Raw genomic sequence first — 55,288 nt, forward strand, 5'->3', positions numbered from 1 at the left:
AATGCCCCCCCTGCGTCGCTGCGCTCCGACTGCCCGGCCGGATGGCCGTGGAACAGGTGGCCAGATGGCCGTGGAATGCCTGGCCAGATGAGAGCGGACTGGGTGGCCGGATGGCGTGGAATCCGCAGCCACTCATCGAGGCATTTCACCTCAGATACCCCAAGATCACCGTCAACCTGAAAGAGATCTCCCAGGAACGGATCGAGGAGCTGCTGTTGGCGGGAGAGTTGGACGTAGGGATCGCATTCGATGAAATACATTCATCGGACATCGAAGCCATCCCCTTGCTGAACGAAACGCTCGCTTTGGTTATGAACCGCAGACACCGCCTGGCCGAGGAACGCTCCATTACCTCGCACGGCCTGAGTGCTGAGTCTTTAGTCTTGCTCAGCACAGAGTTTGCCACTCGCGAGCAAATCGACCGCTACTGCCGCAAATATGAGATTAACCCTAAGGTGCAGATGGAGGCCAATGCCCTAGGCGCAGTGATCGAGATCGTTCGCCGAACGAATCTTTCGACCTTATTGCCTGCCAGAATTGCGTTGGCCCATGACGACCTGGTGGCCATCACGTTGGAGCCGGAGCGCTTGGAGCGACGAGCCGTTCTAATGCGGCGCAAAGACGCCTTTCTGAGCGCGGCGGTGCGCGTCTTCCTCGAGCTGGCTAAAGAAGTATCCAGCGATCTTGATCAGTGAGGTTTTGCGTGACCGCAGGATGCGCGTGTGCAACAGGGCCCAAGGTAGAGGAAAAGTGCAACGATGACGCTTTGCCTGACCGACGAAGCGGAGACTGGAAGGAGAGGAAAGCCCTCTATTGGCTTTCTAGCCGCCGACGGCGCACTGATGTGTATCACAAACCGCAATAGGGATGACGAATCGCTTCTGAACGAAAAAAACCTGATCCTTTAAGACAAAAGGATCAGGTTGACGGTGACTTACAGGCCGAGCTCGGTCAGACCTGGGTGGTCATCCGGACGGCGACCCAGTGGCCAGTGAAACTTACGCTCGCTTTCCTTGATAGGCATGTCGTTTACGCAGGCGAAGCGACGATGCATCAGGCCATCAGCTTCAAATTCCCAATTCTCGTTGCCGTAGGAGCGGAACCAGTTACCGGAATCATCATGCCATTCGTATGCGTAACGGACGGCGATACGGTTATCGGTAAAGGCCCAGAGCTCTTTGATCAGGCGATAATCCAGCTCTTTTTTCCACTTGCGGGTAAGGAACCCTTTAGCTTCTTCGCGGTTGGTAGCAAACTCAGCGCGGTTACGCCATTTGGTATCCAGCGTATAGGCGAGCGAAACTTTCTCCGCGTCGCGGCTGTTCCAACCATCTTCTGCCAGTCGGACTTTTTCAATCGCCGTTTCGCGAGTGAAAGGAGGAAGTGGTGGGCGAGTGTAGATATTGGACATGGTGGTGCCTCCAGATTAATTGGATAATTGAGTAAACCAGTGCCAGTGAATCGCAGGCCTATAGCAAGGCCGTTTGAATCATCAATTTGTGAACGTTGAATCGCACTGCTAACGACAGCATTAAATTAAACTCTATTGCCGCGCCTTGATGGAGGTGGCCGCAATTAATAAAGATGCTATAGGTGCAGGCGCACGTATCCTCGGAACTATGTTTCCGGGGAATATCATAAGAACTATACTTATGCTAAAAGCGTTCGTACTCTACCTGCAGTGTAGGCAATCGAATTTAAATTTCGTTCTGCCTAGCCGAGCACCCTGAGTTTGAAAGAATTTACAGTGGTGCCGGAGTTACAGCCCCAACTCAGTCAGCCCGGGATGATCATCTGGGCGGCGGCCCAGCGGCCAGTGGAATTTGCGCTCGCTTTCCTTGATAGGCATGTCGTTTACGCAGGCGAAGCGACGGTGCATCAGACCATCAGCTTCAAATTCCCAGTTCTCGTTACCGTAGGAGCGGAACCAGTTACCGGAATCATCATGCCACTCGTACGCGTAACGGACGGCGATGCGGTTATCGGTAAAGGCCCAAAGCTCTTTGACCAGACGGTAATCCAGCTCTTTTTTCCACTTGCGGGTGAGGAAACCTTTGGCCTCTTCACGGTTGATAGCAAACTCAGCGCGGTTACGCCATTTGGTATCCAGCGTGTAGGCGAGTGAGACTTTTTCCGCGTCGCGGCTGTTCCAACCGTCTTCAGCAAGTCGAACTTTTTCAATCGCTGTTTCGCGAGTGAACGGAGGAAGTGGCGGGCGAGTTTGGGCATTGGACATGGTAGTGACTCCAGCCTAGTTGGATAGATAAGTATGAGTAGCGTCTCTGACGCTCAAGCTTTAGGGCACAAGCTCTTTCAGCAACATCTGCGCAACTTCCTTTGCATTATCAGCAGCGTAATAATCACCCATAACACGAGCCGTGGTGATTGCGCCTTCCATCAAAATAAATAACTGCCTGGCTAAGACCAACGGTTGCTCGGTGTTCAATTGTTCAGTCAGTTCAAGCGTATAGTCCAAGAGCTTTTGCTTGTGCAGTTTTGCGATCTGGCGGATGGGGTCATCGGGATCCCCTACCTCGCCTGCCGTGTTAATGAACGCACAGCCGCGGAAACCATCCGTCTCGAACCAGCCCTTCAAAACAGTAAACATGCTCAGTATTCGATCGTACGGTGTAGCCGCTTTGTCGCATTCGGTCCTGAACCATTGCATCCAGCGTACGTCGCGAGCGCTCAAGGCCGCAGCTGCGACATCATCTTTGGTAGCGAAATGGTTGTAGATACCCTTCCTTGACACGCCAGAGGTCTTCACCAGTAGGTCCATGCCCGTGGCATGAATCCCGTTTTCGTAGATGAGTTTCTCGGCGGTGGCCAGGATTTGGGCTCTGTGATCTATCGTTGGTCTGCTCATGGATTCAATGTAGAACGATCGTTCTCTCCGGTCAAGCACCATCAGGTGATTTCTTCGATTAAAGGCGCGCGCCCCAGTGGTACCTGGAATGAATTCCTGGGCGGCCTCAGCGTTTGACTTCCTGTTGTAGGACCCTATCCCAGCCCATGGCTGATGACGCCAGGTGGTGAGGAGAGCCTTTGGTACTGCTCAGGTGCACATTCGACGGCCGCGTCGGGGTGCGAGCGCGACCAGGCGGACAGCGAGAGCTCTCTGATGGCGCTACCAGGACAAAGCACGGCGCCCATCATTGGCTGTCGGAGCCTGCGGTTATCCGACGCTGATGCACTGACTCAATCGTGACCATAGCGGAAATATACTTTGCGCACTAATTATTATCGCGCAAAGTTAACCCCAAGTACGAAGCAACCGCTCACACCTACGAGACACCGGAGAACGATCATGACCATTACCAAAGCATTCGCCATCGTCACCCTTACGCTCGGCGCCAATGTTGGTGCTTTTGCGCAGACCGCAACTCCGTATCACTACGGAATGGATCTGGATATCGACAAAATCGTCTCTGTGGAGGCCACACCCAGCAACGGCGGCCCAAACAGCATTGCAACTCTGACCTACCGTGACAGCCACGGCGAGGAGCAGAAGGTGAGCTACATCCGTCCGGACTTTGCAGCCAACCAGAACTGAACACCCGCCCACACCCTAGGAGCACAATCATGAAACTGCCCCGTACCCTCACCGCCGGCCTGCTGGCTCTGGCTGTCAACAGTGCCTTCGCCGCTGGTAGCCCGGGCGTGGAACACACCACCCAAGGCTTCCTTCAGGCTCTGGCTGCAGGCGGCGGCAAGCCGCTTGAGACCTTGTCGCCGAAAGACGCCCGGTCAGTGCTGACAGGCGCCCAGGCAAGCGTGAAGGTCGACTTGTCCGGTATTCAGGTCGAGCGCCGTACCATCCAGGCCGATGGCCAGCCGCTGGAAATCCGGGTAGTGCGGCCGGAGGGCGCTAAGGGTGACCTGCCGGTGTTCATGTTCTTCCATGGTGGTGGATGGGTGTTGGGCGATTATCCGACCCACGAGCGACTGATCCACGACCTGGTAGTGGGCTCTCGTGCGGCAGCGGTCTACGTCGATTACACGCCATCGCCCGAGGCCAAGTTCCCCACAGCGATCAACCAGGCTTACGCCGCCACCCGCTGGGTCGCCGAGCATGGCAAGGAGATTGGGGTCGACGGCAGCCGCCTCGCTGTGGCTGGCAACAGCGTCGGCGGCAACATGGCTGCAGTGGTAGCCATCAAGGCGAAGGAAGCCGGAACTCCGAAGCTGCGCTTCCAGGCACTGCTGTGGCCCGTGACTGATGCCAACTTCAACAACAGTTCCTACAACCAATTCGCTGAAGGGCACTTCCTGACACGCAACATGATGCAGTGGTTCTGGGACAACTACACCACTGATTCGAAGCAGCGCGACGACATTCACGCATCGCCGCTACGTGCCAACCTGGATCAGCTGAAAGGTTTACCGCCGGCACTGGTACAAACTGCTGAAATGGACGTGCTGCGTGATGAAGGTGAAGCCTATGCTCGCAAGTTGAATGCCGCCGGTGTTCCGGTAACCGCCGTGCGCTACAACGGGATGATTCACGACTTCGGCCTACTAAATGTCCTCGGCGAAATCCCTGGCACCCGAAGTGCGATGGACCAGGCTGCACAGGCGATCAGTCAACACCTCCAGTGACAGCGACGATCAGGACCGGGGTAAACGTGGTCACCTTGGTCCTGCTCGGACAGGACCCTCATGAAGGATGGAAATCCTCGCGGTAAGGATGCCTCGGCCGAGGTGATGCCGCTCGAACTGTACCCTCTCGACTCAGCATGCACAGGAAACGCCGTTACCCTGTGCAGCGACGTCCACCCCCACCAACGAAAAACCCTCGTCAAGCCAGCCGGTAACCCCGCCAATCATTTCTTTCACCGGGAAACCCAGCTCAGCCAAGCGAACCGCCGCCCGATGTACGCCATTGCAATGCGGCCCCGCGCAATAAACAACGAAAAGCGTCTGGCGCGCATAGTCAGCCATGCGTTCTGCGCTGATGGTGCGGCCAGGAATATTGATCGCGCCCGGCACATGGCCCTGCGCAAACGCCTCGCTGCTCCTTACATCTACCAGCACATAGTCGACATCACCCGACCGCTGGCTACGTTCAACATCCGAACAATCCGTCTCGAACGCCAGATGGCGGCTGAAATGAAGCAGGGCATCGGATGGGCTTGCGGCAGGATATTCGCTGACCAGGCTTGGCATGGATTTCACTCCTCGGTTGAAAGTGCGCCCATTGTAGGAAGCCCGCCTGTATCGCTACAGTGGCGCACTCGACAGTCACCGGTAGTTTTCCGCCAATGCTCACGACCCCTGGTTTGGTCGCCGTGCTGGCCTATGACGGGCTGTGCACCTTCGAGTTCGGCATTGCCGTGGAGATCTTCGGGCTGCCACGCCCGGAGTTCGAATTCGCCTGGTACACGCATCGCATCGTCGCCGTCGATCCCGCACCAATGCACGCGGCAGGTGGCATGCAGGTCATTGCCGAGTTCGGCTTGGAGTCGCTCGTTGATGCCCATACCATTATCATTCCGGGATGGCGTAGCCGCGATGAGCGCCCGCCGCAGGTGCTGCTGGACGCCTTGCGCGTAGCGTATCAACGCGGGGCGCGGCTGCTTTCCATCTGTTCGGGGGTGTTCGTGCTCGCGGCTGCGGGCCTTCTGGACGGCAAGCGTGCCACCACCCATTGGCGCTATACGGACGAACTCGCGGCACGCTATCCACTCATTGAAGTTGACCCTGGCGTGCTTTACGTAGACTGCGGCCAGCTGATTACCTCGGCAGGCAGCGCTGCCGGTATAGATGCCTGCCTGCACCTGGTGAGTCGAGACTTTGGTACCCAGGTTGCCAACACCGTTGCCCGCCGCCTGGTTATGGCACCCCAGCGTTCCGGAGGGCAAACACAGTTCTTCCCCGCACCCGTTGCCCAGAAGCCTCGCGATGATCTTGCCGCGGTGCTGGAGTGGGCGACCTTGCATGTGGGCAGGCCGCTTACGGTCAAGCAGCTGGCAGCGAAGGCACTGATGAGCGAACGTACCTTCCTGCGACGCTTCATCGAAGCGACAGGCATCACGCCGAAAACCTGGCTGCATCAGGTGCGCATGAACGTGGCGCGTGAGTTGCTGGAAAGCAGCCCATTGAGCAATGAGCAAATCGCCGAACGCTGCGGGTTCGCCTCGGCGGAAAGTTTCCGGGCAGCATTTCGCAAGACCGTGGGGTTGGCGCCCATGAGGTATCGTGCGCAGTTTGGCAACCACTGACCCTATTCAGCCTCGCCTCGCTGCATCACTTCGATTGCCATTGCCAGCGAAAAACCCCAACGCTGTACCGGCACCCAGCATCGCTCAGCTCGTGCTGCAGCCTGAGCCAATGGCGTGGACGGCGTCATCGGTATTCAGGCAACCCAGTTCGTTTGTGCAAGCAGCGAGAGCGCCATCACGCCACTCGCAAAGAGCTTATTGGCTTGCCTCCACCACCTCCTCCTGCTTGAAAATACGGAACCCTCGCGCCTGATAATTTAGAAGCGCGGCAGGATGGTCGAAGGTGCAGGTATGTACCCACACCCGCTCTGTACCGCTCCACTCCCACGCTGCTCGAACAGCGTGACTCAGGAGCGCTCCGCCGAAGCCACACCCCAGGAATTGAGGTGCCAGCCCGAAGTAGCGTATCTCTGCGTTACTGCCATCGGGGCGATAGAGCTCGTAATAGCCGGCTATCGCACCACGGTAATAGGCAACCCAGGTACGGTGGCAATCCTGTTCGACGAGTGCCTGCCAGTCAGAAATCCCCCAGGTGTCAAGATCGCCCCACTCCCAAGGTGTGCCTACCAGCTTGTACAGAAACCGATTGAATTCCGCCTGAGGCACTTCACATTCAATGATCCGGAGTTCGTGAGGCTGTGTTTTTTCCTTCAGCTCGGATGCCGAGACCATTTCCAGATAATAAGTGGTGCAAGACCGTTCCATCGTAGACTCCCTACCCTACAGGCCAGCTATTGGTGTGAAACATGACAATGACCACCGGGGCCGACATCGAGCCCGGTGGTTTTTCACTACCTTACCAATTGTGCGTGTAACTGGCAGTCAATACCGTGCCGGGTGCCGGCAAGTGGCTGGTGTTGTTGTTATTGCGCAGCAACTGGCTGTAGAGCGGGTAGTAGTCGCGGTTGAACAGGTTCTGGATGCCGACGCTCACCTTGTCGTCTGCGGAGATCTGGTACTGGCTGACCAGGTCGACTGTCGTATAACTGCTCACCTGATGTCGACCAAAGCTGTCCACCCCATCGAGCCTGTAGTCCTTGGCATCGAAGAACGTGGCTTGCAAGCGGTTGCTCCAATCCAGGGTCGGCTTGTATTGCACGTAGGCGGTCAGCTTCAGCGGCGGAACGCGATAGCCGGTCATGTCTTGCCAGTCTTTACCGTCCGGTTTTTCTCGTCTGCGCATCCAGGTCGCACTCCCCCCTGCGCCCCACACAGCATCGTCCGACAGCCAATCGGCACTGGCTTCAGCACCGTAGATACGCTCCTTGGTGCGGGTCAGAATCAGGCCATTGTTGAAACTTTGCACATCCCCCAATTTGGAGGTGGTGTAGAACAGTGCCAGGGTGCCGAGGGTGTTGCTGCCCAGGTCTCCTCGCCAGCCAAGCTCATAGTTGTTGGTCTTGACCGGCTCCAGGTTCGATGCGCCGATGTCGAAGCCACGGCGCGCATTGCGCAGCTGGATGCCCACGTCGGGCAACTGGAAGCCCTGGCTGAAGGAGGCGTAGATTTCCTGGCCGAGTACCGGCGAGTAGACGATGCCCAGGTTCGACAGCACCGCATCGTAATCAATGTCGCCACCCTTCACCGCCACCGGGGAGGCAGACGTGGATTCGGACAACGGAACGAAGTCATCGAATTCGGCGGTGGAGTATTCGTAGCGCAGGCCGCCGTCGACCGACCAATGCTCATCGAAGCGATGCTGCAGCTGGGCGAAGGCACCGGCGCTTCGCGTCCTCAGCGGGGGCATGTACGTGAGCTTGCCGGTCTTGTCGAAAACCAGGCCGCCACTGGCGTCATAAGCCGCCGGGTCGAAGACATCGAGCGGCATGTCGCTGCGCTCCTGGTTATAGTCACCACCCCACACCAGTTCGGTACTGCCGCTGTCACCAATCGGCGTGCGCAGGGTCAGGCGGCTTCCGAAGACTTCGCTGTTTTGCATGATCTGGTCAACACTGCCGCCGCGGGTAGCAACGGCACGGGCATCGAACGGGGTGAAGCGTGTGAAGTAGTCCCGGTAGTACATCTGGGCAGAAAGCCGGCTGCCGAGGATGTCGAGATTTTCATACTCCAGGTTCACCAGCGTGTTGCGAATGCGGTTCTGCTCGTCAAGATCCAGGCCCTTGATCGTATTGGCCGGCACAGAGCCAGCAGGGAGTTTCGCGACGCTTGGGTCGGTAGCGTAATCGGTGTCCTGGCGGGCATCGTAGTGGCTGACTGCAAGCTGCACTCGCTGGTTCTCGTCAATGTGCAGCCCCAGCTTGCCGCCAACGTTGTAGATGTTCGAATCGAACAGGTCGCCTTGGCTTGGCTCCGGGGCGATCCGGTCACCGTGCGCATCATACGAGGCACCGATATGGCGGGTACCGAAGTCGAACGAGTAGTCCACCGCACCCTGAGAGCCGGCGAAATATTGCTGGAACTGCCCCCCCAGGCCATCGCTGCCAAGGCGGGTCAGCGGCGAGGTCGCGCTCAGGCTGGTTTCGGCGCGGTTTTCACCACCCGCGGGCCGTGTGGTAATGGAGATGATGCCCCCCGTGGCGCCGCTGCCGTAGATGGCGCTGCTGCCACGAATGACTTCGACCCGTTCGATCAGTGCCGGGTCGATGTTGGCCAGGTTGCGCGAGGAGTCGCGGTTGGTATTGAGCGGCACCCCGTCGACCATGACCAGCATGCTGCGCCCGCGCAGGGTCTGGCCATACTCGGTGACGGTGCGGCTGGAGTCGGACATGCCGGGAACCGCCTTGGCCAGTACCGTAGCCAGGCTCTCTGACCCCTGGCGCAGCTCCTGCAGTTGTTCATGCTCGAGAATGGTGGATTGCCGCGTTGCGGAAACCAGGCTGCTGCTGGTGCGCGAGGCGGTGATTTCCGTCTGGGCCATTTCCACGGGTCCGCTCTGGATTCCAGCACTTGATGCAGGGGCACCCTGCGCGACGATGACGAACGTGCGCTCATCCTTGGCCTGTACTTGCAAGCCACTGTCCTTTAGCAGTGTTCGAAGTGCTTCCTCGGGTGTGAACCGCCCCTTCACCGCAGGCGCGTTTCGGCCTGCACCAAGATCGCTGGCGAAGATGATCTGTACCGAAGATTGCTGTGCGAGCGCGTTGATGGCATCGCCCAGCGGTGCGGCGGGGAGATCCACGTTCACCTTTTCCCGGCCCTGGGCCGACATTGCGATGAGCAGGCTACTGGCAAGCAATGACAGGCGTAGCTGGCGACTGCGGAGGGGAAAATGCACTTCTCGAGTTCCTTTTTGTGGTTGGGCTTTTTCAGTAGCCGCCATGGGGATCGAGAAACCCTACCTGCGCCTGAGAATTATTTTCTTGTCGGTTTGCGTTGAATCCGGACGCTGCCGTCCCCTACCTGCAGCACGGCGACAGGCAGGATGCTGGGCAGCAGATCCAGTAGCAGGTCGACATTGCGCGCTTCGAACACCCCCGTCACCTTGAGTGCGGCCAGGCTTGGGTCGCTCAGCTCGATGGGGGCCTTGCGATAGTGGCGCAACAACGACACCGCTTCATCCAGCGGCGTCTGCTCGAACACGATGCGATCATCTTTCCATGCCATCGCCTTGGAGGCGTCAGCCTTTGCAACCGGCATCAGTTGCCCGCCAATCGAGTCGACCTGTTGCCCTGGCCTCAGGGTGACAGGCGCCTGTGCTGCAGCAGCAGCGGTGACGTCCACGCGCCCACGGGCCAGGGTCACACGCACCGCGTCGTTATCCAGCCGGCGGACATTGAACAGCGTACCGAGCACCTCGACTTTCACCATGCCAGCGGACACTACGAAGGGGCGGTACACGGCCGAGGACACATCGAAAAGCGCCTGCCCTGCGCGCAGGTCGACTTCGCGGCTGAGCAGACGCCAACTGATATCGACATGCGTGCCACTGTCGAGCAGCAGCTTGCTTCCATCGCTCAGCAGCACAGTGCGCCGCTCACCAATGGCGGTAGCGAAACGCTCGCTCTTGTAGGCTGGGTTCAGCCACGCCAGGGCCGCAAAGGCGATCGCAACCGCTAGTGTGATACCGGCCGACTTCACCGCTTTGGAGGGCGCTGGCCTGGACGGCGGCATGGGGAACAGCTGCTTGAGCTCTTCACGATGTCGCCCCAGTGCCTCGTCCAATGGCACCTGTTCGGGCTGCTTGGTCATGGATGCACCTCATCGCGCCCAAGCCGTTGCCTGCACGCAGCCAACCCCAGGCGCAGGTGCTTTTCCACTGTCTTGATGGAGATACCGAGGCGAGCGGCTACTTCTGCCTGGGGGATTTCGTGAATCTTGTGCATGACGAAAACAGCCTGACAGCGAGGTGGGAGGTCTGTGATAGCGTCGACGAGCAGTTGAAACTCGCGCTCGCTGTCATACCTGGTCATCGGGGTGGCTGCCGGGCAGGCCACCTCAGGCAGCTCGGAGATAGCCTCTACCCAGGCGCCTCGGCGGCGATCGCTACGATAGCGACTCACGGCGGTGTCGTGGGAGATTTTTCGTAGCAGGGCCAGTGGGGTTCTGACGTCTTCTTTCTCACCGCGCTCAAGCAACTGCACACACACGTCATGCACTACATCGCGCGCCACGCTTCTGTCGCCGAAGCGTCGGCGAATGTGGTCCACCAGCTCGTCATAGTGACGGACCAATGTAGACAGCAGCGACGGTTTGGCGGGATCGAACGACACGATGCATCCTGGATAAGAGGTAGGCCTCGAAAACAAGACACAAGTGTAAATGAGAAATAATTGCGAATAAACAAGCTACAGCATCGAGCCATGCTAAATCGAGAGAGGGCGAGGAATGGTCAGACCGTTGGCAATGGCACTGGCTTCCAGCTTTGCACGCTCCGCATCCAGAAAGACATAGGCGGCTTGCAGCGTGGTGATCTTCGCTTGAATTTCGGCCATCTTGCCGGCTACCAACATCGCGCCTTGGGCGCAATCGATCGTGTTACCGCGCTTGGCCGCAAGGATGTCGCCAATCTCGGCGAGCGAAAAACCGCCGCTCTGGGCACTTTGAATAAAGGCCAGGTCAACAACGGTCTGGTCGCTGTAGCTGCGGTAATTGTTGGCTTGGCGATGGGCCACGATAAGCCCGAGTTGCTCGTAATAACGCAATGTATGGCGGCCCACCCCACTCCGGCGCTCCAACTCTCCGACATTCACGATAAAAATTCCTTGACTGTAGAGTAGGCTCTACACCTTAGCCTGCGCCGATCATCCAGACAAGGATTCAGATATGAGCGTGGAATGCTTCGTCACTGGCGGCAGTGGGTTTGTGGGTCAACATCTGCTGGCCCATCTTACCGCGACAGGGCACAAGACCTGGGTGCTCATGCGCAACCCTGCAAACATCGAACGCCTCAAAGAGCAGGTAGGCCAACTGGGAGGTAATCCCGCGTATTTAAACGCAGTTGAAGGAGACATCAGCAGGGATGGGCTTGGACTCAGCGAAGCATACAGGCAATGCGTAACTTCGGCCGCCGTGGTCTTTCACCTCGCGGCGCAGTTTACCTGGGGCCTTACAATCGAACAGGCCCGCGCAGTCAACGTACAAGGGGCGCTGAGGGTCGCCAGGCTTGCGGCGAGCCAGCGTATCCGCTTGCTGATGGCTGGCGGTTATATGCTGCAGAACCTTACTCATCTTGCAAGTATCGGGGTTGATACCGCGCACCCTGAAAACACCAATTGGCCTGCAGTATACGGCCGTGTCGGGGGCTACGAAGGCAGCAAGCTGGAGTCCCATTTCGCAGTCATCCGTTACATGCAGGAGGTAGGCGCAGATTACTCGATCGTTCATCCTGCTACGGTATGTGGTCACAGCGAGAGTGGGCATATCCCTGAAGGTCAACCTCTGGTGGACCTCATCAGAAACCTGGCACTGGGCCGGTTCAAGGCTGTCCCCGGTTCCGCCAGGCACTGGTTGCCGCTGGTCAGCGTGGATTATCTGGTAAAGATGATGACGTGCGTGGCGTTCGACCCATCAATGGTCAACCGGCAGGTCCTGGCGCTGTATGAGCACACGCCGAACCTGCAGGGTATGCTTGAGCAAATTGCACAAACGCTGGATATAGAGCCCCCCCGCCGCCATGTACCCATAGGGTTGCTGAAGTGGCTGTTGGCGATTCCAGGACTGGCCAACCGATTATCGATCAGCGCGGAGTCACTGAACTTCATCCAGACGCAGCGGTTCGACATGAACGACAGCCAGCAACTGGAACGAAAGTATCAGTTGGCCCATCCCGACATGACGCGAACTTTGGAAAAGACGGTGCGCTACGTTGAGGGTTACTTGCCCAATCGTCATGTTCATACTTCTGCATACCCTGCCGGAAGATAACAAACGGGTTCTGATAGAACGCGTGATTCTGTCGAACATTCCAGCAACTTCGGTGTTATATTGTTGCACATGAACCGGATGGTTACTTCCTGACCGTCTGGTTAGTTAAAGCGTGTCGACGCTCAACTTGGTCTTTAGGGAAAAAGGCGTGTGAATTGACGTGAAGCGTGACATCCACCTCGTTGTGCTACTGCTATCGGTCATCGGTTGCTCTCTCGCCTCGCTAACGCTGTGGAAGGTCATGGCTTCTCGCGAGCGTGCCCTGGAAGACGTCAATGTCCATGGTCTTAACCTGACCCAGGCATTGTCCACCTATTCGGAAGGTATTGTCCGTCAGAGCTCAATGCTGCTGCTCGGGCTGGTCGAGCGCCTGGAAACCGAAGGCTCCGGACCTGCGCAGATCGAGCGGCTGGATCAACTGGTCAAGCGCCAGCAACCATTGATGCCGCCAATGAGCGGCATCATGATCTACGCCAGGGACGGACGCTGGCTGATGTCGTCCAACCAGCCGACCCCCGTCGGTGCCAACAGCAGCGACCGCGCCTTTTTCATACACCATCGTGACGACCCGTCCCGCGACCCTTTCATCGGCCTGCCAATCCGTAGCCGCGTCAACCAGGAATGGGTGATCACCATCAGCCGACGGTTCAACGATGACCATGGCGAATTCGCCGGCGTTGTCGCCATGACGCTTGGCGTGGAGAACTTCCTGCAGCTATTCGGCAAACTCGATGTCGGCCATGAGGGTGCCATCGGGCTGGCCTATACCGACGGTTCCATGCTGGTGCGCTACCCGTTTCGGGAACAGGACATGGGTCGCAACTTTTCGAAGTCGCCCATCTTTACCAAGTATCTCGTCGACCAGTCAGCAGGCACTGCATCGTTCACCTCCAGCCTGGACGGCGTGGAGCGCCTCTATGCGTTTCGCAAGAGCGACAAGCTACCCTTGGTGACAACGGTCGCGCTGGGCAAGCAGGAGGCACTCTCGGCCTGGCGGCTCGAGGCGCTGCTGTCAACGCTGGTGGTCGCTGTGCTGCTGGCATTGACCGGGGCCATTGGCTGGCTGTTGATTCGCGCCATGAGCCGGCGAAATGCGGTCGAAAGCGAGCTTCGACTGACCCAGCAACGGCTACTCGACAGCAACCAGCAGCTCGAGAGCCTGGCGATGCACGATGCGCTCACGGGGCTTGCCAACCGGCGCTGCTTTGACGAAGCGCTGACTCAGGAAATCCGCACGGCCCATCGCAATGGCACCACGCTGGCTTTGCTGATGATCGACATCGATCATTTCAAACCCTACAACGACACCTACGGGCATCCGGCGGGCGATGCCTGCCTGCAGCAGATAGCCTCCCTGCTCTCCTCCTGCATTCGCCGCCCTCGCGACCTGCTGGCACGCTACGGGGGTGAGGAAATGGCGGTAATCCTGCCCGATACCGACAACGATGGAGCGGCCGTCGTCGCCAGGCTGATGCTCGAGCGCCTGGCCTTGCAAGCCATCCCTCACAAAGGCAGCCCATTCGGACACATAACCGCCAGTATCGGCATCGCCTGCTCCGATGGTACGGCCCTGGACAGCGCGCCATCACTGATTGAGCGCGCCGACCGGGCGCTCTATATCGCCAAGCAGGCCGGCCGCAATCGCCTCCATGTCGACCGGGCGAAGACATAAAGCCAAATAACAAGGAATGTATAAATGCAATCTCATTTCAGCAAAGGCTTGCTCTTTGCACTCTGCGCCGCTGCACTGAATGCAACGATCGGTGTACTCAGCAAGGTATTGATGAACAGTGGATTCAGCTCCAGCAGCATCGCCCTGATAAAAACAGTCCTCGGCTGCCTGTTGCTGTCAGCACTGCTACTGTTCCTCAAGCGGCCACTGCATACGGCCAAATGGTTCCATGCCGCCGTTTGCGCCTTTCTTGGCATTTTTGTGCTGTTCCACTTTGAGACTTCGGCCTATAGCCATTACGCCGCGGCAGGCGTCGTGGTGATCCTGATGGCAAGCGCCTCCATTTCTTCGATATTACTGGGACGGATAGTCCTCAAGGATCCAATCACCGCCAATGCGACAGTAGGCGCCGGTTTGACCATAGCTGGTATTGCCGTGATTTTTGGAGCCGACCTGGAACAAGGCTTCACGCTGCAAGGTGCAGTGCTCGCTTCGATCGGAGGCTGCGGTTATGGCGCATTTTCGGTTGCCATGAAGCGCATGGGCGTTTCCGGGGGGCTGCATTTCACCCGGCAACTATTGTTTTTCGGCAGCCTCTACCTGCTGATGCCGGCTGCAACCGATGGGTTCAACATTGGCGAGCTGTCGCTGGTGGCGGTCATGGCACTGCTGGCGCTGGCCGCGTTGCCGACCATCCTCGGCTTCTTCTGTACCACCAAGGCCATCGAGTACCTGAAACCCTCGCAAGTCCAGGCGCTGGAGCTGACCGAGCCGCTGTTTGCCGCACTGCTGGCGTTCGTGGTGCTCAATGAAGTACCGCGGGACACGTTGTACCTGGGGGCCGGGCTGATTCTCTTCGGCCTGTGCTTCTCCAATGAGCTGATCCGACTGGGCAGGAAAGCGCCACAGCCGTCCAAAGCATGAAACGCGTGCGAGCAAGCACCTCGAGGCATGCATGCTCGCACGGCCGCATTACCAGATCGCAATATCGTAGGTGAGATAAATCCGGTTGCTGTCACGACCTCGGGCAAAGTCAGAGCGGTATACATAGTTGCGAAGTTTCACGCCCAGCCCTTTGACTGGCCCGGACTGCACCACGTAGGCAAGCTCCACATCACGCTCCCACTCGCTGAGCCCGGCATCACCGGAACGACCGTTGTCCCCGCTCAGGTAACGCGCCATGAAGGTCAGCCCGGGCACACCGGCCGCTGCAAAGTTGTAGGCGTAGCTCGCCATCCAGGTTTTCTCTTCCTCCTCGATGAACTTGCCTATGCCAACGTTACTGAACGAGTAAACCGTCGCGCCGCTGATGTACGGCAGCCCTGCCTCGCCGTCGAGCACCTGGTAACCGGCACCGACAGTGTGCCCCGAGTGGGTATAGGACAGCTGCCCACTGAACATGTCATTGTCTATCTGACCACCATGAGCGGCCCCGCTGTCGCGGCTCTTGAAATAGCGCAAGTCGGTGGTCAATACACCGCCGGCCAACGGCAGGTCGTGGACCAGACCTAGGTAGTCCTGGCGATAGAAGTGTTCGAGCTGGCCGTGGAAATAGCTCAAGCGCAGCTGCTTGCTGGCGGCATAGTCGGCCCCGGCAAAGCTGAAATCGCCAGACTCGCTGCCACTGTAACCATCCAGGAACAGGCCGGTGCTGTCGGAGGAGTCCCGCTGCTTGAAACGGTCCAGGTGGCCGGCGGTCAGGGTCAGGCCATCGACATCAGTACTGGTCAGCTGCGTACCCTGGTAAGTCTGAGGCAACAATCGTGCATCGTTGTACACCAGCACCGGAGTCTTGGGCAGCAAGGTGCCATGCTTGACGATGGTCTGCCCCAGTCGCGCCTTGGCGGTTACCCCGGCACTGGCGAACTCGTCCGCGGCACGGCCATCGTCATGCACCGGCAGCAAGCCGGTACCGCTGCGGCCGCGGCCCGAATCGAGCCGTACGCCTACAAGCCCCAGGGCATCGAGCCCCAGGCCCAGCGGGCCTTGGGTGAACCCTGATTGGTAGTCGAGCAGAAAACCCTGTGCCCATTCCACACGCTCGCTCTTTGCAGTTGCAGCAGCGCGGGCGCTCATGCCTTGTTCGTCGCGGAAGTTCTCGTTGAAGTAAACGTTGCGCAGCTGCAGCTTGAGCTTGCCGTCGTCGATGAATCCGGCAGCGCCGGCCACAGGCAGCCAGCCGCAGAGCAGGCCACAGGTGGCCCGGCGGAAAACAGTTCGGGACATTTTCGATACTCTGTTGTTGTTCTTGGATGAGGTGGGCGCCAGCGGCGCCCGAAGCCGATCAGACGAAGAAGGACAAGGCACCCGTGACCAAGGCCAGTGCGGTGATGACCAGTGATGTCAGCACCGCCCATTTCACGGTGGCCTTCTGGAAGTCGCCGATGTCGCGATCGACCATGCCCACCAGCAGCAAGGTCGAGGCCACCAGCGGGCTCATCAGGTGCACTGGCTGCCCCAGCACCGAGGCGCGGGCGATTTCAACCGGGTCGATGCCGTAGGCGGCCGCAGCGTTGGCAAGGATCGGCACCACGCCAAAGTAGTAAGCGTCGTTGGACAGTACGAAGGTCAGCGGCATGCTGGTCAGCGCCACCACCAGCGGGAACCAGTGGCTCCACGCCTCGGGAATCCAGTCGACCAGGGTCTGCGCCAGCGCATCGACCATCTTGGTGCCCGAGAAGATCCCCGCGAAGATGCCTGCGGCGAATACCAGCAGTACCACTGTCATGGCATTGCCAGAATGGGCGAGGATGCGCTCTTTCTGCAGATCCAGCTGCGGGTAGTTGATCATCAGCGCCGCGACGAAACCGATCATGAACAACAGTGCGGAATGCATCACACCCATCACCAGCGCTGCCATGACGGCAATCACCAGCACCAGGTTCACATACGCCAGGCGTGGGCGCTTATGTGGGCTCTCGCCGAGGATTTCCTTGATGTAGCAGTTGCCGCCACCCGACTCCAGGGCGATGTTGCCGATGCGTCGGCGCTCGGCGCGGCCCAGCAGGAACGCGGTGAACACCACCCAGGCCGCACCGCCGATCACGGTCGGCAGCATCGGGATGAAATACTCGGTCGCATCCAGCCCGAGCGCGGCAATGGCCCGGGTAGCCGGACCACCCCAAGGGCTCATGCCACTCATGATGCTCAGCGACAGCATGGATACCGTGGCCAGGATCATCGGGTTCATGCCGATGCGCTTGTACAGCGGCAGCATGGCCGCACAGGTAATCATGTAGGTGGTGGTGCCATCACCGTCGAGCGCCACCAGCAGCGAGAGCAGCGCGGTACCGATGGCGATCTTGACCGGGTCGCCATTGACGCGCTTGAGGATCTTGCGGATCAGCGGGTCGAACAGGCCGGCATCGATCATCAGGCCGAAGAACAGGATAGCGAACAACAACAGGGCCGCCGAGGGCGCCACCATTTTCAAGCCATCGAGCATCATCTTGCCCAGCTCGGGGGCGAAGCCGCCGATCACTGCAAAGACAATGGGTACCACGGTGAGCGCAACGATTGGCGACAGGCGTTTGCTCATGATCAGGTAGGTGAAGGTCACCACCATGATCAGGCCCAGGAGTGCGAGCATGGTTTTTTCTCTTGTTTTTATTCTATTGCGGCCATCGGCAAGGCAGACGGCCCCCTACCCCACTCGGCATCGCTGGGATGCTGAGTGGGATTCTAAGTCAACTATGGAAGGTGAGGAGGCTTTTCAGCCGCGATGCCGAGGCTCGGCAGACCAGTCGGCCTGCGCAATATCCGCCTCTTCCGGTGCAGCCGGAATGCCGTTCAGGCGGCGCAGCAAGGTTTCCCGCTCACAGGCATTCTCCGACAGCGAGATGACCACCGTGGCCACGGCATTGCTGGCCAGGCTGGTCAGGGCACGCGCCTCGGACATGAAGCGATCGATGCCGATCAGCAAGGCAAGCCCTGCCAACGGGATGTCGTGAATGACGGTCAAGGTCGAAGCCAGCGCAACGAAACCACTGCCGGTCACACCCGCTGCGCCTTTTGACGACAACAGCATGATCGCCAGCATCGTTACCGTCTGGCCGAGGCTCAGGTCGATGTTGCAGGCTTGAGCGATGAAGACCGCCGCCAACGACAGGTAGATGGCAGTACCGTCGAGGTTGAAGGAGTAACCGGTTGGCAGTACCAGCCCGACCACACCTTTCTTGCAGCCCAGTTTCTCCAGCTTTTCCAGCATGCGCGGCAGTACAGGCTCGGTGGACGAGGTGCCGAGCACCACCAGAAACTCCTCGCGGAAATAGCGCAGCAGCTTCCACAAGCTGAAGCCATGGGCACGGCAGATGCCGCCAAGCACCACCAGCACGAAAAACGCACAGGCGATGTAGAGCGTACCTACCAGCTTGGCCAGTGCACCCAGGGACGTCACGCCATACTGCCCGACGGTGAAGGCCAGGGCACCGAAGGCGCCGACCGGTGCGAAACGCATCAGGTAGCCAAAGATGCGAAACACCATGGTCGAAGCAGACTCCAGCACATCGAGTACCGGCTTGCCCTTCTTGCCCATCGAAGACAAGGCGAAGCCGCTGAGCACCGCGATGAACAGCACTGGCAACACTTCACCCTTGTTGAACGCCCCGATGAACGTGTCGGGAATGATATGCATGAAGAAGTCGACCACGCTGAGCTTCGCCGCAGATGCGGCGTACTGGCCGAGCCCCGCAGTGCTGAGAGTGGCAGGGTCGATGTTCATGCCGACACCAGGGCGGAACAGGTATACCGCTGCCAGGCCGATCATCAGGCTGATGACAGTCAATACCAGGAACAGCAGCAAGGTCTTGCTCATCAAACGCCCGAGGGAGCGCTTGTCGGTCATCCCGGCGATACCGGTGACGATGGTGCAGAAAACCACCGGCGCGATCATCATCTTGATCAGCTTGATGAACGCATCACCCAGAGGCTTGAGCGCAACGGCCTGTTGCGCCCAGAAGTGACCGACCACCACGCCCAGCAGGACGGCGCAGAGGATCTGGAAGTACAGCGATTTGGCGAGTCTCATGAGGCATCACCCATTGTTGAAATTGTGCGGATGCGCTTGTTGCGAATGTACAGGTCCGGACTACCGCCTGGGCCTACCCCGCCAACCTGCGGAATGTAGGCGCGTAAACGAAGCCTGAGAACAACCGCCGGGCAGTTCGCACCACAGAGGCCTGAATCGTCTTGCCATCTGCGCCACTGCGCGACAGCGCGACATCGATACCGCCGCTTGGATGTTCCAGACGCACTTCGGTCAACTGCACGGCGCCCTCGCCCAGCAGATCGCCGATCACCGTACCTGGGCTGACGCAGGCAGTCGCCAGCCCTATCGCTCCGGTGATGGCCAAGGCGCGGTGGCAGTTGTGCGGCATGAAGTAGCGAACCTGCAACGTGCCGTCATAACGGGGCTTGGATACCAGCACCGGTTTGGGAATGACCATGCCGCTGACATCACCCAGGCCCATGGCCTTGCCGGCCTTCAGGCGCAACGCCTCGAGGCGCTCGAGCAGTTCGCCGTTGGCGTCGAGTTCGGCCGGGGATTCCGAGCCGGTGACGCCCAGCTGGCTGGCCTCCACCACCATCATCGGCATGGCCATGTCGATGCAGGTGACCGCAACGCCGTCGATCACATCCTTGGCCTTGCCAGTCGGGAACAGTTTGCCGGTCTTGCTGCCGACCGCATCGAGGAAGGTCAGGTGTACCGGGGCGGCAGTGCCCGGTACGCCATCGATCGCCGTGCGGCCTTCATAGCGCACGATGCCGCCGGGGGTTTCCACCAGCGAATTGACGAAAGTGCCGGTGTTCAGGTTGCGAATACGCACCAGCGTCTTGCCGTCCTGGCCTTTGACAAGACCTTGCTCGATGGCGAACGGGCCAACGGCGCACAGCATGTTGCCGCAGTTGGGCGCGGTATCGACCCGGCGCTGGGCGACCATGACCTGCACGAACAGGTAATCGACGTCGGCGTCGGCATGCAGCGAGGGGCTGACAATCGCTACCTTGCTGGTCTGCGGGCTACCGCCACCGATGCCGTCGATTTCCAGTTCATGCCCGGAACCCATCAGGTTGATCAGCAATTCGTCGCGTTCGACCACATTGGCAGGAAGGTCCCATGCATGGAAAAAGGGGCCCTTGGAGGTGCCACCGCGCATGAGTACGCAAGGAATTCGTTGCATGATTTCGCACTCTTGTTGATCAATGGACATCATTGATGCTGTGGACAAAAGATTGACAGGGATGGATAAATCAATCCAATGCAAATATCGTAGTTATTGTTCCGATTTGAGCATCAATACCGAACCCAATGCCAAGAGCGATCCGAGATGGAATATGAGCTGCAAGACATACGATCTTTCGTGAAAATCGCCGAACTCGGCAGCTTCCACGAAGCCGCAGAAGCGCTGCACCTGTCCCAGCCCGCCTTGAGCCGACGGATCAAGAAGCTCGAGGAAGGCTTGGGCACTTCGTTGCTGGAACGCACTACTCGTCGGGTCAGCCTGACCAGCGTCGGGCGTGACTTCCTGCCCAAGGCCAGGCGCCTGCTGGATGACTTCGAAGACTCGATCCTGAGCATTCGCGAACTCGCAGAACGACAGACCGGCCAGGTAACCCTCGCCTGTATTCCGACCGCAGCGTTCTATTTCCTGCCATCGGTGATCCGCGACTACAACGAGCAATACCCCAAGATCCGCATTCGTCTGCTGGACCTCAGTGCCAACGACGGGCTCGAAGCCGTGCTGCGGGGTGAAGCCGATTTCGGCATCAACATGATGAGTGGCCAGCACCCGGACATCGAGTTCGTCTCCCTGGTACAGGAGCACTTCGTGCTGGCCTGCCGCAGGGACCACAAGCTGGCGAACCGTGAGGCCGTCACCTGGACAGAACTGGCCGACTACCGCCTGATCGGCGTAGGCCGGCTTAGCGGTAACCGGATGCTGCTGGACCATGCCCTGTCCGGGCTCAACCTGCGGCCCAAGTGGTTCTATGAGGTTCAGCACCTGTCGACCTCGCTGGGCATGGTCGAGGCCGGGCTGGGCGTGTCGGCCATGCCCAGCCTGGCCATGCCCAGCGCCGACCACCCGACCCTGGTCAGCGTGCCGCTGATCGAGCCCCAGGTAACCCGCACCCTGGGGTTGGTCTACCGCAGAGGGGCGTCGCTGTCGCCGGCAGCGGAGAAGTTCGTGTCGATCCTGCTGGACAAGTGGCCCAACCGTTGAACGAAATGCCTTGCTTCCGGCTCGGCACGGCGCAGGGGAAATACGGGCTGAGTTCATGGTTCACTCCCCGCCCAGGCCCAGCTTGTTGGGCCGGCGCTTCTCGATTGCAAACTTGAGCAGTGCCGCGCTGCGGAACAGGCCATGGGCAAACTTGCCATAGGGCAGCGTGATGAACAGCGCCATCACCGTCCCCAGGTGAAGCGCCAGCACGATCGCCATCGCTGCGGTATCACGCAGGCCCAGCAAGGCGAGGCCTGTGGCGCTGACCAACAGCAGAAGCAGAATGAAGGCCCGGTCCATGGGGCGCTGGGCCACATCGCCCTGCTCCGGCGCCCTGCGCAGGTTCAGCGCCAGCAACCCGGCCGGCCCGACAATCAAGCCAATTCCGCCCAGGGTTCCGAGCAACACCGGTGCACTCAGCAGCGGGTACGGCGCCTGCTGGCCCAGCAGGTAGTGATAACCGGTGGCGACCACCGTGGCGGCAAAGCACAGCATGAAGCCGTAGAAGGTGAAGTGATGGAAGCGACGGCGCCAGAGCGTGTAGCGATCATCGGCATTGTTGCAACCTTGGCCGTGCCCACCGTCGAGGTATTTCAGGGTCAACACCGCGCTTGATGCCTCGAACACCGCCCCTTTGGCCGGTTGCGCCAGCGCCTCGGCAGGCGAGACCGAGCGCCAGAAGCGACGTACCGCCACCGCCAGGGCCAGCGCTGCAGCGGCAAAGACGCTACCGAACATCAGTGCCAGGGTGTTGTGCGGGAAGACCGCATAGAAATTCCCAGCCAACCGCCCGGGCAGCAGCGTGCCGTTGACGAACAAGGTCAGCAGCAGGAACAGCGACAAGGCTACGGCCAATGCACTGGCGACATAGGTGCCGTTGTGCCTGTACAGCCGCCCGAAGAGGGCCGGCCAGGCGTACTCGGCGTATGTCTGCCCGCGCACCTTGGCCATCGCCTGGGGCACGTTCACCGCGAATTCGTGGGGCTGCGCGTACTGGCAGGCATGCAGGCAGGCGCCGCAGTTGTGGCACAGGTTGGCCAGGTAATGGATATCGGCCTTGCCGAACTCCAGCCTGCGGGTCATCGCCGGGAAAACGGCGCAAAAGCCCTCGCAGTAACGGCAGGCATTGCAGATCCGCATTTGCCGGTCCACTTCCTGCTCCTCGACGTTCAACACCGGGATCAGTTCGAGGGCCGGCCCGGCGGTGTCAGGCTGGCGTGGCTCAGGCAGTTGCGCAGTCATGGCTCTTCTCTTTTTCTGGATGTTCGTAACCCGCCGCCGCAGCAGCGCTGGTCCCGGCGATACGGCCGAAGGCGGTGCCGATGGACATGCCGACGCCTGCGGTGTAGCCCTTGCCCAGTACATTGCCCGCCATCATTTCGCCGGCAACGAACAGGTTCGGGCTGGGACGCCCGTCGAAATGGACGGCGGCGGTTTCATCGGTGCGCAGCCCCAGGTAGGTGAAAGTCACGCCAGGGCGCAGCGGGTAGCCGTAGTAAGGCGGCGTATCGATCGGGCGCGCCCAGTGGCTTTTCGCCGGTTCCAGGCCTGCGGTGTGACAGTCGTCCAGCCGGGTGTGGTCGAAAGTGCCCACCTGGCAGGCTCGGTTGTAGGCATGCACGGTTTCCAGGAAGGCCTGCACAGGCAAACCGAGCAGGCCGGCCAACGCCTCCAGGCTATCGGCAGTGGCGCCTGGAAAAACCGGTGGCATGAAGCGCCCGAGGGCTTTCTGGTCGATGATAGAGAACCCCACCTGCCCAGGCTGATGCGCCACCAGGCGCCCCCAGATGGCATAGCGCTTGGGCCAGAAATCCTCGCCTTCATCGTAGAAGCGCTGGCCATCGCGGTTGACCACCACGCCCAGCGACACACAATCGATGCGCGTGCAGATGCCGCCGTCGTACAACGGCGCACGAGCATCGATCGCCACCATGTGCGCCTGGGTCGGGTCGCCAATCGTGTCGGCGCCCTGTTCGATCATGCGGCGCAACAGCACCCCGTCATTGAAGCGCGTGCCACGGATCAGGAAATTGTCCGAAGGCCACTCCCCTCGCTCGTTCTGCCCCCACGCCTCGCGCAACCACTCACGGTTGGACTCGAAGCCGCCGGCGGCAAGCACACAGGTACGCGCCTCGATGCGCTCGGCAGGCAGGTGTCGCCCCTGAACCTCACGCGCCGGCACATGGGCCGCGACGAAGCGTCCGCCCTGCAGTTCGATGTCGGCTACTGGCGTGTCGTAACGTATCTGTACGCCAAGGTTTTCGGCGCTGCGAAAGTAGGCGTTGACCAGTGCCTTGCCGCCGCCCATGAAGAAGGCGTTGGTCCTTGCTGTGTGCAGCGCACCCGACAACGAGGGTTGAAAATGCACGCCATGGCGGCGCATCCACCCGCGACAACTGGAGGACGCGCGAATCACCAGCCGCGCAAGCTTTTCGTCGGTCTGGCCACCGGTAACCTTCAGCAGGTCCTGCCAGAATTCTTCTTCCGGGTACGCCTCGACCAGCACATCCTGCGGTCCATCATGCATACACCTCAAGTTGCGCGTGTGTTGTGAGTTGCCACCACGCCAGGCGCGGGGTGCGGCCTCGAGCAGCAGCACGCTGGCTCCGGCCTCTCGCGCCATCAGCGCGGCACAGAGGGCGGCATTGCCCCCTCCGATGACTAGCACATCGATCATTTCGCCTCCAGATCACGAAGAGCCGAATGTTCGGCTGCTCCTCGTGACCGGGGACTTTAATGAGCGCCCGCAGACCGCGAAACGCGATGGTCGGGGGGAGGCATTCAGTTTTTCTAAAGGGTCGGAACAAGCGCCCCCGGCGCCTGGGTCAAAGCAGCCGTGCGCCTGGCCATCGGCCCTGCTCCACCAGCTCCCGGGCAACGTCCTGCAGTACGATCCGCGTAGCCAGCGCCGCCGGTGAGAGCTCGTCATCAGTCAGGCTGACAATCACATTGCGACGCTGCGCCAGGGCTTCGTCGACAGCAAACACGCGCAGGCCCGCCTGATGCGCCCGGGCCACTGTCGCGCCTGGTTGGATGGTGGCGGCATGGCCCGCACACACGCAATCCATCAACAGCGACAGGCCATCGACTTCCATGACGATGCTGGCCTCCAGCCCTGCCCGCTCGAAAATCGAGCGCAACGTCGTGCGCAATCCATGCTGGTTGCTGGGCATCACCAACGGCAACGTCGCGATCTGTTGCAACGTGAGCGACTCGCCCCAGCCGTCCTTGACCAGCGGTGCGGGAACCAGCACGAACAGCCGCTCCGTCAGCAGCCCCCGCACCTCCAGGCGCGGCCCCGTCTCTGCCTGGAACAGCACCGCCAGGTCAAGGTGCCTGGCATTGAGCTGGTTCATCAGGTAACCAGACAGCATCTCCACCAGGTGCAGACGGATATCGGGATAGCGCTCTCGCATCCTGTCGATCAAGGCAAGGCCAAGAATCGAAGCCGTGGTCGGAGCCAGCCCCACGCTGGCATAGCCGCTCATGCGGCCACTTTGAGCTGCCAGCACAGCATGTTCCGCCTGACGAAGCGCAAGACGCGCATGGTATTCGAAGGCCAGTCCGGCCGCGGTCGGCGCTACGCCGGTGCTCGAACGCGTCAAAAGCCGGGTACTCACCTCGCTCTCCAGCTTCGACAGTTGCTGGCTCAGTGCGGAGGCGCCGACCCCGAGCTCGACCGCCGCCCGGCCAAGACTGCCGTACTCCAGAACACTCAGGAAATAGCGAAGCTGACGTAACTCCATACAGATCTCTTCAACGATGGGGGCAGGCCTGGAGCATGTTAAACGTATTTGCACAGCGTGGGCGGTCAAGCCTTGATCGACAGGACGCTATGGTGGAACGGACTGGCCCGCCCTCATGGAACTGCATATAGCTGGATGATTGAGCAGGGCCTCTGTGGGAGCGGGCGTGTCGAGGCGTCGAACCGCCGCGAACACCGGCGCAGCCGGTGCCAACCACCGCGTTGAATTCTTCGCGGGCACGCCCGCTCCCACAGAGGCCGCGTCGCGCTTGCGAATTGAGTTCTCTGCGCGACAGCGCAGCCCAAAGGGCTGGGCGATCTCCTGCAAGGCCTTCTTTTCGTCTGCAGGAACCAATCTGGCAGGCCTTGCAATACATGCGAAAAATCGTATATTTGAAAAACCATATATATCAAGCATGAAAAGCAAACACCGAGAACTGCCATGACTGACTCGCTGACCCCGACCCAGGTCTTCAAATGCCTCGCCGACGAGAACCGCATTCGGATGATGCTGCTGATCGCTCGCGAGGAAGAGCTGTGCGTCTGTGAACTGATCTGCGCCCTGGAAGAAAGCCAACCCAAGGTTTCTCGCCACCTCGCACAACTGCGCACCTGCGGCCTGCTCGAAGACCGCAGGCAGGGCCAATGGGTTTACTACCGCCTGCATCCAGAGCTTCCCGCCTGGGTACGCGATGTCCTGGTAACCACGCTGGATGCCAATCGCGAATGGTTGAGCACCAGCGCCAAACGACTGGACACCATGGGTGACCGCCCTCAGCGCGTCGCTGCCTGCTGCTGACCACTGCCGAGAAAAAAAGGCATTTCTCGCATTGCCTTTCGAACAACTGGATGCCGCCCGGCTCAAGGCCGAGCTGGCGATCATCGGAACGCGCTGACGTTCAGGGAGATACACCATGAGCAAAAGCCGGCTTTCCTTCCTCGACCGCTACCTGACGGTCTGGATCTTCCTGGCCATGGGCCTGGGGATCGCTCTCGGAAGCCTGTTCCAGGGGTTGCCAGCGTGGCTGAACAGGCTGTCGGTGGGCTCGACGAACATCCCCATCGCAATCGGCCTGATCGTCATGATGTACCCGCCATTGGCGAAGGTGAAATACGAGGAGTTGCCACAGGTCTTCAAGGACAAGCACATCCTTGCACTGTCGCTGATCCAGAACTGGGTGATCGGCCCGGTGCTTATGTTCGGGCTGGCAGTAGTGTTCCTTTCCGACAAGCCCGAGTACATGACCGGCCTGATACTCATCGGCCTGGCGCGTTGCATCGCCATGGTGTTGGTATGGAACCAGATCGCCGGCGGCAATAACCAGTACGTGGCCGGCCTGGTCGCCTTCAACAGCATTTTCCAGATTCTGTTCTTCAGCGTGTACGCCTGGATCTTCCTGGGCCTGCTGCCGCCACTGTTCGGCCTGGAAGGTAGCGTCATCGAGACCAGCTTCCTCGATATAGCCCAATCGGTGTTGATCTACCTGGGTATCCCGTTCCTGGCCGGTTTCCTGACCCGCAAGACCCTGATCAGCCGTAAAGGCGCCACCTGGTACCAGGAGCACTTCATTCCGAAAATCAGCCCGCTGACCCTCGTGGCGTTGCTGCTGACCATCGTTGCCATGTTCAGCCTGAAAGGCGACATGGTGCTGCAACTGCCGCTGGACGTGCTGCGCATCGCCATCCCGCTGACCATCTATTTCGTGGTGATGTTCTTCTTCAGCTTCTGGATGGGCAAGCTACTGGAGGCCGACTACCCCCGCACCACTGCGCTGGCCTTCACCGCGGCAAGCAACAATTTCGAACTGGCCATTGCTGTGGCCATCGCCACCTTCGGCCTCGCCTCGCCGGTCGCGTTTGCCACCGTCATCGGGCCCTTGGTGGAAGTGCCGGTACTGATCTCGCTGGTTGGCGTGGCCTGGTGGCTCAAGCGTCGCTGGTTCGATCAGCCATCTGGCGCCTTGTCTCAGGAGTGAAACCATGACCGAACACCACATTCCCAACATCGACAACGACTTGGTCGATCTGCCGACAGCCGAGAAACTGGCGATCGCGCAGCAGTCCACCCACAAGCCTCGCATCCTGCTGCTGTACGGATCGACCCGCGAACGCTCGTTCAGCCGCCTGCTGACGGAAGAAGCGGCGCGCCTGCTGGAGCACTTCGGTGCCGAGACGCGCATCTTCAATCCGACCGGGCTGCCACTGACGGATGACGTGCCCGATGACCACCCCATGGTCAAGGAACTGCGCGATCTGGTGTTGTGGTCCGAAGGCATGGTCTGGTGCTCGCCGGAACGCCACGGTGCAATGACCGGCGTGTTCAAGTCGCAGATCGACTGGATCCCCCTGAGCATGGGCGCCGTACGGCCGACCCAGGGAAAGACCCTTGCAGTCATGCAGGTATGCGGTGGTTCGCAGTCGTTCAACGTGGTCAACCAGTTGCGCGTGCTTGGCCGCTGGATGCGCATGTTCACCATCCCTAACCAGTCGTCCGTGCCCAAGGCCTACCTGGAATTCAACGAAGCGGGCCGCATGAAACCGTCCCCGTACTACGACCGTGTCGTCGACGTCATGGAAGAACTGGTGAAGTTCACCCTGCTGTTACGCGACCGCGCCGACTACCTCGTCGACCGCTACTCCGAGCGCAAGGAGTCGGCCGAGGAATTGTCCAGGCGTGTCAATCAACGATCCATCTGAAGTCACAACTCGAGAACAAGACCATGGCAATCAAAGTAGGCATCAATGGGTTTGGCCGTATCGGTCGCCTGGCGCTGCGCGCGTCCTGGGGCTGGCCGGAATTCGAATTCGTCCAGATCAATGACCCGGCCGGCGACGCCGAGACCCACGCCCACCTGATCAATTTCGATTCGGTCCACGGGCGCTGGGATCGTGAAGCCGGGGCAGATGGCGACTCGGTGGTGATCGAGGGCAAGCGCATCAAGGTCACCGCGAACAAGGCGATCGCCGACACCGACTGGTCGGGCTGTGACCTGGTCATCGAAGCCAGCGGCAAGATGAAGTCGGTAGCCGTGCTCCAGGCCTACCTGGACCAGGGCGTCAAACGCGTGGTGGTGTGCGCGCCAGTGAAGGAGAAAGGCGCGCTGAACGTGGTGATGGGCGTCAACCAGCACCTGTTCGACCCGGCGCAGCACCGTATCGTCACCGCCGCTTCCTGCACCACCAACTGCCTGGCCCCGGTGGTCAAGGTGATTCACGAGAACCTGGGCATCCGCCACGGCTCGATCACCACCATCCACGACCTGACCAATACCCAGAGCATCCTCGATACACCGCACAAGGACCTGCGTCGCGCCCGCGCCTCGGGCATGAGCCTGATCCCGACCACCACGGGCTCGGCTACCGCAATCGCCGAGATCTTTCCTGAACTGCGCGGCAAGCTGAATGGGCACGCCGTACGTGTACCGCTGGCCAACGCCTCGCTGACCGACTGCGTGTTCGAAGTGGCACGCGAGACCACGGCCGAAGAGGTAAATGCGTTGTTGAAGGCGGCTGCCGAAGGCCCGTTGAAGGGTATCCTGGGCTACGAACAGCGACCGCTGGTGTCCATCGACTACCGCACCGATCCGCGGTCCTCCATCATCGATGCGCTATCGACCCTGATGGTCAATGGTACCCAGGTGAAGATCTACGCCTGGTACGACAACGAGTGGGGCTACGCCAACCGCGCAGCGGAACTGGCCCGAATGGTCGGCACGGCGGAGTAACCGGCAATCATGAAGGCGTTGTCAGCCCTGCCTGCACACGTGCGTCAGTACCTGCTGGTTACCGGCAACTACTGGGCCTTCACCCTCACCGACGGTGCGTTGCGCATGTTGGTGGTACTGCATTTCCATACGCTGGGCTACACGCCGCTGCAGATCGCGGCGCTGTTCCTGTTCTATGAAGTGTTCGGCGTGATCACCAACCTGGTGGGCGGCTACCTTGGCGCCCGCCTGGGGCTCAACCGCACCATGAACATCGGCCTGGGCATGCAGGTGCTGGCCTTGCTGATGCTCACGGTACCAGCAGCCTGGCTGACAGTGCCCTGGGTGATGGCGGCACAGGCGCTGTCCGGCATCGCCAAGGACCTGAACAAGATGAGCGCCAAGAGCTCCATCAAGCTCCTGGTGCCGGATAGCCAGCAAGGCACCCTCTACAAGTGGGTAGCCATTCTCACCGGTTCGAAAAACGCGCTAAAGGGTGTGGGCTTCTTCCTTGGTGGTGCCCTGCTCGCACTGCTCGGTTTCACCCTGGCGGTGCTGGCGATGGCGGCGGTATTGGCGTTGATCTGGGTCGGCAGCCTGATCCTGCTGAAGAAGGACCTGGGCAAGGCCAAGGCCAAGCCGAAGTTCCGCGACATGCTGTCCAAGAGCCGGGCCATCAACATTCTTTCGGCCGCACGGCTGTTTCTCTTTGGCGCCCGTGACGTCTGGTTCGTCGTGGCATTGCCGGTGTACCTGACCACGGCTTTTGGCTGGGACTTCTGGCTGGTCGGCGGCTTCCTGGCTGCATGGATAATCGGCTACGGCATCGTCCAGTCGCTTGCCCCCCACATCACTGGCAAGAAACGCGGCCAGGTGCCCGACGGTCGCGCGGCTTTCATCTGGGCGATCGCCCTTGCCGGGCTGTCGGCGCTTATCGCCGTGGGCCTGTCGGCAGGCTGGTCGGCCCAGGTGATGGTGCTTGGCGGGCTGATGCTGTTCGGCGTGCTGTTCGCCGTGAATTCGTCACTGCATAGCTACCTGATCGTCAGCTATGCCAAGGAAGACGGGGTATCGCTGGATGTGGGCTTCTACTACATGTCCAACGCGCTAGGGCGGCTGGTCGGTACGCTGCTTTCCGGCTGGGTATTCCAGGCTTACGGGTTGGAGGCCTGCCTGTGGATCTCCACAGTATTTGTTCTGCTGGCAGCACTGATATCGAGTGCATTGCCAAGGCATGCCAGCGATTGCAATTGACCCACTCAGCGTGTGCCATAGAATCGCGTACCCCGAGATCTGCTCTCCAGCACGACAAAGTCAGGGGGCCGCTCGGTAAAGCGGCCCCCATCGGCGGATACCTTGGCGTTCAACGTTCTCGGTTCTATTCGCTCAACAACTGGATGATTGTCTTGCCCTTGGCGCGGCCTTCTGCGACCTGGCGGAAGGCGTCGTTTACCTCGTCCAGTGCGAACCGTTGCCGATCCACCCGGATCGTCAGTTGCCCCGCATCTGCCAGCTCGGCCGCCTCGCGCAGGATTGCGCCATGGTGTTCGCGGCCCTGGCCCGTGAGCAACGGGGCCAGGGTGAACACCCCCGAATAAGTGGCGCTTCTGAACGAGAGCGGCGCAAGACTGTGCTCGCCCCAACCAAGGCAGCTCACCACGTGACCGGTATAGGGCTTCACCGCCTTGAATGACGCATCCAGCGTGCTACCGCCCACAGTGTCATAAACAATGTCGAAACCTGCCCCTGCGGTATGTTGCTCGACGTAGGACTCTACGCTCTGCGCCTGGTAGTCGATCGCCGTAGCGCCCAGTGAACGTATGAAATCGAGGCTGCTGGCCGAACCAGTGGCACAGACTTTGGCCCCGCGAGCTTTCGCCAGCTGGATGGCCATCTGGCCTACCCCACCTGCACCACCGTGAACAAGCACGGTGTGGCCAGCCCGGACATTGGCTCGATCAACCAGACCTTCCCAGGCGGTGATGAACACCAAAGGCAAGGCTGCTGCCTCGTGCATGCCCAGAGTGTGCGGTTTTGCTGCGATCAGCCGGGCATCCACGGCGATGTATTCGGCCATGGTGCCCTGGGCCCCGCCGATTCCGCCGGCCATGCCGAAAACCTCCTGGCCGAGCGTGAAGCCCTCTACTGCCTCGCCCAGTTCGACGACCGTACCGGCCAGATCCAGACCAAGCACCGCTGGCAGCGCCTGACGGGCGTGCGCCCCTGCACCAGAGGCAATCTTGGTATCGAGCGGGTTTACTCCAGCGGCGTGAACGCTGACAAGGACCTGGCCTCTAGCGGGAACCGGGCGAGGAATGTGGCGAACGACCAGTGGGGCTTGGGCGGACTCGGCGATGGCGGCAAGCATGGTCTGACTCATGACGGATACCTCTGTTCAGTGGATGCATACAGGTTGCGCCCCCTCACCCATTCCGATAAGAAGCTGAATTTGCATATTACTCATTCCCGGTAGAGGCCAGGTGGCAATGGATCTGTTCGACAGCATGCGCATCTTCGTACGCGTCGTGGAGCGTGGGTCTTTCTCGGCAGTGGCCCGGGAGCTGAACATGGGGCAGCCGGCAATCAGCAAGCAGGTCCGTGCGCTGGAGCAATACCTGGGCGGACCAGTATTCGCCCGCAGCACCCGCCACCTGGCGCTGACCGACCAAGGGCAACGTTTCTACCGCCACTGCCAGGAAATTCTCGGTCAACTGGAAAGTGCCACACGCAGCTTTGCCAGTGGCCAGGAGCAGATAGCGGGCCCCCTGCGCGTCGCCGCACCGGTCAGCTATGGACGCTTGTGCATAGCGCCTCTGATCGGGACTTTTCTGCAGCGCTATCCCGATGTACGGATTGACCTCCGGCTGAACGATCACAACGAAGACCTGCTCATGGAGAACATAGATGTGGCGATCCGGATAGGCGTAGTGAAAAACGAGGGCCTGGTGGCGCTACCGCTCGGCAACACCCTGCGACAGGTATACGCCTCGCCTGCCTATCTGGAACGCCACGGCCTGCCACTGGAGCCTGGCGAACTGGCAAACCACAACTGCATCGGCTTCACGTTGCTGGAGCATTACGATCGCTGGCGCTTCACACGGAGGTCGGACGCGTTCGATATCGCCATCACAGGCAACGTCACCAGCAACAGCAGCGAGGCCATTCGGGAAATGGTGCTGTGCGGTTTGGGCATCTCCCTCTCCCCACAATGGCTTTTCAAAGCAGACGTTGAACGCGGCAGCGTGCTAAGCGTGCTTGACGATTACAAAGCCACGGCACTGCCCGTCAGCGCGGTGTTCAGCCGCGAGCGGCGACATTCGGCACGGGCGATGGCCTTCATCGACTTTCTGCGCGAGCACCTGCACGGTCTTGCGCAAGAGCCGTAGGCCTGCGTCAGTCGGGTACACAGGCGTGGAGCAACGTCAACAAACAATCTGGCCCTGCTCATTTTGGACCGGCTTCGCAGTGATGAGAAACGCAGCCGTCTCAGCGCTTGAAATGTTCCCGGATAATGTCCGCGAGGCCAGAAACGGAACGACTGGCATCCTCGACCGTCTGCAACCGCACGGCGAACGCGGGCAGTGTCGGTAACCCACATTCGGGGGCAGCCAGGCTGATATCTTCAGGAACGAGACTTTGCAGCCATGGCGTAACCGCCAGCCCGTTGCGAACCATGGTCAACGTGGTATCGACCGACGCATTTTCAAATACCACCTTTGCCACGACACCTGCTTCGCCAAGACACCGGAAAACGGTGTCGCGAAAGGCGCAATTCGCCGTCAGCAAGCACAGAGCCAATGGGCGCCGTGCCGATGCGGTCTCGTTGCCCAGCCACACCAGCTGATCAACAGCCAGGCGTTCGCCCAACTCGACATCAACCGGGCCTTGGCTGAGCACCAGATCGAGTTCGCCCGTGGCGAACACCTGATCGAGGTCCACGGACGAAGCACTGAAGATCTTTACCTCGGCCTTGGGGAAGGCATCACCGAACGCCTTCAGCACGGGAGCAAGCGGCGCGCCGGCCATATCGAACGGGAGCCCGAGACGCACCGGGGCGTCTGATTCCCTGGCCCCGACACTGGCGCAAAATGCATCATGCATCCGCAGCAGGCGACGAGCGTCGGGCAACAACGACCTCCCCTGCCAGGTCAGGCTACTGCCTTGAGTGTCACGCATCAGCAATGGGCAGCCGAGGAATGCCTCCAGTCGCTTGATTCGCTGGCTGACAGCCCCTTGTGTCAGGTGCAGCCCTACCGATGCAACACTCATGCTTCCGGTATCCGCCACTTCGACAAAGGCCCTGAGCAGCGCCAGATCAAGGGTGTGGTTCTTGTTCATGCCAGGCCATTAGCAGTGTTAATACCGGTATTGTAATTCGTCGATACGCAAAAGCCACGCGCCGCTCTAGATTGCAAGCCTCAGACTGACTTGCAGAAGGGAGTACGCGCATGATCAACACGGTAGACAGCATCAACCTGCAACATGAACTGGATACGCTGACCGGATACTGGAAGCCCAAGGTCATCGGCCGCGTCAACAACCATTTCATCAAGATTGCGAAATTGAAAGGCGCGTTCGTCTGGCATGCCCATGAACATGAAGACGAAATGTTTACGGTGGTCTCTGGCACGCTTCGCATCGAGCTCGAAAGCCGCACCATTGTCCTGAACGCAGGAGAATTCTGCGTGATTCCAAAGCAAATGCGACACCGGCCGATTGCCGAGGAAGAATGTGCGGTCATGCTGATCGAAACGGATACCACCCTCCACACCGGTGCAGAGACTTCATCACTCACGGTTTCGATAGAGGAGCAGTTATATCCGGCGTAACTCAGTCAACCGCGGTTCACGCCTTCAGGCGCACCGCGCAAATCGCCGGTGCAGGGAGAAAGCCGCACAGGGTGACTGTGCGGCGGGTTCAGTCACTTTTTGATGATGTTGTGTTCCGGACCGTACGGGAACTTGGTGATGTTTTCACTGCCGTGCTCATTGACGATCAGGATGTCGTGTTCACGGTAACCGCCAGCTCCCGGCAGGCCTTCGGGCAGCATGATCATCGGCTCGATCGACACCACCATACCCGGCTCGAGTACGGTGTCGATGTCCTCACGCAACTCCAGGCCTGCCTCGCGACCATAGTAATGGCTAAGCGTACCGAACGAGTGGCCGTAACCGAACGTACGGTATTGCAGCAGATCGTGCTCCAGGAAGATCTCGTTCAGCTGCAGCGCGATGTCGCTGCAACGCATGCCGGGCTTGACCAGTTCAAGGCCAGCCTCATGCACCTTGACGTTGACCTCCCACAGGCGCAGGTGCTCATCGGAACAGTGGTCCAGGAAAAGCGTACGCTCCAGTGCGGTGTAGTAACCCGCGATCATCGGGAAGCAGTTGAGGCTGAGGATGTCGCCCTTGTTGACCTTGCGCGAGGTCACCGGGTTGTGGGCGCCGTCGGTATTGATGCCCGACTGGAACCAGGTCCAGGTATCCATCAGCTCGGAGTCCGGGTAGGTGCGGGCGATCTCACGCACCATCGCCTGGGTAGCGTGCAATGCCACTTCGTACTCAGGTACCTGGTCACGCAGGGCCTCCACCACCGCAGCGCCACCGATGTCGGCTATCCGGGCGCCCTGGCGGATGATCGCGTGTTCTTCAGCCGACTTGATCATGCGCATGCGCATGCACGGCGCGGCGATGTCCACCAGCTCGGCCTGCGGGTAACGGCTGGCCAGTTTGTCCCGGTTCATCAGGTTCAGGTGGTCGAACTCGATGCCGATGCGCCCGGCCTTGGGCAGTGCCTGCTGAATCGCGACGAAATAGTTATCACGCTGCCAGTCGGTGTAGATGATGTTGTCGGTACCGACCGTACGGCGCCATGGCTGGCCACCATCGATGTTGGCACTGATCGACACGACGGCTTCCTGAGTGACAACCAGTGCATAGGGGCGGCCAAACGAGCAGTACAGGAAGTCGCTGTAGTAGTTGATATTGTGGTAGGAGGTAAAGACCGCAGCATCGATATTGTTTTGTGCCAGGTAAGTGCGCAACTTGGACTGACGGTTGGCATATTCCTGTTGCGAGAACGTCGGTTTGACTTTTTCGCCGTTCTTGATCTGAATGGTTTTTGGCATTTGCATGTTTTTTATTCCTTGTAGTTAACAGCGGAGAAACTTGTTTATCGGTGCCACTGGTGACCATTCGACCAGATAAGCCGAATGTTTTTTTGCGCGAACCCGACCCGTAAATGACCAGATCCGTCGCCATGTAAACGAGGCCAAACACCGCAAAGGCGACGCAGAATCCGAGGCGCCAGCGCAATCAACCGATAGTGAGGATTCAGTGGGGTCGGTGCGCGAACAAGCGCTCGAGAAGCTGCCGCGAAACGCCGATCAGCGTTGCCAGTTCGCTGACTCCAAGCAGGTGGGATGTAGACGGCGGGAACAAAGCCAGGGTCTTCTTGACCTGTTCCGAAACACTGGCCGGTGCATGCACACATTTGATCTGGCCGACAGGCAGGTCTGCGTGATCGTCAACGGTGGGCAACCACCACGTCATCTGTTTTGCCGCACACCGCACCTTCGGCCCCGATACACGGTGGCGCAGATGCTGGGTGCCTGTGCGTGAACGCATTTCATCACCCGGGCAGACAATGAGTATATCCAGCGGTTTTGCCTGGCTCAGTTCCACGGTGGCCGTGGAAATGCCGTTGCTGGCCCTCAACGGCCGGCCGCCAAGGCTGATGATCTGCCACTGGCACACTTCGCACCGGGCAATTTCATTGGCGATGCGCAACGGCTCCAATGCGGCGGCCAACGCATAGAAATCAAACCCTTCACTCAACAGGAAACCAATGCGCACTGTGCTTGCCAATGGCTGGCCCACTTCGGTCAATTGCTGCATGTACTACCTCCAACTTTACCCACGCAGCGTCTACTGCGAACAGTAATATTGTCCCGGTAGTTGATTGGCCAGATATGTCAGATTTCGACCCCTAATTGCCAGGCAGAATGGGCAAGCAAATCAGTTCGTCCGACATGAACGTTTCCGCCGCCCCTGAACTCGTGAATCAACGCATGCCGTGACCTACGGGATAGAGCCACGGCAGCTTTTGTCAATTCCAGGTCGGAAACTGACAATTCCAGCCGATGGCGATCTGATCAAATTGGGACATCTGCTACTGCTGCAAACCGGACGAGCTTTTGCAATTACAAGAACATAGAGAGACCACCCGATGAACGATAGCGTTGTAATTGGCGAACTCACCTGGCCCGAGTACGCCCGGCGTGTTGCATCCGGCAGCCCGATATTCTTGCCTGTAGGCGCCCTGGAGCAACACGGCCACCACATGTGCATGGAAGTGGATGTACTGCTACCGACCGCGCTGTGCAAGGCCGTAGCGCGCAATGTCGACGGCCTGGTGCTCCCCGCATTGGCCTACGGCTACAAGTCGCAGCAAAAATCGGGCGGCGGAAACCACTTTCCCGGCACCACCAGCCTGGATGGCGCAACACTGACACATACCATCCAGGACATCATCAGGGAGCTGGCCCGGCACGGCGCGCGTCAGCTGGTGATGATGAACGGACACTACGAGAACTCCATGTTCATCGTGGAAGGCATCGACCTGGCGCTGCGCGAACTCCGTTATGCCGGCATCACCGATTTCAAGGTCGTGGTCCTGTCCTACTGGGACTTCGTCAATGCACCTGAGGTCATCCAGGAACTCTACCCTGACGGATTCCTCGGCTGGGACATTGAACACGGTGGCGTCTTCGAGACTTCGTTGATGCTGGCCCTGCACCCCGAGAAAGTCGACCTGGCCCGTGCCATCGATCATCCGCCAGCCACCTTCCCCCCCTACGATGTGTTCCCGATCATTGCCGAGCGCACGCCGGCGTGTGGAACCTTGTCATCGCCAAAAGGCGCCAGCCGCGAGAAAGGCGAACTGATTCTGCGTGTCTGCACCGAAGGCATCAGCAACGCTGTCCGCGAGGCATTCAGTTAAGCGCCGCAACACCGCATTGATCTACCAGAGCACGATTCGCATTAGCTGTTAACCCGCCATCTATAACAACAAGGGTAATGATAATGTCCAGCCATTCAACTCTGGCCCCCGGCCTCAAGCAGCGCCACGTCACCATGCTCTCGATAGCCGGCGCTATCGGTGCCGGCCTTTTCATCGGATCGGGGCATGCAATTGCAGCGGCCGGCCCAGCGGCCATCCTGGCCTACATCATGTCCGGCACACTGGTTGTGCTGGTCATGCGCATGCTCGGTGAAATGGCAGTTGCTTCCCCTGATACCGGTTCGTTTTCCACCTATGCCGAACGCGCAATGGGTCGTTCGGCCGGTTTTACTATTGGATGGTTGTACTGGTGGTTCTGGGTGCTGGTCATTCCCATCGAGGCAATTGCCGCAGCGGCAATCCTGCATGCCTGGTTCCCCACGATCGAAACCTGGGAATTCGCACTGGCCGTTACTGCCCTGCTGACCTTGACCAACTTGTTCAGCGTTGCGCGCTACGGGGAGTTCGAGTTCTGGTTCGCCATGCTCAAGGTCATCGCCGTACTGGCCTTCATCGCCTTGGGTGCGCTGGCCCTGACCGGCGTGGTGCCAAACCTCAGCGTCAGTGGCGTGGCCAAGCTGAGCAACGACTTCGGCGGTTTCATGCCCAACGGCATGGCAGCGGTGATTGGCGCCATGCTGACCACGGTGTTCAGTTTCATGGGCACCGAAATCGTCACCATCGCCGCCGCAGAATCCAAGAACCCCTCCAGACAGATCACCCGCGCTACCAACTCGGTCGTGTGGCGCATGGGCATCTTCTACATCGTCTCGGTGTTCCTGATCGTCTCGATCGTGCCCTGGAACGACCCCATGCTGGTGCAGGTCGGCTCCTATCAGAGGGCCCTTGAGCTGATGAACATCCCTCACGCCAAGATGATCGTGGATGTCGTCGTGCTGATTGCCGTGGCCAGCTGCCTCAACTCGGCAATCTACACCGCATCGCGCATGGTCTACTCGCTGAGCAGACGTGGCGACGGCCCTGCCGTTCTCCAGCGCACCTCATCGGCCGGTGTGCCATTCGTCGCAGTCATGGCCAGCACCGCTGTAGGCTTCCTCACCACCGCGTTGAACTACTTTGCGCCGGACGAGGTGTTCTCCTTCCTGCTGGCGAGTTCCGGTGCCGTGGCACTGCTGGTCTACCTGGCCATCGCGGTATCGCAACTGATCCTGCGCAAGCAGATGGCTCGTCGAGGTGAGGTCATGGCCTTCAAGATGTGGTTGTTCCCCTGGCTGAGCTACTTGGTCGTCGCCTCCATCATCGGGATTCTGGCAATGATGCTGATCATGCCCGGCCACCGCATGGAAGTAATGACAACCGGCGCGCTGGCAATTGCCATCGTGTGCATGAGTTCGATCTTCTCGCCCAGGAAGCGGCCACTGCCCCGTGTCGCAACCAAATCGGCCTGAGGCTGGCTCAGCCGCTTCGCCCTGCGAAGGCTATGCGTTCGCAGGGTGTCGCCTTTTTGCGTCAAACCGAAAACAGGGGGCGAATATCGGCCAGTGCGCACCCTGTAGCCTGATTGCTGCGTGTAGTATGCCGCCGCAGGCTTGGAGCCCTTTTACACAAAAAATTGCCTGTATCGGGAGACAGGCGCTGAACACGTCATCTTGCATTGTAGGAGTCGTATTGATGGCTACGCCGAGATCCTCCCCGCTGGCCACGGGTTACCCTGTCGATGCCCCCACACCCAAGATCGTCGGGTTTCTGGTGATCCCCAATTTCACCACCATCGGGTTCGCCTCTGCGGTGGAGACCTTGCGCATGGCTAACCTGGCTGCGCGCAGGGCCATGTTCCAGACACTCATCATCGCCGCCGACATGGAGCCGGTGAGCGCCAGCAACGGCATGCGCATCCTGCCTGAATACACCATCAAGGATGCGCCCAAGCTGGACATGCTGTTTGTGGTAGGGCCAAACCCCATCGTCTCCGACCACAATACCCGCGCCATCGTGAACTGGCTGCGCAAGCTCGCCCATGACCAAGTGGCATTGGGTGGCATTTGCACGGGTAGCCATTTGTTGGCGCGTGCCAATCTGCTCACGGGTTACCGTTGCACCATCCACTGGGAAGATATCGAAGCGCTGAAAGAGCGCTTTCCCGGGATCATCATTTCCAGCCAGTTGTTTGAACTTGATCGTGACCGGTACACCAGCTCGGGTGGGGTGGCATCAATGGACATGTTCCTGCAACTGATCGCACGCGAACCCGGCGGGCGAGAGATTGCCGAACATGCGGCCGAATTGCTGTTGTGCGACCGCGTTCGCAGTTCGCAAGAGCGCCAGCGCGTGCCCCTGCGACAGCGGCTAGGGACGTCCCAACCCAAGCTCAGCCAGGTAGTCAGCATCATGGAGGCCAATCTCGAAGACCCTGTGACCCTGGAGGAACTGGCGCAGTTGAACAACATCTCAGTTCGGCAGTTGGAGCGCCTGTTCCACAAGCACCTGCAAAGTACCCCTAGCCAGTACTACCTTGAATTACGCCTGTCGCGCGCCCGGCAACTGTTACTGCACAGCGAATCGCAAGTACGGGATATCGCCCTTGCCTGTGGTTTCGTTTCGCCGGCGCATTTCTCCAAATGCTACAGCCGTTTCTTCGGCGTCTCTCCCATGGGTGAACGCAAGCAGGTTGCCGCGGCTCAGTGCTGATCATCGACGAATGCAACGAAGCGTCGGTGAAACAGGGATCGCAAGTGACCGCTTTGAACCGTTAGCTGCCCTTGCCAAGGGCGGCTAGCGGCCAAAGGCAAATATCGCTGAATCAGCCCTTCAGGCACTGAGCAGTGCTTCGAGCTCGCCCTTTTGATCGAGGCGTTTCAGATCAACAAAACCTCCCACATGGACACTCCCCACAAAGACCTGCGGCACGGTCCTGCGCCTGGATCGCAGCAGCATCTCGGCCAAATGGTTCGGCGAAGCCTCGATATCGATTTCCACGGCACTGACCCCCTTGTGCGCCAGCAGTCGCTTGGCGCTCACGCAGTAAGGGCAGTGTTGGGTGGTATAGATTGTCACTTGGCTCATGTCGGTTGCCCTCCTAGTGTGCCGACGGCGGGAAGTCGATATCGGTGGTGGCGATGTTGTTCAGGTAGTTGGTCAGGGTCAACAGCGTGACTTGTGCCACCACCTCCACGATCTTGCCATCGCTCAGACCGGCCTCGCGTGCTGCGGCGACCTGATCGTCATTCAATTGGCCGCGGCTTTCGGTGATCTGATGCGCCAGCGCGGCGACCGCGCTGAGCGTGCCACTACGCGCCTGGCTAATGGCCTCATCGCTCAAGCCGGCTTTGGCACCAAAAAAGCTGTGTGCGGCCAGGCAATAGTCGCAACCATTGATTTCCGAGGTGGCAAGCGCAACCACTTCACGCTCCGCGGCGCTCAGTGAGCTCTTGCCCAGAGCCTGGGCGAGGCCCAGGTATCCATTGAGAGCGGCTGGGGAGTGAGCCAGGGTCTTGAAGGCGTTGGGTATGAAACCAAGGCCTTTCTGAATGCCTTCGAGCGCAGTGCGCGAGCCAGCAGGGGCCTGGTCCAGCGAGAGAGCAGCGATACGAGTCATGGTAGTTTCTCCAGTAGGGTGATTAACCAGCTTGTCGATCAAGCCTGGAGTCAATACTAGGGAAGACGACTATCCTTTCGGCTTCAGATCGTCGAATCTATGCAACCGATCGTCCAAACCTGAGCGCCCCATGGACCGACTATCGACACTGCTCAAGCACTTCAACCTGCATGCGTCCACCTTCCACCAAGGTGGTTATTGTGGAACGACCCGCTTTGATGGGCAGCAAAGTTCCGGCCACGCGCACCTGCTTCGTTCGGGTCGCCTGACCTTCAGTGACAAACGTGGTCAGCTCATGGAGCTGGCGGAGCCAAGCCTGATACTTGCGGTACGTCCGCAGGAGCATCAGTTGCTGGCGATCGAAGCAGACGAAGCGGAGTTGGTGTGCGCCACCTTGCAGTTCGATGGTGGCGCCAACAATCCGCTGACCCAGGCCTTGCCGGACTTCATCATCAAGCCGTTGCGCGAATTGCAAGGCCTCGATGGCACCCTCGATTGGCTGTTCGAAGAAGCCTTCGGCGACGAGTGTGGACGGGATGTCATTCTCAATCGGCTGTTCGAGTTGATGGTGATTCAGCTACTTCGCCATCTGATCGCCAGCCGCAGCATTGCTTCGGGGATGATGGCCGGGCTGGCCAATGCACAGCTGTCCCGTGCGCTCGTGGGTATCCACAACGAGCCACAGCACAATTGGACCGTGGCAGAGTTGGCTGACCGCTCAGGCATGTCGCGCGCGAGCTTTGCTGCGCACTTTCGCGAGACCGTGGGTATCACCCCTGCCGATTACCTGGCGAACTGGCGAATCAGCCTTGCCCAGAAACGGCTGCGCGAAGGCCGCCCCATCGCCCTGATTGCCGATGAGGTCGGCTACGAAAGCCCGTCTGCGTTGGCCCGCACCTTTCGCCGCAAGGTGGGTGCAAGCCCGAGGGAGTGGCTACAGCAGAGCACGCATGATGCCTAGCCGAGTGACAGCTGCGGCCAGCCCGGCGATGGGCCAGTAACGCGGGGATCAGTCGTCGTAGCGGTGATTGTTGCGCCAACCATAATGATGGCCACGGTCGTGGCGGTGACGGCGCCAGCCCCGGTCGTCGTCATCGTCGTCATAATCCCGGTAGCGATGCCCGCTCTCGTCATCGTATTCCCGGCCCATGTGGTTGCCCAAGGCACCACCCACACCGCCACCGGCTGCTGCGCCGATCATGCTGCCAGTGGTGCCGCCCATCTTGCGACCCACCACGTTGCCGCCAGCTGCACCCAGTGCGCCGCCAATGGCCGCCTCGCCACGGCTGTGCTTGTCGGCACCCACCGCACCACCGGCCGCGCCACCCAGGCCGGCGCCGATTGCCGAGCCGGTACTGCCGCCGATCGACTGGCCTACTACCGAGCCCAATACTCCACCCAATGCGCCACCTATACCTGCTTCGGTATTTCCGCCTGCCGACGCAACGCCGCTCAGCAGGCCAAGTGACAACAACAGAATCGAGGAGTACTTCATTTGTAAAAGCCTCAAATGGATACGGAGGCGATCCTGAGGCTCTGGACAGGGGCTTACAATGGAAATCCGACGAGTGACACGACTTGGAAAAATTCTCCAAGTTATTGTTTTCCCGATGGAAACTTAAGGGATTTTCAACGGTCACAGGCTGATTGCGAAAAGCCTTTCCAGTGGTGGAAAAGCGTTTTTATTTCTACACGTCACCCGTGCTCCCCCTCCAAACTCACTACCCTTCTGCCCCAGACCTTGCTTGCCCCAAACCGCTGGATCAACAAGGTGACAAGTGCACCGAGCAAAGCCAGGGCCATGTCCTTTTGTGCATCCCAAGGGTCTTGCTGAGTCGCGACAAAGGCTTGTGCCTGGTCATCGCCCAGGTATTGGCCACCTATCCACTCCAGCAGCTCGTACAGCGCCGATGTGGCGAGGACGAAGGAAACGGTACACAACGCCAACCAGCCGCCGCGCAACAGGGCCTGGCGCTGGAGCAGCTCCCTGATCGGCAGGACGAACAAAAGGCCGTAACTCAGATGCACCAGACGATCGAACTGGTTGCGCTGCCAGCCCATCCAGGCATTCAGAGAGTGGTCGGTAAGCGCACGCAGCCAAGCGTCATAGGGGACTTTGGCATAGGTAAAATGCGCTCCTAGCTCGTGAATCGCCAGCATCACCACGATTGCCAGGTAAGCATGCCGAGAAAAGCGCCAATAACGGCTGGTCGCAGCCAAGGTGAGCAGAAGCGCCAGCGGCAAAACGTTTTCGAGCCACCAATCCGCACGATCAAGCGGCGCAACCCCCGAGGCAAGCATCAGCAACATGGCCGATGTCAGCAAGCCCGCGGCTTGGCGTGGCGTGGCCGAAGGGGCAAAGCTTGTTTGCAATGCTGGATTCCTGTTCATGGTTTTACGCTCGGCTTGAGCACGGTTGAGCCTCGCAGGGCAGCTAAAGTTTCCTCCGGGCGCCGGCTTCACCTGATGCCATGCCACCTCAACGACAGTTCTTCATGATGTTGGTCGGGCCAGTAGCACTGAAAATTACCGATGGATGATTCCACCTGAACTTTACCTCCCTCCTTGGCTTCCCCTGCATAGACCACCCGGACCCAGGAGATGAACCAATGAGAGCACTGACATACCACGGAACCCAGGACGTCAGGGTCGACAATGTCCCCGACCCACTTATCCAGGACGAGGACGATATAATCCTCCGGGTCACCGCTACCGCCATCTGCGGCTCCGACCTGCACCTCTACCATGGCAAGATTCCACAGACCGAGCCGGGAGATATCTTCGGCCACGAGTTCATGGGTATCGTCGAGGATACCGGCCGCGGGGTAACCAACCTGCAGGTCGGTGACCGCGTGGTGATTCCCTTCGTGATCGCCTGCGGCAGCTGTTTCTTCTGCCAACTCGACCAGTTCGCCGCTTGCGAAACGACCAACACCGGCCGTGGTGCAATCATCAACAAGAAAGGCATCCCGCCAGGGGCCGCGCTATTCGGCTATAGCCATCTGTATGGCGGCGTGCCCGGTGGCCAGGCGGATTTCGTGCGAGTGCCCAAGGCCAACGTCGGCCCGTTCAAGGTGCCTGCCGCCCTGCCGGACGACAAGGTGCTGTTCCTCTCGGATATCCTGCCCACAGCCTGGCAGGCCGTCACCAATGCGCAGGTCGGCTCAGGCTCGACAGTTGCGATTTATGGCGCCGGGCCGGTCGGCCTGCTGAGCGCAGCCTGCGCGCGCATGCTGGGCGCCCAGACGATCTTCATGGTCGACGACAATGACTACCGCCTGGCGTTTGCCCGCGATGCCTACGGCGTGGTGCCGATCAACTTCGAGCAGGATGACGACCCGGCCGACACCATCATCCGCCTGACCCCCGGCATGCGCGGCGTGGACGCCGTCATCGATGCGGTCGGTTTCGAGGCCAAGGGCAGTACCACCGAAACGGTACTGACCACTCTGAAGATCGAGAGCAGCAGCGGCAAGGCGCTGCGCCAGAGTATCGCCGCGGTGCGCCGGGGCGGCGTGGTCAGCGTGCCTGGGGTCTATGCGGGTTTTATCCACGCCTTCATGTTTGGTGATGCCTTCGACAAGGGCCTGACGTTCAAGATGGGCCAGACCCACGTGCAGAAGTTCCTTCCTGAACTGCTCGAACATATCGAGGCCGGACGTCTGGAACCGGAGCTCATCGTCACCCACCGCCTGGCCCTGGAAGAAGCGGCTTTGGGTTACAAGTTGTTCGACCAGAAACAGGACGACTGTCGCAAGGTCATCCTCGTGCCGGGCGCTGCTGCCGGTACATTGGGACCTGACCATTAGCAGGGACCCTGTGGGAGCGGCTTTAGCCGCGAACACCGGCGCAGCCGGTGCCATGCACCGCGTTGGATTCTTCGCGGCTAAAGCCGCTCCCACAGGCTATGCGGACCGCTTGCGAATTCAGTTCTTCACACCGACCTGCTCAGCGCTTGCGTCGCGTTTCATCACGAGCTGTTTTCTGCGCAGTGGAATCATGGGACGTGCCAGTTGACCCATCAGGACGCTGCGCATCATTGTCCCGTTCCTCTTCACCTCGGGTTCCGCTGCGAGGTGCCTCCGATCCTTTCTTCATCTCCCCTCCTACCCCTTGCTATGTTCAGGCGACGACGGCCCGGTACCGCGTTTGATCCCACGCGGCCCAAGCACGCCCCAGATGGCCAGGCCGACAATGGGCAACGCCAACAGCAACAGTGCCCACATCGCCTTCGTCACGTCGCTCTTGTCACTGCGGAAAACACTGACGATGGCCCACAGATCGAGCAACACGATGATCGCTGCAACAGCGATCCAGAAATATGTCACAGGCTCGGTCATGATCGCTTCTCCTCTGTTAGTCCGGCCGCAGCGCGAGGCCCGCACCGCCGCCCTCCTACCTAGAGGAAGCCGGCAAACGGAACAAAGTTCAGGAAGCTTTCCCCACCCTTGATGGGTGGCACACAAGCAATGAACCAATCCCGCAGGAAACACGTCCACCAAAAAACAACGCACGAGTGACCGGCCATGACGACCGACCCCGTACTCGAGGCCCTTGATTACCTCAAGGCCCACAAGCTGGTACTGACCACCGCAGAATCCTGCACGGCAGGTGCCATGGTTGCGCTGTTGGCAGCAGTGCCGGGGACCGGCGAGGTTCTGGAAAGCGGCTACGTGGTGTACTCGCCAAGCGCCAAGAAACGCCTGCTCGGCGTCAGCCCACAGACTATCGAACGCTACGGCCTGACCAGCGAGGCGGTAGCCTGGGAGATGGCCCTCGGCGCATTGAAAGACAGCGACGCCACCGTCGCCATCGCCAGCACGGGTGTCGCCGGGCCACAGCCGCAGGATGGCATCGCCCCGGGCACTGTGTGCTTTGCCTGGGCCTTTGCCGGCGAGCCTTTGGCGGTATTCACACGCAGCCAGCGCTTTTTTGGCGAGCGCGCGGATGTAATCCGCCAGGGCGCGCTGTACGGGTTGTCGCACTTGGCCCATTACCACCAACGCTGGCTGCGCGGTGAGCGCGCCTGAGGGGCTACGTAAGGGGCTACGTGAGAGGCTGCAAGCATGGACGAAGACGAGTTGGCTTCAAGGCATCACCCCGTCGAGGAAGACATGCGCATGCAGCAGCGGGTCTGGCGATTCGAACGGGTCGGATGGTACGCGCTGGTGCTGGTCGTACTGCTGGGCCTGGCCGGGCTGTTCGGCAACGGTCCGCTCAGTGACGCCCAGGTCATGAGCGACGACGGCCGGGTGCATGTGGAGTATCAGCGCCTCAGCCGCAGCGGCACCACCGACAACCTGCGCATCACCGTTCGCGGCAATGCCGGGGAGCCTGTGATGTTGCTGCTCGGGGGGACCTTGCTACGCGAAGCCAGCATCGAAACGCTGCAGCCAGAGCCGCAAGTATCGCTTTCCCATGGCAGGTCGCTCCTGCTCCAGCTTGGCACCAGCAAAGAGGGTATCGCCACCCTCTACCTGACCCTGCGCAGCGAACATGTCGGCACTCTCGAAGGTGTTGTCAGCGCCGGCCCAGGCAGCGCAGTGCATTTCTCCACCTTTCTCTACCCGTAGGAGCGCGACATGGACTCCATTCTTCGTGCGACCGGCATGTACATCGCGCTGATGCTGCTGTTTCGCGTGGCTGGCAGGCGCTCGCTGGCAGACCTCACCACCTTCGACTTCGTCCTGCTGCTGATCATCGGCGAAGCAACCCAGCAGGCATTGCTCGGCGAGGACTTCTCGTTCACCAACGCCATGCTGGTGATCGCCACGCTGATCGTCCTGGATGTCGGCCTGTCGCTGGCCAAGCTCAACTCCAAGCGCCTGGCCCGGCTGGTCGACGGCCACGCGACACTTGTCGTGGATCACGGGCGCTTTCTCCACCACCGAATGCGGCGGGCACGGCTGACCGAAGACGACATTCTCGAGTCCGCCCGGGACAGCCAGGGAATCGAAAGCGTCGGGCAGATCAAGTTCGCCATCGTCGAGCGCAACGGCAAGATCTCGATCATTCCGCAGGAGTGACCCTGCCTGGCCGGCGCAACCTGCGCGGATTCCGGTGAGAGCCGCCTTTCGCGACAGCAGTACGCTGATCATCCGCTTTGAACCTTGGCGCGCGGCCCCTACTCCATCGAAGGCAATCGTGATTTTTTCAGCCCCGAAGAGGTGTCGCATGAACGCTATCGATTTGTTGATCCAGGACCATGAGCTGGTGAAGAAGCTGCTGGAGGAACTCTCCTCCACCACTGAGCGCGCGGTGAAAAAGCGCGCCGAGTTGCTCGAACGCATCAAGCAGGAGGTAAGCATCCATACCGCCCTGGAAGAAGAAATCCTGTACCCGGCCATCAAGCAGGCCGGCGGCAAGGAAGAAGCGAAGATGTATTACGAAGCCAAGGAAGAGCACCGCACCGTGGACTCCCTGGTGCTGCCGGACCTGCTGCAAACCGAGACCGGCACCGTCGAGTTCGCCGGGCGGGTCAAAGTGATGAAGGAACTGCTGGAACACCATATCGAGGAAGAAGAAAGCGAGCTGTTTCCGACCGCCCGCAAGCTGCTGGGCAAGCAGCAACTGGATGAGCTCGGCCAGGCCATGGAAGCGCAGAAAAAACTGCTCAAGGGCGAACAGCGTGCTGCGTGATGGAAGCCTGGATCGACTTTCTTGAATGGCCTGCCATGGCCCTGACGGTACTTGCCGCCTGGTGCATCGGCTCACGGCGCCCTGGCCGGCGCAAGCTGGGTTTCTGCTGCTTCATTGCCAGCAACGTGCTGTGGGCCGCCTGGGGGTGGCAGGCGCAAGCCTGGGCGCTGATCATCCTGCAGGGTTGCCTGTGCGCCATGAACCTGCGGGGCTGGAAGAAAAACACTGCCGTGGAGCCGGGCTGAACGCCCGGACACATGCCTGAAAGCCCAACGGCGAGGAGCCAGACCATGATCGACCCCAACCAACCCGACCCGTACGTGGACGAAGTACCCCACAACCCGGGCGAGCCTGTGCCTGAACAGGAACAGGAGAAGGAAGCACCCGACTGGCCCGAAGGCCAGGTGCCGCCAGAGGAGCAGTCCGACGGCTGAGGCTCACCTGGCGAGCGGCATTGCCTGCTTCGCCGGCAATGCCGCTCCACCAGTCACCCAATCCTATGGAAGGAGGCAAGTGTCTCATGAGTGATCGCATCATCGCCTTGTTCACCGATACCACACTGTTCGGAGTTTCCGTTCTCAATTTGTTGCTGGCACTGACGGTAGCGCTGCTGACATTCGTCGTGGCGCGGGCGGCCATCAGTTTCATGCTGCATCGGGTCAGGCGCTGGTCCGAGCATGACGGCGCGCTCAGCCAGGTGCTGGCCAAGGTGCTCGCCGGGACCAGCAATTTTCTGCTGTTCCTTGCCTCGCTGCTGGTGGGCCTGAGCATGCTCGACCTGCCCGAGCGCTGGCTGACCCGGGTCGGTAGCCTGTGGTTCGTGGTCGCGGCATTGCAGATCGGGCTGTGGGCCAACCGCGCCATCGGCCTGGGCCTGAGTCGCTACTTCGCCCGGCATCGCACCGACGGCTTGAACCAGGGCAGCGCGCTGGCCACGCTGTCGGCATGGGGTGCGCGGGTACTGTTGTGGTCAGTGGTGCTGCTGGCGATGCTGTCCAACCTGGGCGTGAACATCACCGCCTTCGTCGCCAGCCTGGGGGTAGGCGGTATCGCTGTTGCACTGGCCGTGCAGAACATCCTCGGCGACCTGTTCGCCTCGTTGTCCATCGCCGTCGACAAGCCGTTCGAGGTGGGCGACTTCATCGTCATCGGCCCGCTGGCCGGCACGGTGGAGCACGTAGGGCTGAAGACCACACGCATCCGCAGCCTGGGCGGCGAGCAGATCGTCATGGCCAATGCCAGCATGATCAGCAGCACCATCCAGAACTACAAGCGCCTGCAGGAACGACGGATCGTGTTCGAGTTCGGCCTGTCGTACGACACGCCAACCGAGGCCGTGAAAAAGGCACCCGCCATCGTCGAGGAAGCGATCAAGGCACAACAGCAGGTGCGCTTCGACCGTGCCCACCTGCGCGGCTTCGGCAAGGAGGCGCTGGAATTCGAGTGCGTGTATATCGTCAAGGACCCGGGCTACAACCTGTACATGGACATCCAGCAAGCCATCAATTTCCACCTGCTCGAGCGCTTCTCGAAGGTAGGTGCAAAATTCGCCGTACCGGTACGCGCGATCAAGGTCACGGCCTTGCCAGAGGAATCGAAGCGCGGGCCTCAAAGTATTCACGTGGGGTAACCCGCCCCCGTGCATGTCAGCGCTCCATGCATTCCGTCGATTTCACGGCACGCCCGTGGGTGATGCAGGCCGAACAGAAGGTGACCAACCCGCAACGGAGTATCGCCATGAAGATCATGAAGCCTCATTCGTTACTGCTCGCGCTGTGCCTGGGGCTCAGCGCACCTGTGGTGCTGGCAGCCACCGACCTGAACGATCAGCGTGCTCCTGGGACGCAGCCGCATGACAGCGGGCACATGAACAACCAAGGCGGAGCGACCGGCTCCGGCACGCCTGCGGATGCCATGGGGACAGGTTCCGGCGGAACCGATGGCAATGACACTGACAACACCGGTGGCGATGGCACCACCGACCGATCCGGTAGTGACCGCAGTGGATCGGAACGCGGCACCGGGACGGGTAGCGGGACCGGAGGCTCTGTTGGTTCGGGCTCCAGCGGTGGTTCCGGTAGTTGAAGGTTCGCTCGAACTGCCCTATGGCCGGCGACGCGTGCCCAGCTCGATCCAGACGGGCGCATGGTCGCTGGCCTTGGGTTCGTTACGCACCCAGGCATCGACACCAGCCCGCTTCAGGTAGGGCGCGAGCTCGGGGTTGAGCAGCAGGTGGTCGATACGTAAACCGGCGTTGCGTGCCCAGTGGTTGCGGAAATAATCCCAGAAGGTGTAAATGCGCTCGTACGGATACAGATGGCGAATGGCGTCGACCCAGCCTTGATTCAGCAGTTTCTGGTAGCACGCACGTGATTCGGGCTGCAGCAGCGCGTCCTTCATCCAGGAGCGCGTGTCGTAGATATCCATATCGGTTGGCACCACATTGAAATCACCCGACAGCACCGCGGGATGGCCACCGTCATGCAGCCCTTTGACATGCTCGATCAGGCTCTCGAACCAGCGGAGCTTGTAATCGAATTTCGGCCCCGGTTGCGGGTTGCCGTTCGGCAGGTACAGACAAGCCACCAGCACCCCGTGCACCGCGGCTTCGAGGTAGCGGCTCTGGTTGTCGTCCTCCATGCCAGGCAGGCCACGCCGTACTTCCAGTGGTTCGCTGCCCCGCGCCAGAATGGCCACGCCATTCCACGAAGGCTGCCCTTGGTAGAGGCAACCATAACCCGCCGCTTCGAGCGCCTGGCGAGGAAACTGCTGATCCGCCGCCTTGAGTTCCTGCAGGCAGGCGATGTCGGGCTTTTCCCGCTCCAGCCAGGCCAGCAGTGCCGGCAGCCGGCTACGAATGCCGTTGATGTTGAACGTGGCAATCTTAAGCGCTTTCATGCGTCGGGGTCGCTGACATGGGCCTGCACGGCATCTTCCAGGGCACGCACATGGGCGTCATCCGCCAATGCCTTGAGTGCCAGCCAGTCGTCCCAGTCGATGGCACCATCGTCACGCAGGGCCTCTGCGGTGCGCAGCAGTTCATGGTGGTAGGCATCCGGCGACTCACGGCGGTAACTGATGTCGTCGTACTGGGCGTACCAGGCCTCGAGCTCAGGGATACTGCGTTCAATGCTCATAAGGGAGCCCTCACGGTGTCCTTTGCATTAAGAACCTCAACCATGCAGCGACGTTCAAATCCAACGCTGATCGCTACGTTCAATGATCAAGCGGATCGATATCCTGGATCACTGAGCATCGTTTTTCATTGAATCACCGCGCCGTCACCATTAGCTCCACAAGCAACATCTGGAGCGGGTACATGGCCTCCCCCATTTTCAACTCAATGAGACAAGGCGCTGATGCAGCGGACCTTGGCGATAGCGTTTCCATCGTTTCGTGCGCAGCCATCGACGCCCTGGGGCTTGCACCATGAACTGCGGCCCATTCTGGGTGATCGTTTTCTTCGTGCTCATCAACAACGGCTGCTCGCTGCTGGGCTTCGGTGAAGGCTCGGTGGGAGGTGTGGCGCGGAGTATCGAGTCGCGAACGGAAATCACCATCGCCACCACGCTGCAACGAGCGCAAAAAACCAATGCAGGCGGCCTGCCGCCTGACGATGGGCAACTGCTACCGGCGATATTTCTATTGATTCGCGCCTGACCCGTCAGCGGATGGGGCTGGTTTGCACTCTTGGTAGAAGTCGAAGTCCTGAAATTTCTCGGCTGCCTGTTCCGACCCTTTCGCGGGCACGCCCGCTCCCACAGAACTGCACATAACTCATTGAATTAACCGGGACTCTGTGGGAGCAGCCGCGAACACCGGCGTAGCCGGTGCCATGTACCGCGTTGGATTCTTCGCGGTTAAAGCCGCTCCCACAGGGTACGCGCACTGTTTGCGGATTCAGTTCTCTACGCGACAGCGCCGCCCAAAGGACTGGGCGATATCCCACAGAACTGCGCGGGACCTTGTGGGAGGGGGCGCGCCCGCGAAGAGGCCAGATCAGGCGACACATCACTTCGGGCCTTTACCAACCGCCAGCCGAACCGCCCAGAGGCTGCGCATGAAACGAGCTCGCCGCGAACCAGGTTTCCCGGTTCGCGGCGTAATTGAAGCGTTACTCAGGCAATCAGGTAGGAATGCCAGCCAGCCGCCAGACAGGCGCCGGAACCGGTTCGGCCTGGCTGCGTTTGCGTGCCCACTGGGTCAGGGCAGCCATCATGGCAAAGCCCAGCAGGATCAGTACCGGATAAGCCAGCAGCAACTCGGTCAGCGAGTATTTCCAAGCCAGTGGGCGACCAACACCCAGCATCGCCGCATACAGCCAGGACACACCCGACAGTGCGCCGGAGAACAACGCAAACATTCGCACGCCAAAATTCAGGTCCAGCAAGTTGCCTGCTTTGAGCAGGGCAGGCAATACATAGCGATGCAACAACATGCCGTTAAAGGTCAGCAACATGACAATAATGACCTTCGCTTGAAGTTTAGGATTGGCAAAATAGTTCATACCTTTATCAAGGTAGTCAATTCCAATCACTGCGGCACCCGTGAGCCACAGGAATATCAGGGCATTGGCCACGGACTTCTGCAAGCTCGTCATATGCTTACTGTCATGCCCGGCTTCTTTATGACCTTTCAACAAGTTCCTGACCATCTCGGCGTCACTGGCGAATACCATGCCGATGGCAATGCAACAGGCCAATAAATGAACGTAAATAACAGACAACCGCACCAGTTCCATGGATTCTTTCTGCCCGAACAGGCTAATAATTGTATTAATCTCCACGACATTTTCTCCACGCAATGCGTTAGCGCTAGATGGCTTTGAAATAGGTGTGCGAACGATTTAATCGCAACGACAGAGCCAAATTCGAATCGTTAAATGAAAAAGCAGATTGTCACTCAATACACGCGGTGGCTCACCCGAAGAGCCTCGGTTGGGCATGGCAATACTCCACTATTCAGGAATAAAAATGCCCCATGAGCATCCCTGCGATGCCGATGAGGTTGAACGTCCATAAGTTCTGGGGAAAGGCGCGAGGTGCAATCACATTGAAGGCACCTGCTGGCAAATAGGAGTCAGTGTCATCCAAATCGTTCATTTCTCGAGCAAAACGACCGACAGGCGGCACACTAAACCAAGTTGGTTAGTTTGCTAAGTTGTTGTAATTTGACCGAGTGGAAAGTTTTATCGACAACTGGATCCAAACTTCGCAAGTGTCTTTGAATGCTCTATTCCGCTGTTTCGCAGATCTCGTTTTGCAGGTGGCCGTGGCTGAAGTGCCATCAGTCAGGTCATGGCCAGCCCCATTCCAATCGCCTCGCTCGGCCAGCAGCCCGTCTGTCGCCTTCGGCCTGCCAACACCCTCAAAATTTGTTCCGGGCGATGGCAGGCGGCGCAAATACCCTCAATGACTACCCAATGCCGCAGACGCCAAGCGCCCCGACACCTCCTCATCGATCTGCGCCATGCTCAACCGCGATGTCTCGCGCAGCATGAGCGAGCACACCGCGACCAGTGCCAGTGCCGCCGCGCCATACAGCGCCACGCCCAACGGGTCATGGTTGGTGAGGATCAGGATTGCCGTGGCGATGCTCGAAGCGGTGCCGCCGCCCAGCGCGGCGCCGATCTGGTAGCTGGCCGAGATACCCGAGTAACGCATGCTGCGCGGGAACTGCTCGCCGAGGAAGGCCGGGATAGGCCCTTGGGTCGCGCCCATTAGCAGGCCGGTCAGGCTGTAGGCGCACAAGGCGATGGCGAAGCTCTTCATGCCCACCAGGGAAAAGAACACGAACAGCCCCACGGCCATTGCCACTGCGCCAAAGCACATCACCGTGCGCCGCCCCAAACGGTCCGACAGGTAGCCGAACAACGGCGCCGACAGCACGATGGCGACCGAAAGCGCCAGGTCGAACATCAACGCCTCGGTACTGCCAAAGCCCACCTGCGTGGCGTAAGTCAGGAAAAAGGTGCTGCCGATGTAGGCGATGGTGCAGTAACCGAAGGCAATCCCGGCGCACAGCAACAGCTGCCGCGGACGTTGGCGCAGGGCCGCGGCCAACGGTGCATGTTCAGGTTTGGTCACGGGCGTGGTGGCCGCTGCCGGTGCCTTCAGGCGCGCGTACAGGCCGATCAGCACCAAGGTGCCGCCCAGCCAGAACGGGATGCGCCAGGCGAAATCGACCAGGTTGTCGTCAAAGGCCGCGCTGACGATGGCGAACACCCCAGCCCCGAGGATGCCACCCACGCCAATCCCCATGCTTGTGAAGCTACCCCACAGCCCGCGCCGCCCCGGTGGCGCAGACTCGATGCCGAACAGCGCGGCGCCGCCCCACTCCCCGCCTGCCGCAAAGCCCTGGACCAGGCGCAGCAGCACCAGCAGGATCGGCGCGGCCACGCCGACGCTGGCATGGCCGGGCAGGCAGCCGATGAGGAAGGTGCTCATGCCCATCAGCAGCAAGGTGGCAACCAGTACCTTCTGCCGGCCGATGCGGTCACCGAAGTGGCCGAACACCAGACCACCCAACGGTCGGGCAAGAAAGCCCGCACCGAAAGCGCTGAAGGCCACCAACGTGGCTGTCAGGTGGTCCATCTGCGGGAAGAACACCTGGGGAAACACCAGTGCGGCGGCGGTACCGTAGATGATGAAGTCATAGAATTCCAGCGCCGTCCCCAGTCCGGAGACGCAGAAGGTTCGCAAGGCGGAACGGGATGACGCAGGGCGGGAATGTTGCGCATGCATTGTTGTTGTTCTCGTTCAGCGGCGCCGCCTTGAGCTGGCGGCACCGGGTTGGCTCAGAAAGTGTCGAAGCCGGCCTTGGCCAGTTGCACAGGCGTGCCGGCCACGTACTGCAGGGCACAGCGTTCGGTGTCGATGCCGACGCTGAGCAAGGTTTCCCAGCGTTCGGTATCGGGCATGGCCATGTCCGGGTGGAAGCAGATCGGCGCCCTGTCGCCCTCGCCGCCGCACATGGCCTCGGCCCGGGCGCGCAGGTCAGCGCTGGCCATCTGGCCGACCACCTGCTCGAGGTGGCCCAGACGGCATTGCGTATCGGCACGGTCGGCGACCTGCTCGCCCAGGCTCAGCTGTGGGTCGAGGAAGTGATTGGTGTGCAGCAACCAGCCGTCTTCCCGTGGCAAGACCAAGGCGGTGCGCGCGGGGCTCAATTCGATGCTGGCCGCGCGCGGGCTGCGGTCCTGGCGGGAGAACACTGTCAGCACAGTAGAGGCACTGACCCGTGCCGAACAGGCAAGCTCGATGGCCTCCTCGACACTGCTGGCCTCCTCCAGCAAACGCCGAGCGATGGCGTGCACCGGCACACCACCACTGTCGTTGTCACTGGCGTGGTGGAGGATATTGAAGTGCAGGCCGAGGCCCGCGCTGTTCACACCAAGCTTGGCGAGCATGCCGAACTCGCAGAACAGCTTGACGTTCATGCCGCGCTCGGTGTGCAGCGCCAGCATCAGGCCATGGGGGCACAGGCTGTCATGCCAATCCCAGGTCTGCAGGGTCTGCGGCGCACGCGCGCCACGGGGTGCATGCACGGTGGTGGAGCATTCGCTGTGGCGGGTTCGGGCCGCCAGTATTTCAGTGCGGGCGTTCAGGCTCGCCAGCTGCCACAGCGGCAGCTCGGCACCGCTGGCCATGCCGGCCACTTCAGCGGCCAGGCCTGGGCTCCAGGCTTCCAGGGCTGCCAAGCTGTTTTCGCCGATGCGCTGCACCTCACTCAAGGGCACACCAACCCGCGGGAAAAAGCCCAGGTACAGTGCAGTGGTGGTACGAATCTGCTCGGCGAAGCGCGCACCTATCTGGTGGCCACGCTCGAGGGGGTTGCGGATGTCGCTGACATGGGTGTGGATCTTCAAGGCGGGGAACTCCTGGTACAGGCCGCGGTGGTCAGGCAAGCACCGCTAGCCTAACCAGGCCTCCCCCAATCGATCATCGGCACAACCCGCACAACTTTTGTGCCCCGATGGAAAAACTCAGCCCCGTGCCGGCGCCTGCGCGCCCTGCCCGTGCAGGTGCTCATGCAGCAAGGCAATGAACGCCTGCACCTTGCGGGTATTGCGCCGATGCGGCAGGTACAGCACGTGCACCCAGGGGCCGAACGCGCTCAGCGCCCGCCAGTAGTCGGGCATCACCTG

At 60.2% G+C, this 55,288-nt stretch carries 60 protein-coding genes (1 of these 60 cut by a window edge); 29 read left to right on the forward strand and 31 right to left on the reverse strand.

The window, feature by feature from the left end; all coding sequences use genetic code 11:
* Positions 1-695: LysR substrate-binding domain-containing protein (locus WM94_RS06355; RefSeq protein WP_256207000.1), on the forward strand; the 695-nt coding region annotated here is incomplete at its 5' end.
* Between the two features lie 239 nt (positions 696-934).
* Here WM94_RS06355 and WM94_RS06360 read toward each other — a convergent pair.
* The 3 genes from WM94_RS06360 to WM94_RS06370 form a co-directional block, all read right to left on the reverse strand.
* On the reverse strand, positions 935-1,411 hold the full coding sequence (locus WM94_RS06360) for a nuclear transport factor 2 family protein (protein WP_061550723.1): 477 nt from the start codon (positions 1,409-1,411) through the stop codon (positions 935-937).
* Positions 1,412-1,759: 348 nt separating this feature from the next.
* Positions 1,760-2,236, reverse strand: a complete 477-nt coding sequence (locus WM94_RS06365) for a nuclear transport factor 2 family protein (protein WP_061550724.1) — start codon at positions 2,234-2,236, stop codon at positions 1,760-1,762.
* Positions 2,237-2,296: 60 nt separating this feature from the next.
* Positions 2,297-2,866 carry a TetR/AcrR family transcriptional regulator gene (locus WM94_RS06370; protein WP_061550799.1) on the reverse strand — a complete coding sequence of 190 codons (570 nt, stop codon included), beginning with the start codon at positions 2,864-2,866 and terminating at the stop codon, positions 2,297-2,299.
* A gap of 441 nt (positions 2,867-3,307) precedes the next feature.
* On the opposite strand from WM94_RS06370, the gene WM94_RS06375 reads away from it, so the two are divergent.
* Both WM94_RS06375 and WM94_RS06380 read left to right on the forward strand, forming a co-directional pair.
* Entirely contained in the window at positions 3,308-3,553 is a 246-nt protein-coding gene (locus WM94_RS06375) for a DUF2790 domain-containing protein (protein ID WP_003256777.1), read from the forward strand.
* Between the two features lie 29 nt (positions 3,554-3,582).
* Positions 3,583-4,599 carry an alpha/beta hydrolase gene (locus tag WM94_RS06380; protein WP_061550725.1) on the forward strand — a complete coding sequence of 339 codons (1,017 nt, stop codon included), beginning with the start codon at positions 3,583-3,585 and terminating at the stop codon, positions 4,597-4,599.
* Positions 4,600-4,731: 132 nt separating this feature from the next.
* On the opposite strand, the gene WM94_RS06385 is transcribed toward WM94_RS06380, so the two are convergent.
* Entirely contained in the window at positions 4,732-5,166 is a 435-nt protein-coding gene (locus WM94_RS06385) for a rhodanese-like domain-containing protein (RefSeq protein WP_038409395.1), read from the reverse strand.
* Positions 5,167-5,261: 95 nt separating this feature from the next.
* On the opposite strand from WM94_RS06385, the gene ftrA reads away from it, so the two are divergent.
* The gene (ftrA, locus tag WM94_RS06390) at positions 5,262-6,221 is read left to right on the forward strand and encodes a transcriptional regulator FtrA (RefSeq protein ID WP_061550726.1); all 960 of its coding nucleotides are present in this window, start codon (positions 5,262-5,264) and stop codon (positions 6,219-6,221) included.
* A 195-nt stretch (positions 6,222-6,416) separates the two neighbouring features.
* Here ftrA and WM94_RS06395 read toward each other — a convergent pair whose 3' ends face one another.
* From WM94_RS06395 to WM94_RS06415, 5 genes are all read right to left on the reverse strand, one after another.
* Entirely contained in the window at positions 6,417-6,926 is a 510-nt protein-coding gene (locus WM94_RS06395; protein ID WP_061550727.1) for a GNAT family N-acetyltransferase, read from the reverse strand.
* Between the two features lie 91 nt (positions 6,927-7,017).
* Entirely contained in the window at positions 7,018-9,456 is a 2,439-nt protein-coding gene (locus WM94_RS06400) for a TonB-dependent receptor (RefSeq protein ID WP_061550728.1), read from the reverse strand.
* A gap of 77 nt (positions 9,457-9,533) precedes the next feature.
* Positions 9,534-10,370: a FecR family protein gene (locus WM94_RS06405; protein WP_061550729.1), complete on the reverse strand. Its 837-nt coding sequence runs from the start codon at positions 10,368-10,370 to the stop codon at positions 9,534-9,536.
* Complete coding sequence (locus WM94_RS06410) at positions 10,367-10,891, reverse strand: RNA polymerase sigma factor (protein WP_061550730.1); 525 nt, start codon at positions 10,889-10,891, stop codon at positions 10,367-10,369. Before WM94_RS06410 ends, WM94_RS06405 begins: the two co-directional genes overlap by 4 nt.
* A gap of 93 nt (positions 10,892-10,984) precedes the next feature.
* Entirely contained in the window at positions 10,985-11,371 is a 387-nt protein-coding gene (locus WM94_RS06415) for a MerR family transcriptional regulator (RefSeq protein ID WP_061550731.1), read from the reverse strand.
* A gap of 73 nt (positions 11,372-11,444) precedes the next feature.
* Here WM94_RS06415 and WM94_RS06420 point away from each other — a divergent pair, with 73 nt between their 5' ends.
* From WM94_RS06420 to WM94_RS06430, 3 genes are all read left to right on the forward strand, one after another.
* A complete protein-coding gene (locus tag WM94_RS06420) occupies positions 11,445-12,545 on the forward strand; it encodes an SDR family oxidoreductase (RefSeq protein WP_061550732.1) in 1,101 nt (366 codons plus the stop codon).
* A gap of 160 nt (positions 12,546-12,705) precedes the next feature.
* Positions 12,706-14,217, forward strand: a complete 1,512-nt coding sequence (locus WM94_RS06425) for a sensor domain-containing diguanylate cyclase (protein ID WP_082044652.1) — start codon at positions 12,706-12,708, stop codon at positions 14,215-14,217.
* Between the two features lie 24 nt (positions 14,218-14,241).
* Positions 14,242-15,141: a DMT family transporter gene (locus WM94_RS06430; RefSeq protein ID WP_061550733.1), complete on the forward strand. Its 900-nt coding sequence runs from the start codon at positions 14,242-14,244 to the stop codon at positions 15,139-15,141.
* A 48-nt stretch (positions 15,142-15,189) separates the two neighbouring features.
* On the opposite strand, the gene WM94_RS06435 is transcribed toward WM94_RS06430, so the two are convergent.
* From WM94_RS06435 to WM94_RS06450, 4 genes are all read right to left on the reverse strand, one after another.
* Positions 15,190-16,443, reverse strand: coding sequence for an OprD family porin (locus WM94_RS06435; RefSeq protein WP_061550734.1), 1,254 nt, complete (start codon positions 16,441-16,443; stop codon positions 15,190-15,192).
* A gap of 58 nt (positions 16,444-16,501) precedes the next feature.
* Entirely contained in the window at positions 16,502-17,806 is a 1,305-nt protein-coding gene (locus WM94_RS06440; RefSeq protein WP_013972233.1) for a CitMHS family transporter, read from the reverse strand.
* Positions 17,807-17,929: 123 nt separating this feature from the next.
* Positions 17,930-19,243, reverse strand: a complete 1,314-nt coding sequence (dctA, locus tag WM94_RS06445; protein ID WP_061550735.1) for a C4-dicarboxylate transporter DctA — start codon at positions 19,241-19,243, stop codon at positions 17,930-17,932.
* A 73-nt stretch (positions 19,244-19,316) separates the two neighbouring features.
* Entirely contained in the window at positions 19,317-20,396 is a 1,080-nt protein-coding gene (locus WM94_RS06450) for a 4-oxalomesaconate tautomerase (protein WP_015270082.1), read from the reverse strand.
* Positions 20,397-20,543: 147 nt separating this feature from the next.
* Here WM94_RS06450 and WM94_RS06455 point away from each other — a divergent pair, with 147 nt between their 5' ends.
* Positions 20,544-21,437 (forward strand): LysR family transcriptional regulator, encoded by an 894-nt coding sequence (locus WM94_RS06455; RefSeq protein WP_013972231.1) that lies wholly within the window; start codon positions 20,544-20,546, stop codon positions 21,435-21,437.
* A 60-nt stretch (positions 21,438-21,497) separates the two neighbouring features.
* On the opposite strand, the gene tcuB is transcribed toward WM94_RS06455, so the two are convergent.
* The 3 genes from tcuB to WM94_RS06470 form a co-directional block, all read right to left on the reverse strand.
* Positions 21,498-22,679: a tricarballylate utilization 4Fe-4S protein TcuB gene (gene tcuB, locus WM94_RS06460; protein ID WP_054573822.1), complete on the reverse strand. Its 1,182-nt coding sequence runs from the start codon at positions 22,677-22,679 to the stop codon at positions 21,498-21,500.
* A complete protein-coding gene (tcuA, locus tag WM94_RS06465) occupies positions 22,660-24,114 on the reverse strand; it encodes an FAD-dependent tricarballylate dehydrogenase TcuA (RefSeq protein ID WP_015270080.1) in 1,455 nt (484 codons plus the stop codon). Before tcuA ends, tcuB begins: the two co-directional genes overlap by 20 nt.
* 148 nt (positions 24,115-24,262) lie before the next feature.
* Positions 24,263-25,183, reverse strand: coding sequence for a LysR family transcriptional regulator (locus tag WM94_RS06470; protein ID WP_013972228.1), 921 nt, complete (start codon positions 25,181-25,183; stop codon positions 24,263-24,265).
* A 441-nt stretch (positions 25,184-25,624) separates the two neighbouring features.
* Between WM94_RS06470 and WM94_RS06475 the strand changes: the two genes are divergently transcribed.
* From WM94_RS06475 to arsJ, 5 genes are all read left to right on the forward strand, one after another.
* On the forward strand, positions 25,625-25,981 hold the full coding sequence (locus WM94_RS06475; RefSeq protein ID WP_039612841.1) for a metalloregulator ArsR/SmtB family transcription factor: 357 nt from the start codon (positions 25,625-25,627) through the stop codon (positions 25,979-25,981).
* A gap of 115 nt (positions 25,982-26,096) precedes the next feature.
* The gene (gene arsB / locus WM94_RS06480; RefSeq protein WP_061550736.1) at positions 26,097-27,158 is read left to right on the forward strand and encodes an ACR3 family arsenite efflux transporter; all 1,062 of its coding nucleotides are present in this window, start codon (positions 26,097-26,099) and stop codon (positions 27,156-27,158) included.
* 4 nt (positions 27,159-27,162) lie between these two features.
* Positions 27,163-27,879, forward strand: coding sequence for an arsenical resistance protein ArsH (gene arsH, locus WM94_RS06485; protein ID WP_061550737.1), 717 nt, complete (start codon positions 27,163-27,165; stop codon positions 27,877-27,879).
* 23 nt (positions 27,880-27,902) lie between these two features.
* Positions 27,903-28,907: an ArsJ-associated glyceraldehyde-3-phosphate dehydrogenase gene (locus WM94_RS06490; protein WP_061550738.1), complete on the forward strand. Its 1,005-nt coding sequence runs from the start codon at positions 27,903-27,905 to the stop codon at positions 28,905-28,907.
* A gap of 9 nt (positions 28,908-28,916) precedes the next feature.
* Entirely contained in the window at positions 28,917-30,140 is a 1,224-nt protein-coding gene (gene arsJ, locus WM94_RS06495) for an organoarsenical effux MFS transporter ArsJ (protein WP_061550739.1), read from the forward strand.
* Between the two features lie 124 nt (positions 30,141-30,264).
* Here the strand turns inward: arsJ and WM94_RS06500 are convergent, their stop codons facing one another.
* Positions 30,265-31,266, reverse strand: a complete 1,002-nt coding sequence (locus tag WM94_RS06500; RefSeq protein WP_061550740.1) for a zinc-dependent alcohol dehydrogenase family protein — start codon at positions 31,264-31,266, stop codon at positions 30,265-30,267.
* Positions 31,267-31,372: 106 nt separating this feature from the next.
* Between WM94_RS06500 and WM94_RS06505 the strand changes: the two genes are divergently transcribed.
* Positions 31,373-32,272, forward strand: coding sequence for a LysR family transcriptional regulator (locus WM94_RS06505; RefSeq protein WP_061550741.1), 900 nt, complete (start codon positions 31,373-31,375; stop codon positions 32,270-32,272).
* 100 nt (positions 32,273-32,372) lie between these two features.
* Here the strand turns inward: WM94_RS06505 and WM94_RS06510 are convergent, their stop codons facing one another.
* Positions 32,373-33,224, reverse strand: a complete 852-nt coding sequence (locus WM94_RS06510) for a LysR family transcriptional regulator (RefSeq protein ID WP_061550742.1) — start codon at positions 33,222-33,224, stop codon at positions 32,373-32,375.
* Positions 33,225-33,334: 110 nt separating this feature from the next.
* On the opposite strand from WM94_RS06510, the gene WM94_RS06515 reads away from it, so the two are divergent.
* Positions 33,335-33,715, forward strand: a complete 381-nt coding sequence (locus tag WM94_RS06515) for a cupin domain-containing protein (RefSeq protein ID WP_003256754.1) — start codon at positions 33,335-33,337, stop codon at positions 33,713-33,715.
* A gap of 92 nt (positions 33,716-33,807) precedes the next feature.
* On the opposite strand, the gene WM94_RS06520 is transcribed toward WM94_RS06515, so the two are convergent.
* Together WM94_RS06520 and WM94_RS06525 are read right to left on the reverse strand one after the other, a co-directional pair.
* Positions 33,808-35,019, reverse strand: a complete 1,212-nt coding sequence (locus tag WM94_RS06520; RefSeq protein ID WP_061550743.1) for a M24 family metallopeptidase — start codon at positions 35,017-35,019, stop codon at positions 33,808-33,810.
* Between the two features lie 199 nt (positions 35,020-35,218).
* A complete protein-coding gene (locus WM94_RS06525; protein WP_061550744.1) occupies positions 35,219-35,782 on the reverse strand; it encodes a hypothetical protein in 564 nt (187 codons plus the stop codon).
* Between the two features lie 331 nt (positions 35,783-36,113).
* On the opposite strand from WM94_RS06525, the gene WM94_RS06530 reads away from it, so the two are divergent.
* The 3 genes from WM94_RS06530 to WM94_RS06540 all read left to right on the forward strand — a co-directional run bounded on the left by WM94_RS06530 (position 36,114) and on the right by WM94_RS06540 (position 39,596).
* A complete protein-coding gene (locus WM94_RS06530; protein WP_023660546.1) occupies positions 36,114-36,887 on the forward strand; it encodes a creatininase in 774 nt (257 codons plus the stop codon).
* Positions 36,888-36,970: 83 nt separating this feature from the next.
* Positions 36,971-38,356, forward strand: a complete 1,386-nt coding sequence (gabP, locus tag WM94_RS06535; RefSeq protein WP_061550745.1) for a GABA permease — start codon at positions 36,971-36,973, stop codon at positions 38,354-38,356.
* Positions 38,357-38,579: 223 nt separating this feature from the next.
* On the forward strand, positions 38,580-39,596 hold the full coding sequence (locus WM94_RS06540) for a GlxA family transcriptional regulator (RefSeq protein WP_061550746.1): 1,017 nt from the start codon (positions 38,580-38,582) through the stop codon (positions 39,594-39,596).
* A 120-nt stretch (positions 39,597-39,716) separates the two neighbouring features.
* On the opposite strand, the gene grxC is transcribed toward WM94_RS06540, so the two are convergent.
* Positions 39,717-39,971, reverse strand: a complete 255-nt coding sequence (grxC, locus tag WM94_RS06545; RefSeq protein ID WP_061550747.1) for a glutaredoxin 3 — start codon at positions 39,969-39,971, stop codon at positions 39,717-39,719.
* A 13-nt stretch (positions 39,972-39,984) separates the two neighbouring features.
* Positions 39,985-40,503: a carboxymuconolactone decarboxylase family protein gene (locus WM94_RS06550; RefSeq protein WP_003256746.1), complete on the reverse strand. Its 519-nt coding sequence runs from the start codon at positions 40,501-40,503 to the stop codon at positions 39,985-39,987.
* A gap of 130 nt (positions 40,504-40,633) precedes the next feature.
* Between WM94_RS06550 and WM94_RS06555 the strand changes: the two genes are divergently transcribed.
* Positions 40,634-41,464, forward strand: coding sequence for an AraC family transcriptional regulator (locus WM94_RS06555; RefSeq protein ID WP_061550748.1), 831 nt, complete (start codon positions 40,634-40,636; stop codon positions 41,462-41,464).
* A 48-nt stretch (positions 41,465-41,512) separates the two neighbouring features.
* On the opposite strand, the gene WM94_RS06560 is transcribed toward WM94_RS06555, so the two are convergent.
* Together WM94_RS06560 and WM94_RS06565 are read right to left on the reverse strand one after the other, a co-directional pair.
* Positions 41,513-41,998 carry a glycine zipper domain-containing protein gene (locus WM94_RS06560; RefSeq protein ID WP_061550749.1) on the reverse strand — a complete coding sequence of 162 codons (486 nt, stop codon included), beginning with the start codon at positions 41,996-41,998 and terminating at the stop codon, positions 41,513-41,515.
* 200 nt (positions 41,999-42,198) lie between these two features.
* Positions 42,199-42,894 (reverse strand): DUF2238 domain-containing protein, encoded by a 696-nt coding sequence (locus WM94_RS06565; RefSeq protein ID WP_061550750.1) that lies wholly within the window; start codon positions 42,892-42,894, stop codon positions 42,199-42,201.
* 218 nt (positions 42,895-43,112) lie between these two features.
* On the opposite strand from WM94_RS06565, the gene WM94_RS06570 reads away from it, so the two are divergent.
* Positions 43,113-44,312 (forward strand): zinc-dependent alcohol dehydrogenase, encoded by a 1,200-nt coding sequence (locus tag WM94_RS06570; protein WP_061550751.1) that lies wholly within the window; start codon positions 43,113-43,115, stop codon positions 44,310-44,312.
* A 297-nt stretch (positions 44,313-44,609) separates the two neighbouring features.
* On the opposite strand, the gene WM94_RS06575 is transcribed toward WM94_RS06570, so the two are convergent.
* Positions 44,610-44,843: a PLDc N-terminal domain-containing protein gene (locus WM94_RS06575; protein ID WP_004376302.1), complete on the reverse strand. Its 234-nt coding sequence runs from the start codon at positions 44,841-44,843 to the stop codon at positions 44,610-44,612.
* 186 nt (positions 44,844-45,029) lie between these two features.
* Here WM94_RS06575 and WM94_RS06580 point away from each other — a divergent pair, with 186 nt between their 5' ends.
* From WM94_RS06580 to WM94_RS06610, 8 genes are all read left to right on the forward strand, one after another.
* Positions 45,030-45,533: a CinA family protein gene (locus tag WM94_RS06580; RefSeq protein ID WP_013972207.1), complete on the forward strand. Its 504-nt coding sequence runs from the start codon at positions 45,030-45,032 to the stop codon at positions 45,531-45,533.
* Between the two features lie 36 nt (positions 45,534-45,569).
* On the forward strand, positions 45,570-46,076 hold the full coding sequence (locus WM94_RS06585; RefSeq protein ID WP_061550752.1) for a hypothetical protein: 507 nt from the start codon (positions 45,570-45,572) through the stop codon (positions 46,074-46,076).
* A 9-nt stretch (positions 46,077-46,085) separates the two neighbouring features.
* Positions 46,086-46,529, forward strand: coding sequence for a DUF421 domain-containing protein (locus tag WM94_RS06590; protein ID WP_004376294.1), 444 nt, complete (start codon positions 46,086-46,088; stop codon positions 46,527-46,529).
* Positions 46,530-46,677: 148 nt separating this feature from the next.
* Complete coding sequence (locus WM94_RS06595; protein ID WP_004376291.1) at positions 46,678-47,142, forward strand: hemerythrin domain-containing protein; 465 nt, start codon at positions 46,678-46,680, stop codon at positions 47,140-47,142.
* Positions 47,142-47,387, forward strand: coding sequence for a hypothetical protein (locus WM94_RS06600; protein WP_023661906.1), 246 nt, complete (start codon positions 47,142-47,144; stop codon positions 47,385-47,387). Before WM94_RS06595 ends, WM94_RS06600 begins: the two co-directional genes overlap by 1 nt.
* 45 nt (positions 47,388-47,432) lie before the next feature.
* Positions 47,433-47,576 carry a hypothetical protein gene (locus WM94_RS30045; RefSeq protein WP_024086842.1) on the forward strand — a complete coding sequence of 48 codons (144 nt, stop codon included), beginning with the start codon at positions 47,433-47,435 and terminating at the stop codon, positions 47,574-47,576.
* Between the two features lie 86 nt (positions 47,577-47,662).
* Positions 47,663-48,772 (forward strand): mechanosensitive ion channel family protein, encoded by a 1,110-nt coding sequence (locus tag WM94_RS06605; RefSeq protein WP_023661904.1) that lies wholly within the window; start codon positions 47,663-47,665, stop codon positions 48,770-48,772.
* Between the two features lie 26 nt (positions 48,773-48,798).
* Positions 48,799-49,227 carry a hypothetical protein gene (locus WM94_RS06610; protein ID WP_061550753.1) on the forward strand — a complete coding sequence of 143 codons (429 nt, stop codon included), beginning with the start codon at positions 48,799-48,801 and terminating at the stop codon, positions 49,225-49,227.
* Between the two features lie 18 nt (positions 49,228-49,245).
* Here WM94_RS06610 and xth read toward each other — a convergent pair whose 3' ends face one another.
* Entirely contained in the window at positions 49,246-50,040 is a 795-nt protein-coding gene (gene xth, locus WM94_RS06615; protein ID WP_061550754.1) for an exodeoxyribonuclease III, read from the reverse strand.
* Positions 50,037-50,279, reverse strand: coding sequence for a hypothetical protein (locus tag WM94_RS06620; RefSeq protein WP_003257678.1), 243 nt, complete (start codon positions 50,277-50,279; stop codon positions 50,037-50,039). Before WM94_RS06620 ends, xth begins: the two co-directional genes overlap by 4 nt.
* Before the next feature lie 292 nt (positions 50,280-50,571).
* Between WM94_RS06620 and WM94_RS06625 the strand changes: the two genes are divergently transcribed.
* The gene (locus tag WM94_RS06625; protein ID WP_061550755.1) at positions 50,572-50,802 is read left to right on the forward strand and encodes a hypothetical protein; all 231 of its coding nucleotides are present in this window, start codon (positions 50,572-50,574) and stop codon (positions 50,800-50,802) included.
* Between the two features lie 466 nt (positions 50,803-51,268).
* On the opposite strand, the gene WM94_RS06630 is transcribed toward WM94_RS06625, so the two are convergent.
* From WM94_RS06630 to WM94_RS06645, 4 genes are all read right to left on the reverse strand, one after another.
* On the reverse strand, positions 51,269-51,883 hold the full coding sequence (locus tag WM94_RS06630; RefSeq protein WP_061550756.1) for a hypothetical protein: 615 nt from the start codon (positions 51,881-51,883) through the stop codon (positions 51,269-51,271).
* A gap of 667 nt (positions 51,884-52,550) precedes the next feature.
* Positions 52,551-53,885, reverse strand: a complete 1,335-nt coding sequence (locus WM94_RS06635) for an MFS transporter (protein WP_061550757.1) — start codon at positions 53,883-53,885, stop codon at positions 52,551-52,553.
* Between the two features lie 53 nt (positions 53,886-53,938).
* Complete coding sequence (locus tag WM94_RS06640; RefSeq protein ID WP_061550758.1) at positions 53,939-55,009, reverse strand: C45 family peptidase; 1,071 nt, start codon at positions 55,007-55,009, stop codon at positions 53,939-53,941.
* Positions 55,010-55,126: 117 nt separating this feature from the next.
* A protein-coding gene (locus tag WM94_RS06645) for a LysR family transcriptional regulator (RefSeq protein ID WP_061550759.1) crosses the window boundary here: on the reverse strand, positions 55,127-55,288 show its 3' end. It continues 768 nt past the right edge of the window; the window shows 162 of its 930 coding nt (coding positions 769-930); its start codon lies off the right edge, out of view; its stop codon occupies positions 55,127-55,129.

Origin of the sequence: Pseudomonas sp. ABFPK (assembly GCF_001586765.1) — a bacterium.
Lineage (GTDB): Bacteria > Pseudomonadota > Gammaproteobacteria > Pseudomonadales > Pseudomonadaceae > Aquipseudomonas > Aquipseudomonas asiatica.

What these genes read in the sequence shown, in the direction of transcription:
- arsJ (WP_061550739.1), top strand. Translation starts at nt 28,917, where the DNA reads ATGAAGGCGTTGTCAGCCCTGCCTGCACACGTGCGTCAGTACCTGCTG.
- WM94_RS06435 (WP_061550734.1), bottom strand. Translation starts at nt 16,443, where the DNA reads ATGTCCCGAACTGTTTTCCGCCGGGCCACCTGTGGCCTGCTCTGCGGC.
- grxC (WP_061550747.1), bottom strand. Translation starts at nt 39,971, where the DNA reads ATGAGCCAAGTGACAATCTATACCACCCAACACTGCCCTTACTGCGTG.
- WM94_RS06560 (WP_061550749.1), bottom strand. Translation starts at nt 41,998, where the DNA reads ATGAAGTACTCCTCGATTCTGTTGTTGTCACTTGGCCTGCTGAGCGGC.
- WM94_RS06470 (WP_013972228.1), bottom strand. Translation starts at nt 25,183, where the DNA reads ATGGAGTTACGTCAGCTTCGCTATTTCCTGAGTGTTCTGGAGTACGGC.
- WM94_RS06405 (WP_061550729.1), bottom strand. Translation starts at nt 10,370, where the DNA reads ATGACCAAGCAGCCCGAACAGGTGCCATTGGACGAGGCACTGGGGCGA.
- WM94_RS06530 (WP_023660546.1), top strand. Translation starts at nt 36,114, where the DNA reads ATGAACGATAGCGTTGTAATTGGCGAACTCACCTGGCCCGAGTACGCC.
- arsH (WP_061550737.1), top strand. Translation starts at nt 27,163, where the DNA reads ATGACCGAACACCACATTCCCAACATCGACAACGACTTGGTCGATCTG.
- WM94_RS06385 (WP_038409395.1), bottom strand. Translation starts at nt 5,166, where the DNA reads ATGCCAAGCCTGGTCAGCGAATATCCTGCCGCAAGCCCATCCGATGCC.
- WM94_RS06590 (WP_004376294.1), top strand. Translation starts at nt 46,086, where the DNA reads ATGGACTCCATTCTTCGTGCGACCGGCATGTACATCGCGCTGATGCTG.
- tcuA (WP_015270080.1), bottom strand. Translation starts at nt 24,114, where the DNA reads ATGATCGATGTGCTAGTCATCGGAGGGGGCAATGCCGCCCTCTGTGCC.
- dctA (WP_061550735.1), bottom strand. Translation starts at nt 19,243, where the DNA reads ATGAGACTCGCCAAATCGCTGTACTTCCAGATCCTCTGCGCCGTCCTG.
- WM94_RS06610 (WP_061550753.1), top strand. Translation starts at nt 48,799, where the DNA reads ATGCATTCCGTCGATTTCACGGCACGCCCGTGGGTGATGCAGGCCGAA.
- xth (WP_061550754.1), bottom strand. Translation starts at nt 50,040, where the DNA reads ATGAAAGCGCTTAAGATTGCCACGTTCAACATCAACGGCATTCGTAGC.
- WM94_RS06605 (WP_023661904.1), top strand. Translation starts at nt 47,663, where the DNA reads ATGAGTGATCGCATCATCGCCTTGTTCACCGATACCACACTGTTCGGA.
- WM94_RS06375 (WP_003256777.1), top strand. Translation starts at nt 3,308, where the DNA reads ATGACCATTACCAAAGCATTCGCCATCGTCACCCTTACGCTCGGCGCC.
- WM94_RS06365 (WP_061550724.1), bottom strand. Translation starts at nt 2,236, where the DNA reads ATGTCCAATGCCCAAACTCGCCCGCCACTTCCTCCGTTCACTCGCGAA.
- WM94_RS06395 (WP_061550727.1), bottom strand. Translation starts at nt 6,926, where the DNA reads ATGGAACGGTCTTGCACCACTTATTATCTGGAAATGGTCTCGGCATCC.
- WM94_RS06625 (WP_061550755.1), top strand. Translation starts at nt 50,572, where the DNA reads ATGAACTGCGGCCCATTCTGGGTGATCGTTTTCTTCGTGCTCATCAAC.
- WM94_RS06570 (WP_061550751.1), top strand. Translation starts at nt 43,113, where the DNA reads ATGAGAGCACTGACATACCACGGAACCCAGGACGTCAGGGTCGACAAT.
- WM94_RS06525 (WP_061550744.1), bottom strand. Translation starts at nt 35,782, where the DNA reads ATGCAGCAATTGACCGAAGTGGGCCAGCCATTGGCAAGCACAGTGCGC.
- WM94_RS06450 (WP_015270082.1), bottom strand. Translation starts at nt 20,396, where the DNA reads ATGCAACGAATTCCTTGCGTACTCATGCGCGGTGGCACCTCCAAGGGC.
- WM94_RS30045 (WP_024086842.1), top strand. Translation starts at nt 47,433, where the DNA reads ATGATCGACCCCAACCAACCCGACCCGTACGTGGACGAAGTACCCCAC.
- WM94_RS06360 (WP_061550723.1), bottom strand. Translation starts at nt 1,411, where the DNA reads ATGTCCAATATCTACACTCGCCCACCACTTCCTCCTTTCACTCGCGAA.
- WM94_RS06455 (WP_013972231.1), top strand. Translation starts at nt 20,544, where the DNA reads ATGGAATATGAGCTGCAAGACATACGATCTTTCGTGAAAATCGCCGAA.
- WM94_RS06475 (WP_039612841.1), top strand. Translation starts at nt 25,625, where the DNA reads ATGACTGACTCGCTGACCCCGACCCAGGTCTTCAAATGCCTCGCCGAC.
- arsB (WP_061550736.1), top strand. Translation starts at nt 26,097, where the DNA reads ATGAGCAAAAGCCGGCTTTCCTTCCTCGACCGCTACCTGACGGTCTGG.
- WM94_RS06585 (WP_061550752.1), top strand. Translation starts at nt 45,570, where the DNA reads ATGGACGAAGACGAGTTGGCTTCAAGGCATCACCCCGTCGAGGAAGAC.
- WM94_RS06540 (WP_061550746.1), top strand. Translation starts at nt 38,580, where the DNA reads ATGGCTACGCCGAGATCCTCCCCGCTGGCCACGGGTTACCCTGTCGAT.
- WM94_RS06370 (WP_061550799.1), bottom strand. Translation starts at nt 2,866, where the DNA reads ATGAGCAGACCAACGATAGATCACAGAGCCCAAATCCTGGCCACCGCC.
- WM94_RS06490 (WP_061550738.1), top strand. Translation starts at nt 27,903, where the DNA reads ATGGCAATCAAAGTAGGCATCAATGGGTTTGGCCGTATCGGTCGCCTG.
- WM94_RS06580 (WP_013972207.1), top strand. Translation starts at nt 45,030, where the DNA reads ATGACGACCGACCCCGTACTCGAGGCCCTTGATTACCTCAAGGCCCAC.
- WM94_RS06565 (WP_061550750.1), bottom strand. Translation starts at nt 42,894, where the DNA reads ATGAACAGGAATCCAGCATTGCAAACAAGCTTTGCCCCTTCGGCCACG.
- WM94_RS06555 (WP_061550748.1), top strand. Translation starts at nt 40,634, where the DNA reads ATGGACCGACTATCGACACTGCTCAAGCACTTCAACCTGCATGCGTCC.
- WM94_RS06600 (WP_023661906.1), top strand. Translation starts at nt 47,142, where the DNA reads ATGGAAGCCTGGATCGACTTTCTTGAATGGCCTGCCATGGCCCTGACG.
- WM94_RS06635 (WP_061550757.1), bottom strand. Translation starts at nt 53,885, where the DNA reads ATGCATGCGCAACATTCCCGCCCTGCGTCATCCCGTTCCGCCTTGCGA.
- WM94_RS06630 (WP_061550756.1), bottom strand. Translation starts at nt 51,883, where the DNA reads ATGGAACTGGTGCGGTTGTCTGTTATTTACGTTCATTTATTGGCCTGT.
- WM94_RS06575 (WP_004376302.1), bottom strand. Translation starts at nt 44,843, where the DNA reads ATGACCGAGCCTGTGACATATTTCTGGATCGCTGTTGCAGCGATCATC.
- WM94_RS06505 (WP_061550741.1), top strand. Translation starts at nt 31,373, where the DNA reads ATGGATCTGTTCGACAGCATGCGCATCTTCGTACGCGTCGTGGAGCGT.
- WM94_RS06420 (WP_061550732.1), top strand. Translation starts at nt 11,445, where the DNA reads ATGAGCGTGGAATGCTTCGTCACTGGCGGCAGTGGGTTTGTGGGTCAA.
- WM94_RS06440 (WP_013972233.1), bottom strand. Translation starts at nt 17,806, where the DNA reads ATGCTCGCACTCCTGGGCCTGATCATGGTGGTGACCTTCACCTACCTG.
- WM94_RS06520 (WP_061550743.1), bottom strand. Translation starts at nt 35,019, where the DNA reads ATGCAAATGCCAAAAACCATTCAGATCAAGAACGGCGAAAAAGTCAAA.
- WM94_RS06430 (WP_061550733.1), top strand. Translation starts at nt 14,242, where the DNA reads ATGCAATCTCATTTCAGCAAAGGCTTGCTCTTTGCACTCTGCGCCGCT.
- WM94_RS06620 (WP_003257678.1), bottom strand. Translation starts at nt 50,279, where the DNA reads ATGAGCATTGAACGCAGTATCCCTGAGCTCGAGGCCTGGTACGCCCAG.
- WM94_RS06500 (WP_061550740.1), bottom strand. Translation starts at nt 31,266, where the DNA reads ATGAGTCAGACCATGCTTGCCGCCATCGCCGAGTCCGCCCAAGCCCCA.
- WM94_RS06550 (WP_003256746.1), bottom strand. Translation starts at nt 40,503, where the DNA reads ATGACTCGTATCGCTGCTCTCTCGCTGGACCAGGCCCCTGCTGGCTCG.
- ftrA (WP_061550726.1), top strand. Translation starts at nt 5,262, where the DNA reads ATGCTCACGACCCCTGGTTTGGTCGCCGTGCTGGCCTATGACGGGCTG.
- WM94_RS06515 (WP_003256754.1), top strand. Translation starts at nt 33,335, where the DNA reads ATGATCAACACGGTAGACAGCATCAACCTGCAACATGAACTGGATACG.
- tcuB (WP_054573822.1), bottom strand. Translation starts at nt 22,679, where the DNA reads ATGACTGCGCAACTGCCTGAGCCACGCCAGCCTGACACCGCCGGGCCG.
- WM94_RS06595 (WP_004376291.1), top strand. Translation starts at nt 46,678, where the DNA reads ATGAACGCTATCGATTTGTTGATCCAGGACCATGAGCTGGTGAAGAAG.
- WM94_RS06510 (WP_061550742.1), bottom strand. Translation starts at nt 33,224, where the DNA reads ATGAACAAGAACCACACCCTTGATCTGGCGCTGCTCAGGGCCTTTGTC.
- gabP (WP_061550745.1), top strand. Translation starts at nt 36,971, where the DNA reads ATGTCCAGCCATTCAACTCTGGCCCCCGGCCTCAAGCAGCGCCACGTC.
- WM94_RS06380 (WP_061550725.1), top strand. Translation starts at nt 3,583, where the DNA reads ATGAAACTGCCCCGTACCCTCACCGCCGGCCTGCTGGCTCTGGCTGTC.